This window comes from Mycolicibacterium peregrinum (assembly GCF_001665625.1).
Lineage (GTDB): Bacteria > Actinomycetota > Actinomycetes > Mycobacteriales > Mycobacteriaceae > Mycobacterium > Mycobacterium peregrinum_B.
Window position 1 is genome coordinate 1 of record NZ_LZSY01000190.1, and the last position, 56,869, is coordinate 56,869.

Here is a 56,869-nt window from a genome sequence, read left to right on the forward strand (position 1 = left end):
CCACTACACCGACGAGTGGGAACACCTGTGGTGGGTCCGTGCGGACGGACGGGCCACCGTCCATCGCGGCGGTGACGCGATGGCCACCGGCTACGGGCTGTTGCGCGCGAAATACCCGCAGTACGAGCGAATTGCACTGAACGGCCCGGTCGTCACCGTCGAGGTCACGCGCTGGTCGTCCTGGCAGGTGTGACAGCGCCCGGAGCAGCCAAATTGGTGATCAGCGGGCCCACCGACCTGCCCTAACATCGTTGATGATGCAACGAACCAACGGCTGAACGGAGCTGTCATGGAGGTCGACCCCGAGGTCCTGCGCGCCTTTGCCGGTCAGGTGGAGATCGCGTCGGGGCTGATCCGCGAAGCCGACGTCGGCACCAAGGTCGCCACCGCAGCCGACGGACTGGACGGATCGACCACGCAGTGGGCGGCCCGACTGGTCGGCACGCATGTCAAACAGGTCGCCGAGAAGATCGCCACCAATGTCAACAACATGGGTACCGCGGTCCGAGGCGCGGCCGGCACTTACGAGGTGAGCGACGCTGATCTGGCGGGCAGCTTCAAGGGAATCTTCTGACCCGTGTTGCCCTCACGCCCACGTCTCCAAGGCTGGAACCCGGACTCGCTGACTCCCGCGGGACAAGCCATAAAGAATTCCGGCACGGCCGTCGGTGAGGCCGTATCCCGGATCAACAGCAACCTCAAGACCATGCCGGAGACCAAGGCGTGGTCAGGTGATGCGCACAACGCAGCCACGGCGATGTTCGACCGAGCCAAAACACAGACCGATGACTTCTCGAAATACACCACGGCCGTGGGTGATGCGCTCAGCGGCGCCGCCGGCCCGATCGGTAGCGCCCGAACAGCTCTACTGAACAAGGCCGACGAGATCGACAACAGCGGCCAGTTGCACGTCAGCGACCAGTGGGTGGTCCTGGTCAAAGGCGGCCAGATGACCGTTGAACAGGCGGCTGCGCTGGAGAAGCGTGCTCAGACCGAACAGGCCAACGTCAACTTGTTGCTGGTGAAGGTGGGTGCGGCCGATGAGGATGCGGCCGGGAAAGTGACGAGCGCGGCGCAGCAGCATGGATTTGAGGTGCCCAACCCTGGCGGTCTGGGCAGCCTGGTTCCCGGGATCCAGAAACCCGGCGACGAGGTGCCGAACCCGCTGTCGACAATCGGAATGCTGCAGCAGGGAATGCTCCGCGACACCGACATGTCGCAAACCGTCCGGGAAACGAAAGTAGAGACGCAGTACAACCCGAACACCGGAGAAGCGGTAGCAACGACCACGACCAGATACATGATGGACGGCAGCAAGCACATCGAGACGGTCGATGCCAAACCAAATTTCTCTGATCGAGGGCCGCTCACCACCAACGTGCATATCGACAAGAACGGGAACGAGGTTTCCAGGACAACAACTGTCACTTTCGCCGACTGGGCTCAGTACGGGATGGCCGGCAAGACCATCAGCACCACCCAATACGCGAATGGCACGATCGCCGAAGTGACCAAGTGGCCGGACGGTAAGGAAACCGCCTATGTCCGCACACCGGATGGTCGTCAGGCAGATGTTCCCATCAATCTCATCGACCATCCCATTTTGAGCCCGCTCGGCGCGACGGGAAAATACTTCGGTCCGGGGGTGAGTATTGCCACCTCGTTGTGGGACATAGCCGTGGCAGAGACGAGTTTCCAGAAGTGCGTCGCCACAGCTGAGGGCGTCACCTCGGTCACCGCCGGTACGCTCGCGGGAATCGCGGCGTCGGAGACGGGTCCGCTGGCCATACCAATCGGCCTGACCGCGGCACTCGGCGGCGAAGCCCTCGGCAACTGGATCGGCAATACGTTTTGTCCTCGATGAAGACCTCCGGTTATCTGCGCCTGGCGTTGGTCTGCGCCATTTTGGTCGGCGGCGCCGGCTTCACCATGGTCTGGACTGTCATTTGGTTCACCCGCGGCAGTTATTTGACCGCAGCTCTCTGTCTTGGCGCATCACTGCTACTTTTCAGCTTGCTGTTTCACCTTGCTTACCCAGTCTCCGGGGCAGCCCATCCAAGGGTGGATTCCGGACCCGGAGGCACAAAAATACGTCCACAGAGATATGCCGATCTGATATTCAGCATCGGTCTCTTGCTCGGCGTTCTGTCTGCGGGTGCATTTCTCCTATTTGCACAGTTCGATATGGTCGATTTCATTCCATCCGGCACCAACCGGCTGATCATGCCGGCCGGTTGCATTTTCTACGTCATCTACGGCGTGCCGGTCCTCTACCGGATTTACAGACACCGGGACGGAAAGCACCTGCGATTGGATCCTGGCGGTTTCGAGGTGTGGGATGGTCAGTGGAATTCATTCGCACATGGAACGTGGGAAGATGTCGAACAGATTCTGGATCACCCACTCAAGGGCAAGGTGTCATTCACCGATCTGATCGTTTTCGTGCTCCCCAAAGGCCGCAGCGCAAAGCTGGGATCGGGCACCATCACCGCCAACAGCCACGCACTGCGCGAGTGGGTGCGGTTCTACTGGCAGCACCCCGAGTGTCGCGACGAACTGACCGATGGGCGTGCGCTACAGCGGCTTGACGATGAGAAGTTCACCATCCGATGACTCCGGGGAATCCGATCTCGGCATCACTCGTCCCACCCGACCGAATCGTCCCACTGGCCTGACATCTCGCCGCCCATATCGCCTCCCATATCGACGATGGCATGGGCGACAGGTCCATCGAGGCACGCACGCAGTGTCTCGGCATCAAGCGGTTCGGCATAACCGGCACCGTCGGGCGCGTACAGGTAGTCGCCGTCAGCGTCGACCGTGACCCAGTAGCGAGTCGAACCGGAGAGCGACTGCACTGTCCCGATCGCTGCGACATCACGCCCGTCCACCACGTGGACGGGCGGACCTTCCGACTCGGCATGTGGAATCAGGAAGCCGAAGTCGTCATATTCGTCGACCGCGTCGGGTGGTGGTGCCGGAAGTCGATCCTCGAAGCCTGCCACCGCGATACGCGGATGGGAGCCGGCGCCGGCCAAGCCGACCGAATCGGCGATCACCGAGCCCACGGCCCCCGGCGATACCGCATAGACGTCGACGGCGTCGACGCCATCGGGGTCACTGTGCTGCACCGCGACAAACCCTGACTCGCCGGCCAGCAGGCCGTTCAACCGAAGATCGGGAGTGTCCCCGTCGGAGACGCTGACCCGGCATCCGACGCAAACATCAGCCCGCACAAAGGCTTCCACCCATCCGCGCACGCGAGCAAGATCGCCGCCGTTGAGACGATCTTCGATCGGTCCCACGTCTCTGGTGAGCAGCCATACCGACCCCACCGGTCGGCTACGGCCCAACGGGTATGGCAACGTGTCGCGGCCGTACAGCTCGCACGCTGCCTCAAGATCGACCACCGCGACAGTGCCCACCGCATCCAGCGCATGCGTCATGACCACATTCTGACAGCTTGCTGTGCACTTCCTCGGAACGTTCACCTGCGGTCCAGGCCGGCAGCCCTTGTGCTCCAGATCACATCGGGGAATGGTGGAGAGCAGGTCCGGCGGGCCGCAGGGGGCGCCCCGGGGACACCAGGAGGAGTGCCATGGCGGACAAGACCCATTCGGCCGGCAACGGGGCTGTTCCCACCGCGGACAGCCCCGCCGCCATTCGCAACGTGGCGCTCGTCGGCCCGTCGGGTGGCGGCAAGACCACCCTCGTCGAGGCGCTCCTGGTCGCCGCCGGTGTGCTGACCCGGGCGGGTTCGGTGGTCGACGGATCGACGGTCTGCGATTTCGACGAGGCCGAGATCGGCCAGCAGCGCTCGGTCGGGCTGGCGCTTGCCCCGTTGCAGCACAACGGGATCAAGGTCAATCTGATCGACACCCCCGGATACGCGGATTTCGTCGGGGAACTCCGCGCCGGGTTGCGCGCCGCCGACTGCGCACTGTTCGTGATCGCGGCCAACGAGGACATCGACGAGCCGACCAAGGCGTTGTGGCAGGAATGCGCGGCGGTGGGGATGCCGCGGGCGGTGGTCATCACCAAGCTCGATCACGCCCGCGCCAACTACGCCAATGCCCTGGCCGGCGCCCGGCAGGCGTTCGGTGACAAAGTCGCGCCGCTGTACTTCCCTGCGGGAGAGGGAGTCATCGGGCTTCTCACCCGCACCTATTACTGCTATAGCGACGGCACCCGCACCACCCGGCCGCCCGACGGCGCCTATGACGACGAGATCGCCGAGCTCCGCGGCTCTCTGATCGAGGGAATCATCGAGGAGTCGGAGGACGAGACGCTGATGGAGCGCTACCTCGGCGGCGAGGAGATCGACGAGGCGGTGTTGATCGCCGACCTCGAGAAGGCGGTGGCCCGCGGCTCGTTCTTCCCGGTGATCCCGGTGTGCAGTGGATCCGGGGTCGGCACGCTGGAGCTGCTGGAGATCGCCACCCGCGGCTTCCCGTCGCCGCCCGAGCACCGTCTGCCGGAGGTGTTCGCGGCGAGCGGCGCGGCCCGCAAGCCGATGGCCTGCGACCCGTCCGGTCCGCTGCTGGCCGAGGTGGTGAAGACGACGTCGGATCCCTATGTCGGCAGGGTCAGCCTGGTCCGGGTGTTCTCCGGCACCATCAGGCCCGACGCCACCGTGCATGTGTCGGGCCATTTTTCTGCCTTCAACGACGCTGTGGCACCTGAGGGATCCCACGGCCACGCAGATCATGATGAGGACGAGCGCATCGGCACCCTGTCCTTCCCGCTGGGCAAGCAGCAGCGCCCGGCCCCGTCGGTGGTGGCCGGGGACATCTGTGCGATCGGGCGACTGAGCCGAGCCGAGACGGGTGACACGCTCAGCGACAAGGCCGATCCTCTGGTGCTGCGTCCGTGGACCATGCCCGACCCGCTGCTGCCGATCGCGGTTCAGCCACGCGCCAAGACCGACGAGGACAAGCTCTCGGTCGGGTTGCAGCGGCTGGCGGCCGAGGACCCCACGCTGCGCATCGAGCAGAATCCCGAAACGCACCAGATCGTGCTGTGGTGCATGGGTGAGGCGCACGCCGGGGTGGTGCTCGACGGATTGTCGCGGCGCTACGGAGTGTCGGTGGATACGGTCGAGCTGCGGGTACCGCTGCGAGAGACGCTCGGCGGCAAGGCAAAAGGACACGGCAGGCACGTCAAGCAGTCCGGCGGGCACGGACAGTACGCGGTCTGCGACATCGAGGTCGAGCCGCTGCCGGAGGGCACCGGGTTCGAGTTCGTCGACAAGGTCGTCGGCGGATCCGTACCGCGCCAGTTCATCCCGAGCGTCGAGAAAGGCGTCCGCGCGCAGATGGAGAAGGGGGTCGGTTCCGAGGTCGGGTATCCCGTCGTCGACATTCGGGTGACGCTGGTCGACGGCAAGGCACACAGCGTCGACTCCTCTGACTTCGCCTTCCAGATGGCCGGTGGCCTGGCGTTGCGGGAGGCGGCCGAAGCTGCCGGAGTGAATCTGCTCGAGCCCATCGACGACGTGACCGTGGCGGTACCGGACGATCTGGTAGGCGCGGTGATGAGCGATCTTGCCGCCCGGCGCGGCCGTGTACTCGGCACGGACAAGGCCGACGAGGACCGGACCGTGGTGAAGGCGGAGATTCCCGAGGTCGAGCTGACCCGGTATGCGATCGACCTGCGGTCACTGTCGCATGGCGCCGGGACGTTCACCCGACAGTTCGCCCGCTATGAGCCGATGCCAGAATCGGCCGCCGCCCGGATACGCCGCTCCGCGTAGTCCTCAGTCAGCTCCCCATCGTGGCGTAGAACTCGTCGCTGCCTGCGCCGTCCTCAAGCTGGACGTCAAAGGTGTTCAGGGCGAAGGCAAGTGTGCTGTAGCCGCCGAAGGTGAACATCAGGTCCATCCGCTGCCGGTCGTCGAGCCGCTCCCCCAGGCGCTCCCAGACCCCGGCCGATATCCGGGATCCGGCGTGCAGTTCATCGATCGCGTCCAGCACGGCCTGATCGAATTCGTCTGCCGCTGAGCCGCTTTGGGCCGAATCGATATCGGCCTCGGTGAGCCCGGCCGGTAGGGCCATTGCACTGTGATGACCCCACTCGTACACACAGCCGTGGTGAAAGGCCGTACGCAGGATCACCAACTCCCTGATGCGCTCGGGCAACGTGGAGTCCTTTTGCAGGTAGGTGTTGAACGGCAGAAATGCCCCCGCCAGCACGGGATGGCGCACCAGTGTCGACAACGCGTTGCCCACCTTGTCCGGGCGGCGTCGCTCCGGCGGCACCGTGGAGGCCAGCGCCTCGCGTGCCTGATCGTCCCAGTCCTCGGCCGGCAACGGCGTCAACATACGGTGGCCCCACTTTACGATCGACTAGTAAACTCCTTTACGATCGTAAAGGAATTTTTGCCGCAGCGCACACGAGGGGAAGCACCGATGGACGCCGCCACGGCCGAACCGGCCGGCTCGAGCACCACCCGCGAACGCCTCGTCGAGGCTGCGGTCCGGCTGTTCACCCGACACGGCTTCGCGGGTACGTCGCTGCAGATGATCGCCGACGAACTCGGCTTCACCAAGGCCGCCATCTACTACCACTTCCGTACCCGCGAACAGCTGCTGACGGCCGCGCTGGACCCGCTCCTGCGGCAGATGCAGCAGATCGTCGAAGAGGCCGAGAACCTCCGCGGCGTACACAACCGGGCCGATCGCATGGTTCGCGGCTATGCCGACCTGGCCGTGCACAACCGCGCCATGGTCTCGGTGCTGGGCACCGACCCGAGCGTGAACGAGGCCCTGCGCACCCGGACCGAGTGGGACACGGTCATCGACCGCCAGATGGCTCTTCTGGCCGATGTCGATCCCGGGCCGGCAGGCACCGTCAAGGCGGCGCTGGTGTTCTCAGGGATCGCCGGGGCCGCAGGCATCGCCTCGGCAGGACTCACCGATGAGCAGCTCTACCACCATCTGACCGAGGCGGCTCGCCGCGCCCTCGGCCTACGCATCACCCGCACAGTCCACCGAAAGGAACAGGGATGACAGTCAAGACAGCATTGGTCACCGGGGGCGCCTCCGGAATCGGCAAGGCGATCGCCGACCGGCTGGCGGCCGACGGTTACCAGGTGGCCACCCTCGACCTCAACGCCACCGACGACCCGCACTCCTACGCGGCCGACGTCACCGATCGAGCCCAGGTCGACGCGGTCTTCAAGGCGGTCCGCGAGCAGTTGGGCCCCGTCACGATCCTGGTGAACTCGGCCGGTCTCAGCGATTTCACGCCATTCACCGAACTCACCTTCGAGCGTTGGCAGAAGGTCGTCGACGTCAACCTCAACGGCGTCTTCCATGTCGTACAGGCGGCACTGCCCGACATGATCGGCGCCGGCTGGGGCCGCATCGTCAACATCTCCTCGTCCAGCACCCATTCCGGCGTGCCGTACATGTCGGACTACGTGGCCGCCAAGTCCGCGGTCAACGGGCTGACCAAGTCACTGGCCCTGGAATTCGGCCCGGCCGGCATCACGGTCAACGCCGTTCCGCCGGGTTTCATCGACACACCGATGCTGCGCGCCGCCGAATCTCGTGGCGAGCTGGGCGACATCCAGAACACCATCGACGCCACCCCGGTACGGCGGATAGGGCGGCCGGAGGACATTGCAGCAACGTGTTCGTTCCTCATCTCGGAGGAGGCCGGCTACATCACGGGCCAGGTCGTCGGCGTGAACGGCGGCAGAAATACCTGATCAGCGCTTACGCTGTGACGGGGGTCTCCCAGAGTTGGCAATTTGATGTTCGCCGCACTGGACGGCCTGTAGTTGCAGTTGTCTCTGGTTGTTTGCGACAGTTTTGCTCACTTACTAGCTGGCTGCGTCAATATGTCGGAGGTTTGCGCGTGGCCTCATCCACCGCGACAGTGCGGGACCGCTTCCAACAGCGGTTCAAGCACTGGCGGTACGACCCGCCGTACAAGTCCGCATGCGCGGGCATGGTCATCCTGCTGATCGCGGTGCTGGTGTTGACGTGGATGCAGTTCCGCGGCGTATTCGAGGAAAAGACGCAGCTCACGGTTTTGTCCAACCGTTCCGGTCTGTCGATGGATCCGGGCTCGAAGGTCACGTTCAACGGGGTACCGATCGGCAGGTTGACGGCCGTGGACGTGGCGGACGTCGACGGCGAGCAGCAGGCCCAACTGACGCTGGACATCAAGCCCAAATACCTCAAGCTGATCCCCGAGAACGTCACCGCCGAACTGAAGGCCACCACGGTGTTCGGCAACAAGTACATCTCGTTCGTCGCGCCGGACAATCCGTCGTCGGCACGGGTCGACCCGGCCCATCCGATTCGCGCCAAGGGCGTCACGACGGAGTTCAACACGCTGTTCGAGACGATCACCGCGATCTCCGAGCAGATCGACCCGATCAAGCTCAACGAGACCCTGACCGCGACCGCGCAAGCTCTCGACGGCTTGGGTGACAAGTTCGGCCAGTCGATCATCAACGGCAACGACATCCTGGCCGACCTCAACCCGCGGATGCCCCAGATCCGCCGCGACATCTCCGGCCTGGCCGACCTCGGCGAGGTCTACGCCGAGGCCGCCCCCGACCTGTTCGACGGCCTGACCAACGCCGTCACCACCGCCCGCACCCTCAACGAGCAGCGTGGCAACCTCGACCAGGCGTTGGTGGCCGCGGTCGGCTTCGGCAACACCGGGGGCGACATCTTCGAGCGCGGCGGCCCGTACCTCGTCCGCGGCGCCCAGGACCTGCTGCCGGTCAGCGCGATGTTGGACCGCAACAGCCCGGCGCTGTACTGCATGATCCACAACTACGCCGAGGCTGCGCCGAAGTTCGCCCAGCAGACCCGTAACGGCTATGGATTCGAGCTTCAGGACTTCCTCGTCGGTGCACCCAACCCGTGGGTCTATCCGGACAACCTGCCCCGGGTGAACGCCACCGGCGGCCCCGAAGGGCGGCCCGGCTGCTGGCAGCCGATCACCAAGGACCTGTGGCCGGCTCCCTACCTGGTCATGGACATCGGTGCCTCGATCGCGCCGTACAACCACTTCGAACTCGGCCAGCCGCTCGTGTCCGAGTACGTGTGGGGCCGCCAGATCGGCGAGAACACGATCAACCCGTAGCGCGTCAGCCGTTACGGACCTTGGTCACCTGCTCGGTGAACACCGCGTTGAGCATCTCGACATCCGGCATGACGCTGCGGCTGCTCGACTCGCCGCCCACCGCGATGCACATGACGACGATGTCACCGACCTGCGCCGTGTAGCCCTTGATCATCATCTTCATGGTCTCGCCGACGACGCCTGCGGTCGACGTCATGTCGAAGCCGACCTGGGCATCGGCCTTGCTGGCCGGCGGTTCGAGGCGGTGCACCGCCGCTTCGGCTTTCACACCGTCCTTCTCGACGCTGAACGCCTGGCACTGGCTCAGCCATTTCTCGGTCACCGCCACCAGTCCGGAGCCCGGTTCACGGCTGAGGGTGGCGATCACCCCCGGGGTGCCCTGCCGTTCGGTGACCATGGCGGCCACCCCGCTGGACAGCGAGGTCTTGTCCGAGGAATCGCACTCCGGAGGGTCGGCCGGGCCGGTGCCGGACTTGCCCGACTCCTCGGCCATCTTCTGGCTGACGTCCTCCACATGCCAACCGGCCGGGAAGTCACTACCGGTGACCAAGAGTCCGGTCAATGACGAGTCGACCGTCACGGTCGGTTCATCGGTGCATCCGGCCAACACCACCGTGGCGGCCAGCAGTGCCCCCGCCACTTTGCTGAGCTTCCGGGTGATTCGCTGCATAGCGGTACGGTAACCGGCCCACAAGGCCGCTCGGCGCACCAATTTCAGACGGGCCGAGTGGTCTTGACCTCCAGTTGGGCCTCGAGCTTCTCCTCGTAAGCGCCCTCGTCCCGGCCGAGCGCGATGGTGGCGGCGGCCATCGCCCCGATTGCCACCGCGAGTACGACGGGCTCCCACCCGGTGATCGACAGGTGCTCCCCCAGCACCACGGAACCGAGGACGACGGCCACGACCGGCTCGAGCACCAGCATGGTCGGCACCGAGGTCTGCAGCGAGCCGGCGTGAAATGCCGACTGCTGCAACAGCGTCGCAACCACCCCGAGGGTCACCACGAGGTACAGGGCCGGCGTGGTCAGCACGGCGAGCACACCGTCGACTGCGATCGTGTGCATCACGATCTTGGTCAGTACGGCGACCACGCCGAACATCACGCCCACGGCCAGTGCCAACAGCACCGCGCGGCGCCAGTTGGTGCTCCGCGTGGCGGCCAGGACACACAGGCCGACGGCCGCGGCGCACACCACGACGACGGTGACCGTGGTGGCCACCGATACCCCATAGGTTCCGGTGCTGGCCCTGGCCAGCGCCACGAACACAGTCAGCGCGCCGGTCAGCAGCAGGGCCCACAGCCATTCGGCGCGGCTGACCTTGCGGTGGGCCAGCCGGGCACTGAGCGGAAGCGCGAACAACAGTGCCGAAACCAGCACCGGTTGGACAAGCAGCAGCGAGCCGAATCCGAGTGCCAGCGCCTGGAACACGTACCCGGCCACCGCCGATGCGGTCCCGGCCCACCACAGCCTGCGGCGCAGCAGGGTCCGCAGCATGACGGTGCTGACGCCCTTTTCGGGCGGAACGTCCATGGTGGCGCGCTGCCGCACCACAATGCCGACAGCCGCGAAAACCGCTGCGCACAGGGCGAACAGCACCGCAAGACTGTTGCCGAGCAAGCCTCGTCAACCCCTCCCGGGCCGATGTGTCGACCTCTCGAGAAGAGAAGGCCAGTGCCCTTCAACCGTAGAGCGCGGACGCGCTGCGCGCTGCTCCGGGCTAGACGACCTGCAGATGCCGCTTCGGGGGCTCGTCGGCAGAGTCTGTGGGAGCGGTCGGCGGGGCGGGAGCGATCTTGTCGTTGACGCTGGCCACGGCCAGGTCGACGCGGTTCACCGCGTTGTCGCACATGTCGCGGACCCGGCCGCTGGCGGTCTCGACCTCGTCGGCGGCACTGCGCAGGTAGGCCCTGAGATTGATCCGGAGCCGCTCACCGGCCCGGCGTGCCCGCAGCCGTACCCGGTCGTCGACCTCGACGGTCACGTAGGGCAACAACCGAAACCTCATGACAGAAACCTCATAGCCGCGCTCCCATCTCCGCTTGCCTTGGCACACAGTAACCGCGCCCGGCCGGTGTTCGAGCCAGACGTGATCGGCGCCGCATTCCGCCAGTTTATGGCGGGTAGATCACTTCGGCAGCTAGCTTCCCGCGCCGTCCCAGTCGGTCAGGGTCCAGCCGTCGGTCGGATTGCCCTTGATGACGACGTATCCGGTGTTGTCGAGCGGGTGCTGCATCAGCAGCTGAGGATTGGGGTTGCGGACGTTCATCTGCACCCACAACATGATCGCGGCGCCGTGCGAGTACGCGACCGGATCGTCGTCGCCGCTGTCGTAGATCTGCTGCACCGCCCCGTCGAACCGGGCGTCGAACTCGTTGCCGTCGATCGAGCCGGGGATCCGGGCGGTCCGGTCACCACGCAGCCACTGCTCGGGGGCGGTGAAGTACGTCTGGACCGCGCTCGCCTCGGGCTGGCCCTCGTAGATGCCTGCCTCGACTTCGTGGAGCCCGGGCAGCACGGTGATCGACTCGTGCAGGGTGTCGGCCATCGGCTGTGCGGTCTGTTGGGTGCGGATCATGGTCGAGGCGAAGATGCCGTCATAGTGGTTCGGCGCCAGGCGTCCTGCGCTGGCGACGGCTTGCTGCCGGCCCAGGTCGGTCAGCGGCGGCCCCGGCGTGGAGCTGTCGATGAGGCCGGAGGCGTTCCCGGCAGACTGGGCGTGCCGGACGAAGGTCAGGGTGATGGAGCGGTAGCCGCCCGCCGCCGCGGCCGGCGCCAGCAGCGTGGCGAGGACAAGAACGACGGCGGCTGACAGCGGGAGTGCTCGTAGTTTTCGCACACCGGCCATAATTCACCCTCCGGCGTAGGTTCGTCAGGGTGACTACCACTCTCGATGACGCCCGCGTCGCGGACGCGCTGGACCGGATGTACGCCGCCTCCGACGAGCAGTTCAAGAAGATGCGCGAGGGCGGGTCGGGCCGGTTCGCCGATCTGTCCGGTGCTTCCGCCCAGGAACGTGCGGATGCGCTCTCCGACATCTACATGCCGGTGACGCGAGAGGCCGGCCGGTTGCTCTACTCCCTGGTTCGGGCCACCAGGCCCGCGCTCGTGGTCGAGTTCGGGATGTCGTTCGGTCTCTCGGCGCTGCACCTGGCATCGGCAGTGCGCGACAACGGAACCGGTCGGGTCTTCACCACCGAGCTCAGTGCCGCGAAGATCGCCGCGGCCAAGCAGACCTTCGCCGAGAGCGGCCTCGACGACGTCATCACCGTGCTGGAGGGCGATGCGCTCGAGACGCTCAAGACGCTGACGGGTGACATCGGCTTCGTCTTGCTCGACGGCTGGAAGGAGCTCTATCTGCCGGTGCTCAAGCTCCTCGAGCCCCAGCTCGCCACGGGGGCACTGCTGGTCGCGGACAACACGTCGATGGCTGACACCCAGCCGTATCTGGACCACGTCCGCGAGCCCGCCAACGGGTACGTCAGCGTGAACTTCCTGGCCCGCGACAGCGACAGCATGGAGCTCAGCTGCCGCACTTAGCCGGTTCGGCCGGGCTACGGTGCTGACATGGTGGATTTCGCGCTGCGGTCATGCGGGCTGCGCGGTCACGCCACGTTTGCCCCGGACGAACCGGAACTACGCGACCGGTTGCGCGTAGACACCCCTGTCGGCGAGGCGTGGCGTTGTCTGCGGTGCGAGACGTTCGTGGTCGGCCCTCCTCGCGGTCACGGGCCCGCCGACACCGCACCGGAGATCCCCCGCGGCCGGCTGCTGCGAGACCGCACCATCATGCGACTGCTCGCCGCCGAGCGGGCGGTGCGCGGGATCGTGTTCACGCTGCTGGCAGTGGGCATCCTCAAGGTCCGCGCATCCCGCAGTGAGCTACAGGACGCGTTCGACAAGGATATTCCGCTGATGCGGCCGCTGGCCGACCAAATCGGTTGGAACATCGACGATTCCAAGATCGTGCGGCACATCGGCGAGGCGTTCACCTTGTCGTCGACCACCCTGCTGTGGATCGCCCTCGGTGTCGCCGCCTATGCCCTGGTCGAGTTCACCGAGGCCGCCGGCCTGTGGCTGATGAAGCGATGGGGCGAGTACTTCGCGGTGATCGCCACCGGCGTCTTCCTGCCGCTCGAAATCTACGAGCTCACCGAGAAGGTGACCGCCCTGCGTCTCGGCGCACTCGTGATCAACCTGGCCGCAGTGGTCTGGTTGCTCTGGAGCAAGAGGCTTTTCGGGATCAACGGTGGCGGCGAGGCGTACCGCACCGAGCATCACACCGAGAGCCTGCTCAGTGTCGAACGGGCCGGGTTGGCCACGCCTGATGCTCCTCACGCGAGCGGTTCCGATACGCCGACGGCGTCTGACCACAAAACTGAGTGAAGCACCGGGTGAACGAGCTGAGATTCTCGAACCCCACCGCCGTCGCGGTCGCCTGCACCGACTGATCGGGCCCGGCCAGCAATGCCATGGCCCGCAGCATCCGAGCATGCAGAAGATATGTCCGCCAAGAGATTCCGATCGTGTCGGCGAACAAGCGGCGCAACGTCCGTTCGGACACCGCCACCGCCCGGCTGACGTCCTCGGCGGTCACCGAGGCGAGGTGTTCCTTGGTGTACGCCAACGCGGCAGCGACGATCGGATGATCGGTGGTCGGCAGGCTCAGCGGCGCTTCGTGATCGAGCGCCTCGACGACGAGGTTGGCCAACGTTCGGAAAAACGTGTCGGATGTGTCATCGCCATGGGCCCGGTCCACCGGCCAGCGCAACCCGTAGATCATCATCTCGCGGATCAGCGGGGACACGGCGATGATCCGAGCCCGGTCGCCGCCATCGGCGATCATCTCCGCATCGAACATCACCGCGACGGTCTTGACATCGGGGTTCATCACGGCCTGGTGTTGCAGGCCGGCGGGAATCCACGCGGCCTGCTGCGGCGGAAGGAGATAGTGCGCGGCGTCCGTCTCGACCTCGACCACACCGTGCAGCGCGTACTCGATCTGGTGCACCTCGTGGGAGTGCCAGCCGGTGATCAGCCCGTCGCCTTGGTAGAGGTAGCTGCCGGCCAGCGCATGTCCGCCACGGCGCAGTTCGATGACCGGCCTCGACATGTTGGCCGGTTCAGTCAAACCTCTGTCCGAAAGTGCAGAGACGGTCACACCGTCCGAGGGTACTAGTTGATCTATGCAGACCGACGACCTGATCCTCATCAGCATCGACGACCACGTCGTCGAGCCTCCCGACATGTTCCTCAACCATGTCCCGGCGAAGTACAAGCCCGAGGCACCCATCGTCGTCACCGACGACAAGGGCGTCGACCAGTGGATGTACCAGGGCCGCCCGCAGGGTGTGTCCGGTCTCAACGCGGTGGTGTCCTGGCCGGCCGAAGAGTGGGGCCGTGATCCGGCCGGCTTCGCCGAGATGCGGCCGGGCGTCTACGACGTCCACGAGCGGGTCCGCGACATGGACCGCAACGGCATCCTGGCCTCGATGTGCTTCCCGACCTTCACCGGGTTCTCCGCGCGTCACCTCAACATGACCCGTGAGGACGTCACGCTGGTGATGGTGTCGGCCTACAACGACTGGCACATCGACGAGTGGGCCGGTTCGGCGCCCGGGCGCTTCATCCCGATCGCGATCCTGCCGACGTGGACTCCCGAGGGGATGTGCGCCGAGATCCGCCGCGTGGCCGCCAAGGGTTGCCGCGCGGTGACGATGCCCGAACTGCCCCACCTCGAGGGTCTGCCGAGCTACCACGACGAGGAGTACTGGGGCCCGGTGTTCCGCACCCTGTCGGAGGAGAACGTGGTGATGTGCCTGCACATCGGCACGGGCTTCGGGGCGATCAGCATGGCGCCCAACGCGCCGATCGACAACCTGATCATCCTTGCCACCCAGGTCTCGGCGATGTGTGCCCAGGACCTGCTGTGGGGACCGGCGATGCGCAACTACCCCGACCTCAAGTTCGCCTTCTCCGAGGGCGGAATCGGTTGGATTCCTTTCTATCTCGATCGCAGCGACCGCCACTACACCAACCAGAAGTGGCTGCGCCGCGACTTCGGCGACAAGCTGCCGTCAGACGTGTTCCGCGAGCACTCACTGGCCTGCTACGTCACCGACAAGACCTCACTCAAGCTGCGCCATGAGATCGGTATCGACAACATCGCGTGGGAGTGCGACTACCCGCACAGCGATTGCTTCTGGCCCGATGCCCCCGAGCAGGTGCTGGCCGAGCTGAATGCCGCCGGCGCAAGCGATTCCGACATCAACAAGATCACCTGGGAGAACTCGGCACGGTTCTTCGGCTGGGATCCGTTCGCGCTGACCCCGCGCGATCAGGCCACCGTCGGCGCACTACGCGCCAAGGCCACTGACGTCGACACCTCGATCCGTCCGCGCGCGGAGTGGGCCCGCCTCTACGAGCAGAAGCAGCTCACCAAGGCCTGAGTCGTTCGATCTGCCGTTGGCTCTGCGGTGAGGGCGCGAAAGTTCGAGTAACGAACGCCTTCACCGCAGACCCAACGTTTGGTGCTCGGGAGCGCACCATCCGGGATTCGGGAAGTGAGCCTCACGCGTGCAAGGTGACGCCGCGGCCCTTGGCGTTCATCGAGGTGAAGGCCTCCGAGATCGCGATCTCGCCAGCCGGAAGGTGGGCCGCGACGACCGCCTGGGATTTGAATGCCACTGCGGCGGCGCTCAAGCTGTGTCCGAATACGTGGTTCTGGTCCGGGGATTCACCCCAGACCAGAATCTCGGCACACCCGGCGGGAAGCTGTCGGCCGTCATCCGAGATCACCTGGGCATAGGCATCGGGTCCCATGACCAGGACGCACCGCTCCTCGTCCGGTAGGCCCGGTGCTCCCCCCGCATCGACCAACTCGGCACCGAGGATCTGCACCGGCCGAACGTCGACCGCATCGGACAGCGCCACGCTGACCCGCCAACCACTCATCGTCCGGTCGACGATCAGTCCCCCGGCGTTGACAGCCAGTTCCGCGGCGTCCCGTGCCACCACGTGCATACGGTATCCGACTGCACCGCCGCCCTTTTCGCCCTTCATCGCAGTACTCGCACCGGGACGTGGGCCCATCCCGCGACGTTCTGCATACTCACTCGCTCGCAGCGGTCCCACGCCACCTCGTAGCGGGGCATGAAGTCCAGGAGCTTGTCCAGGGCGATGCTGCATTCCAATCTGGCCAGTGCAGCACCGAGGCAGCTGTGGATCCCGTATCCGAATCCGAGGTTCTGAGCCTCGGTCCGGTCTCGGTCGATGTCGAACACGTCGGGATCCGTCCAGGCATCGGGGTCACGGTTGGCCGAACCGCCGACCAGGAACACCGGCTTGCCCGCCGGAATCGTCACACCGTGCAGCTGGATCTCACGTTGCGAACGCCGAACGTTGTACTGAGCAGGAGCCTCGTACCGCAGCAGTTCTTCGATCGCGGCCGGTATCTTGCCGCGGTCCTCACGCAGACGCTGCCACTGTTCGGGGTGGCGGGCGAACATCACGGTGGCCGCACCGACCAGCTTGGTCACCGTCTCGGCCCCGGCACCGCCGAGAAGTGTGGCGAATCCTGCGATTTCGGAATTGCGCAGGCGGGTCAGCTCGCCGTCCTCGCGTTCGATCTCGGCCGAGATCAGCCGGCTGATCATGTCGTCGCACGGCTCGGCCTGGCGCTGTTTGATCAGGTCGTAGTACAACAGCCATGACTGCGCCATCGCTTCGATCCCGGATTCCGACATCTCGATCTGGCCCGGCTCCCGGTGCAGCGAGGCATCGATCCACAGCCGTACCTGCTGGCGTGATTCCGGCGGGACCCCGAGCATGGTGGTGATGACCTCGACCGGGAAGTACGCCGAGAAGTCGGACACCACATCGAATTCCGCCGGATCGACGGCCGCGAGGTAGCGATCGATCTGCTGGGACACCATGTCCTGCAACGCGGTGATCGCCCTCGGGGTGAAGACCTTGTTCACCAGGCTGCGCATGTGCCGGTGCTCGGGCGGATCCAGCGAGATGATCATCTTCGCCGGTGCCTTCTGCCCTGTCCGGACCATGGCGAGGTCGACGCCGTATGCCGACGAGTACGTCTCGAAGTCCTTGAATGCGGCCGCCACGTCGACGTGTCGGGTCAGCGCGTAGAAGTCGTATTCGGCGCTGTAGTAGACCGGGGCTTCGGACCGCATGCGCCGATACGTCTCGTACGGACCGTTGAAGAAATCCGCCGAAAACGGGTCGAACACCACCTGCGCCGTCGTCAACATGGCCTCCCGCCGGAACACCCAACCCGCCCCGACATCATTGCGGGACGCCCAACTGTAATAGTTACAGTAGGTCTTGTTCAAGTATCCGATCGGCTAGTACCTCGGTTAGCGCGGGTGGCACCCCACTTCGCCTGGTCAGCACCGGCCTTCGAGTTACCGCTGGAGTCACCTGGTCGGCGGTACCAGCGCGGTGAACTCGGCGCTCTGCGGCAGTAGCTGCACAAGGGTTGATCCGACCGCCCACATGGCAGGCGGATCGGCGATCTGCCATAGCGTCTCGCAGGTATTGGTGTCGACTGCCGTCAATGCCCCGTCACGTTCGAATCGACCGATCACCACCGTGCCGTCGGAGCCGACGAAGTCCATCGCACCCAGCGGTACCCCGGAACACGCCGAGACCTGGTCGCCAGTCGTCAGGTCGAACTTCTTCCACACCACGTCACGTCCGTGGACACCGAGATCGTGGTTGATGAAGAGGTGTTCGCCGAGGAATCGGTCCGCTACGGCGTTCTCGGTCCTGACCACCGACATCGGAGTGCCGTGATTGTCGAGCACCAGCTGCGCATCGTCGAGGTTGATCGCCAACACCGGCAGCTCACCTTCGCCGGTGGGCACAGCCGATGCCCCCTTCGGTGGGCGATACTCGCCGACCTTGGTGCCCTTCTCGTCGTAGAACCCGAACACCTGGGAACCACGGCCGCGCCGCTCATCCACCATGAAGCCGCCGATGACGGGTTCGACTTGCCGGTCGACGTTTTCGGCCAGCACCGCCCCGTCGACGACAGAGAACACGGTCTCCGGACCGTCGGCATTCATGGTCGCCGCTACCGTTGCCGGTGGGTCGCCCGGGAATCGGCTTCGGTCGAACGTCGACAGCAGGTCACCGTCGCCCGCCACCGACCACGTCAGCTGTCCCTGGTCGCCGATACCGTGCGCTCCGACACCGGTTTCCAACGCGACCGCATAGTTGCCGACCTGCTTCACTTCAAGAGCTCGCGCGCCTTCCTGTTGTGGACGAAGTCCGGTCGGAACGTGCGCGATGATTGCACCTGCGTCACTGTCGACGACCCACACATCGTCGCGATCATCGCTCAACAGATCGTTGACACACACCAGCCGTCGCGGGCCGTTGAGAAAGCAGTCGGCGGATCGGGCATCGGGAATGTCCACCGGAGGAAAGAGCGCCGTACCGTTCGAGACATCGATGCCTAGCACCGCGGTCTTCCTCAGTCCCTTTGTGCGGACAAGATACTCGACAGTGAAATAGGCGCGGTTGCCGTCGTTGCCGATGAATTCCGGGTTGATCCTGACCGGTTCGGAAAGGATCTTGTTGAGATCCACCCGCCACCCTGGCACCGGCTCCGATTGCAGCGACGGCAACAACACCTGACCTGGTACGCCGACCCGGCCGGGGTAACTGACCGGATCGAGTTCAACCGCGGACGGAAATGGGAGCCAACAGCCGCTGACGAGGCCTGCGATGCCGACGAGCGTCGCCGGCCACCACTTCCGACAGTGCCCACCGGATCCCGCCTCCGACCCACGCATGCGATACCCCCAAATCTCGTCTGCCTGGACATCGGTGACATTAGCAACGGTGCGACGCCGGCCCGGACATCAATTTGTGTTCAAGGGATAACGCACTCCGTCAGTGGGTGATCTGCCAGTCGGCGGCCTCGCGCTGCTGATTCCAGAACTCGTCAAAACGTCCGCGCGCAGCCAGCAGTTCGTCGATACTGCCGTCCTCGACGATCTTTCCGCCATCGAGGAACAGCACCCGGTCCGCATGCCGGATGCTGGCCAGGCGGTGCGCGACGATGACGCGGGTGCGCGACTTCTCATCAGCGGTCAGGGCATCGACCACGGCAGCCTCGTTCTCGGTGTCCAGCGCGCTGGTCGCCTCGTCCACCAGCAGCACCGGCGCCGGCTTGACCAGGGCACGCGCGATGCTGACCCGCTGACGTTCGCCACCCGACAGTGCCGTCCCGGCTTCACCGACCTTGGCACCGTCACCGTCGGGCAGCCGCGCAGTCAGCTCGTCCACACGGGCCAGTCGCGCCGCGGTGGCGAGCTGCCCGGGATCGGCGTTCGGGTCGCCGACCAGAATGTTCTCCCGGATCGTGCCGTCGAACAGATAGGGGTGCTGGAACACCACACTTGTTGCCGCCCTGCGGGTTTCAGCGTCCATCTGGGCCGTGTCGACACCGTCGATCAACACTCGCCCCGCGGTCGGCTGGTGCAGGCCCGCGATCAGCGAGAGGATCGTGCTCTTCCCCGAACCGGACGGGCCGACAATCGCGGTGGTACCACCGGGCTCCAAGGCGAAGCTGACGTCCTGCAGCACCGGGGTGGTTCCGTAACCGAAACTCACGCCTTCGAATTCGATACGCGGCGCGGCGGTCGTGTCCAGCGTGGCGCTGCCGGTGGCCATGACAGGAGCATCGAGGACGGCCCGGATCCGGCCGAGGGAAGCCCGGGTGGTTTCGATCGCCGGGGCCAGCTCCGACAGCGAGGTGAACGGCTCGAGGTAGCGCGCGGCGACGACGATCATCGCGATCGCCTCGGGCACGCCGAGAGCGCCGCGCAACGTCAGCACCGTGGCCATGCCGGCCAGGATCAGCAGTGCCAGTTGGCTGGCCAGGCTGAACAGCAACTGTCCGGGCACCTGCATGAGCAGCAGCCGCATGCTGGCGCCGTGCTGGGCAGCCAGGGCGTCGCCGACCATGCTGCGGGCCGGTTCCACCCGCCGGGCGGCGCGCAGCGCCTGCTGGGTGCGGGCAAACTCGATGATCCGTTCGGTGAATGCCCGGTTGGTCTCGTCGGCCACTGTGTCGGCCTTGCGGCTCAGCCGGCCCGAGGCCCAGAACGCACCGAGCAGGACGACGACACCGGCGAGCGCGGCCAACCCGAGTGGGACCGAAATGAACAGCAGCGCAATGCCGATGGCTGCGGGTAGCAGAATCGCCCCGATCAACGGCGTCAGGAGGTTGACCACCATGCCGACCAGTTCGGGTCCGGTCGCCGCGATGGCCTGACGGGCGTTGGCGGTGTTCGCCCCGTTGTCGCCCCCCAGCCAGTCCATCCGGATGCCGGGCAGCCGGTCGGCCACATCGTGTTGAGTGTTGTCGAGCAGGGCGAAGCCGAGATCGAATCCCAGCCGTGACGTTGCGGTGTCGATGATCCAGCCGATGACCGTGGCGGCGGTGAGCCAGCCCAGCCACGGCAGCGCGTCACGCGGCGCATCGCTGAACAACGCTGCCACAAGGGGGATCAGCAGCACGGTGCCGGCCGCGCGGATCACCACCGAAACGAGGGTCAGCGTGGCGTAGACGCCGACCCGGCCGCGGCGATCCGCCGGGATGAGAGCGATCAGGGTGCGGATCATCGTGCAGCCTCTCCTGCGGTGACGGCCTCGCCGGGATGCAGTGACTGACCGGTCTGCCAGAGCTGGTGGTAACGCCCACCCGCGGCGAGCAGTTCTTCATGGGTGCCGGTTTCGGCGATACGGCCGCCGTCGAGTACCACGATCTGATCGGCATGGGTGATGGTGTGCAACCGGTGCGCGATCACCAGCACGGTCCGGTCCTTGGTCAACCGATTGAGTGCCTGCTGCACAAGGTATTCCGATTCCGGATCGGCGAAGGCCGTCGCTTCGTCCAGGATCAGGACCGGGGTGTCGGCCAGGATGGCCCTGGCGATGGTGAGACGTTGCCGCTCACCGCCCGAGAGTGCCGACGACGCCCCGAGCACCGTCTGATATCCGTCGGGCAGGCGCAGGATCCGTTCGTGAATCTGGGCGTCGCGGGCGGCCTGCTCGATCCGGGTCTGGTCGGCGTCCGGGTCGGCCAGCGCGATGTTCTCGGCGACGGTACCCGCCACCAGCTGGGTCTCCTGAAGCACGAACCCGACCTGGCGGTACAGCTCGTCAGCCGGTAGGGACCGGATGTCCTTGCCGTCCAGCCGGATCGACCCCGTACCCACGTCATGGAACCGGGCCAGCAGCGCGGCCAGAGTGGACTTGCCCGAGCCAGAAGGACCGACGAGCGCGGTGACAGTGCCCGGACGCAAGGTCAGCGAGACATCCTGGATCACCGGAACGCTCGGCCGGTACCCGAAGGTCACGCCGTCGAACACCACTGCGGCCGACGCACCCGGCTCGTCCGCGTGCTCGAGCAGCGCCAGGTCCGCCTCGTCGAGCGCGTTCTGGATGCGGCGGGCGGCCAGCATGCCGCCACGGATTCCACCCAGCCCGTAGCCCACACCGAGCAGCCGGACGCCGAATGTGGTGCCCAGCAACAGGAACGGCAGCAGATCGACGGGGTCCATCGAGCCACCGATGATCATCGGGGTGCCGACGGCGGCGATCAGCCACAGGAACGTACCGGGCCTGGTGACCAGGTCCATCAGCGACTTCTTGCCGGTGAACGGGCGCTGCCAGCCGACCAGGAAGCCGATGTACTCGTCGAGGCGGCGACGGAAACTCGACGATGCCGCACCGCCGAACACCCGGACGACGGGCTGGCCCTCGAGGTAGGCGCCGGCCTCTCCACTCATCCGGTCGGCCCAGCGTTGCGCCTGGCCGATCTTGGCACCGGACTGGATGGTCATCACCGACATCAGCACCAGATAGGTGAGCACCGGGATGAACAGCACCAGTGCCAAGCGCCAGTCGACGGTGAACAGGTAGACCAGCACGGCCACCGGAGCAACCACCGCCGCAACGGCATCCGGGATCGCGTGGGTGACCAGGTAGTGCAGTGACAGGGTGTCGTCCTGCACCAGCTGTTTGATCGATCCCGAACCCCGGGCGGTGAACCAGCCGAGCGGCAATCGGGCCATCTTGGTCAACAGCCGGGTCCGCAACTCACGTGCGAACTTCGCGTCGAGCCGGTGCAGCCACAAGGTCAGGCCGGCACCGAGCAGCGCGCCCAGACCCAACAGCCAGACCGCAGTCAAACCCAGTGTCCACAACCGGGATTCATCAGCGCCGGACAGCAGCAGCCGGGCCAACTCGACCAGCAGGACGAAGGGCGCCAGCTGGACCAGGGTGATGATCGCCTGCAACACACCGGACACGATCAGCGGGGTTTTCAGTGGGGCCAGCAGCCGTCCCGCACCCTGCGCGCGCCAGGTGCCGCGTGCGGGCGCAGCCGAGGCTGCGGCGGCAACAGGCTCGGCCACAACAGCTTCGGGGCCGGCGGTTTCGGACTCGGCCTCAGGGCCGGGCTCGGCTTCGGTGCGATCGGTACCCATGGCCCGGCCCTCGGTCCAGTAGGCCTGGGCGTGCAGTTCTGATTTGGGGAAGCCGAACTCATCCTTCAGCCGCGCACGCAGATGTTTGAGCGAGCCGGCCTCCGGTGTCACCCAGCAGTACCAGTCCGACCAGTCCCTGGCCTCGATCGCGGCGGCCAGTGAGGTCGTGTCGTGGCGCTTGACCCAGTGCACCTGCAGCCGTGGGTGCTCGGCGATCGGGATCAGCAGGTCGTTCTCGTCGTGCTGTTCGAGATAGGCCTCGATCGGGATGTCACGCGGCAGGGCGCCGATGATCCCGTTGATGGCGGGTATGGCCGCCGCGTCGCCGATCAACAGGTAGCCGGCGGGCAGGTCGTCCGGCACGGTGAACCCCGTGGAGCCCAGGGCCATCACCGGGATCGTGTCGCCCGGCTTGGCAGTGCGCGCCCACTTCGACGCCGGTCCCGACGGCTCGTGCAGCACCACGTCCACCGCGAAATGCCCGGTGTCGGGATCCATTTCGGACATGGTGTAGCCGCGCTGGAATTCGGTCTTCGAGCCGTCGGGATCCGGAACCCAGAACCGCAGGTACGACGTCGGCTCGGCGATGGCGTCCTCGAACACCGTCGGCGACACCAGGCGCAGGCGCAGCATGTTCGGTGTCAGATAGGTCGTCTCGACCACGGTCGCCTGGTGATCACGCGCGCCGAAGCCGCGCATCATCACTCCCTGAAATCCGCGTGCCATCAGCGGTCCTCTCCCTGGGCGGTCAGATCCGCCACGATGTCGGTCATCGGCCTGCCGGGGGCCACGGACGTCAGCAGTCCCCGGATCAGCGCGTTCATCAGAAGTTCCAGATACTGCGGGCCACTGAGTTGCATACCCGCCGTGTGCACCGGCCCGAGCGCCGCGTCACCGGCCAGTCGTTGGGCGGCGGCATCGCGTTCCACGACGAACTCGTCGCCGCCGCTGGCCTCGGCCTTGAGTTCGTGCTGGGCCGCGAGCCCGATCGCGAGCACGGCCACCGAACTGCTGAGCAGCGCTGCCCCCTCGGCTGTGTAGCCGCGCCTACCCAGTGCGGCGATCTCGTCCGTCAGCAGCTGGGCGCCGGCTTCCCCGCGCGGGAACAGCACCTGCATGTAGGTGGCCAAGCCCGGATTGTCCAGGGTGAACCGGTGCAGGCTGACCCCGAACGCCAGCAGATGGTCTTCGACGGACCGGGCCGGATCGTCGACGAACTCCAGCTCGGCGAGCAGGCTCTCCCCGACCAGGCGCTCGAGCTCCCAGCGGCCGCTGATGTGGCGGTACAGCGCGGTCGCGGAGACCCCGAGTCGGGCGGCGACGGCATTGATGCTCAGGTTGCGCATGCCGAGCTCGCGACCGGCGGAGACGATGTCGGACACCGCGATCAGCGGCGGGCGCCCACCCACGCGCGCGGGGACACCGGTTCCGGCCACGACTACCTCCACAGGAAAGTTACCCCCACAAACTAAGGGTCACCTTAGTGCGCGTCAACCCCGCCCTTGCATAACAGAGCGATTGCTCTGTTATGGTGTCCGAGTGCCCCGCCCTCGCGTCTACGACCCGGATTCGGTGCTCGACGCCGCCGAAGCCCTGGCCGTGCACTCGGGACCGGCGTCGGTGACCATCCGCGCGATCAGCGAGGCCGTCGGCGTTTCCAACGGCGCGCTGTATCACTCGTTCGGATCCCGGGCCGGACTGCTCGGCCAGGTCTGGCTCCGGGCCGGGCGTCGATTCCTGGCCCTGCAGCGTGAGCTGGTCACCGCAGCGCACCGCGGCGCCGGCGCGATCGCCGCGGCCGCCTACGCTCCGGTGATATTCGCCGAACGCCACCGGGCCTCCGCGCGACTGCTGCTGCAGGTCGGTCGCGACCAGGTGCTCGGCCATGATCTCCCCGCCGAGCTGGTCGAACAGATACGCGAGCTCGAAAAACAGTTGGTGGACTTGATGATCGAACTCTCGATGGCCACGTGGGACCGGCGCGACCGGGCCGCGGTGGACACCGTGACGACCTGCATCGTCGACCTACCGACCGCGATCCTGTTGCACCGCAACCGACTCGACGACCAGACTTCCCGCCACCACCTCAGTGCCGCCGTGGCGGCCGTGCTGGCGGTAGGACCCGCCCCGAACCCCAGAAGGAAGGAATCCCATGGCCACAAATCTTGATTACGACGGCGAGATCGCCATCCTCGACCTCGGCGACGACGAGAACCGGTTTTCCCCAGAATTTCTCGACGAAGTCGATGCGCAACTCGACGCGGTCCTCGCCAGGGGCGCACACGGCCTGGTGACGACCGCGGACAGCAAGTTCTATTCCAACGGTCTCGATCTGGATTGGCTTGGCGCCCACAGTGATCAGGGCGATTGGTATGTCGGCCGGGTACAGGGCCTGTTGGCCCGCATGCTGACCCTGCCCATCCCGACGGTCGCGGCTGTGGTCGGACACGCCTTCGGGGCGGGCGCGATGCTCGCCATCGCCCACGACTTCCGCGTGATGCGCGACGACCGCGGTTTCTTCTGCTTTCCCGAGGTGGACATCCGGATTCCGTTCACACCGGGTATGGCCGCACTGATCCAGGCCAAGCTGAGCCCGCAGGCCGCGGTCGCGTCGATGACCACGGGCCGGCGGTTCGGCGGCGTCGATGCCAAGGCGTACGGCCTGGTCGACGCCACGGCCACCGAGGGATCGGTGACCATCACGGCCACCGAACTGCTGCGGCCGTTGGGCGCCAAGGACTCTGGCACCCTGGGTGCGATCAAGCAGGGCATGTTCGGCCCGGCGGTCCAGGCCCTGACCCGGGCCGGGCAGGCCGGCTAGACCGGGATGGTCGTGCCGGTCTCACGTTCGGCGAATTCGACGACGCGGGCGGCGATGTCGTAGTCGCACGCCACCGCGGAACGTCCCATCAGTACGGGACCGCCACGGAGCCCGAACCGGCCGTCCACCCCGACATAGCTTCCTGGCGGGATCGGTTCGCTCAGGCAGTACAGCGTGGGCGCCGCCCCCGCGTCGATGTCGTTGGCCAACACATCGGCCACCGCCTTGACGCCGCGCTGTACCGCGCTCATCAACGGTTTGTCGGAGACGTTCGGCAGATTGGACGCGACCCAGCCCGGATGCGTGAGTTGGGTGACCACCGGCGAATTCGCCGTACGCAGGCGGCGGTCGAGTTCAAGGCCCCACAGCATGACGGCCAGCTTCGACCGGCCGTAGGCACCCATCACCGTCCACTTGTGGTGGCGCAGGTGCATGTCATCGAGGTGCAGCGTCGCGGACTTGTGCGCTTCGGAGCCGACGTTGACGATCTGTCTACGGACCCTGCCGAACAACAGATTGGTCAACGCGAACGGTCCGAGAAGGTTGGTGCCGATGGTCGTCTCGAAACCGTCGACCGTGTCCGTGCGGTGCTGGCTCAGCGCCCCGGCGTTGTTGATCAGGATGTCGACGTCACCTTCGAGGCGCCCCGGAAAGGCTTGCACCGAGGACAGATCGGCGAGGTCGAGTTCGATCACCTCGGTGGACCCGCCGATCTCCGCCGCGCGTTCGGCGCCCAGCGCAGTGTTGCGGACGGCGAGGACCACCTGCGCGCCTGCGCGCGCCAGTGCCCTGGCCGTACCGAGGCCCACCCCATTGGTCGCGCCGGTCACGATGATGCGGGTGCCGGTGAGGTCGCCGAGACGACTCTGCGTCCAATGTGTGGTCATGGCAGGGTGATCCATCCCGGCAGGCTCAGGCCGGGATGGTCACCTCGGGGTGTCAGTTGCCCCAACCGCGCTGGCCGTCCCAGCCACCGCAGATGCCGTTCAAGCAGCCGTGGCCCCAGCCACCCTGGACCGGGTTCCAACCACCGCAACCGTTCCAGCCGGGGCCGCTGTCGCAGCCACCGCCACCGCCGGCGTCACCGCCACCGCTGGGTTGAGCACTGATCGTCGTCGCGGGCGCGTCAGTCATAAGTGCGGCGGTCGGTCCTGCTGCAATCGCCACCGCGGCTCCCGCTACGAACACTGACCCCATGAGTTTTCGTATGGTTAGCATGACTCCATAATCCACTCCTGTGAGCCTCCTGCCAAGTGATGTGATCAAGCCCGCGTGTAGCGCAGCATTGTCACACCGGTCCCAGCAAAGGCGTCCGGGTAGTCGCAGAAAACGGGCTTGACCCGCATACCGACGCAGATTTCCTCGGGTCCGACGTCGACGAGTTCTGTCGAGAACCGCGGACCCTCATCCCATTCCACGATACCCAGAATTTGCGGAACAGCATCGGCGAAGTGTGGGCCCACCGGCCGGCGGGCCACGGTGAACGAATACAACGTGCCCATCCCCGAGATCTCCCGCCACTCCAGGTCACCGGCGAGGGTTCGGGGCGCCAGCACGCGGGGGTAGAACACATAGGCCTGCGTCGACGGCGAGTACTGGATGACGATGCGGTGCTGCGCGAGCGCATCCCAGAAGGGCGCGCTGGTAGGGGTTTTCACCGGCATCGGCCGGGTGAATCCGGTCATCGGTTTCAGTCGCCTTCCAGGATCAGAGTGGTTTGCTCGGACAGGATGCCGCCGTTACCGGACACGAATGCGCGATTGCAATCGCTGACCTGGGCCGCGCCGGCACGGCCCATGATCTGGCGGGTGGCGTCACACACGTGGTGCATGCCGCCAGCCAATCCTGCTTGCCCGAAACCGAGTTGGCCGCCTGCGGTGTTGAGCGGGAAATCGCCGCGGAAGGTCAGGTCGTGATCGGACACGAAGGACATGCCCTTGCCCTTCTCGCAGAATCCGGCGTCCTCCAGGCTGAGCAGCACGGTGATCGTGTAGCAGTCGTAGATCGACACCATGTCCATCTGGTCGCGCGTCAGCTCGGTCATCCCGAACGCGGTATCGGCCGCCTTGCGCATCGGCGTGTCCAACAGATTCTCGGCGTAGGTAGGGGTCTTGAAGGGCACGTGCTCACCAAAACCCTTGATCCACACCGGCCGGTTGCGGGAACGAGCCGCCACCTCGGCGCTGGCCACGACGACCGCGGCCCCACCGAGGCACGGCATCACGATCTCCAGCATGTGCAGCGGATCGGCGATCACCGGGCTGGCCAGCACATCCTCGATGCTCAGCGGGGTGTCTTTCCAGATGGCACCGTCGGTGTGGTTGGCATTGACCCGTTGGTCCACCACGATCTTGGCCATAGCCCGCTCGTCGTAGCCGTACTCGTGGGAATAACGTTGGGCCACCTGCCCGTATGGCCCATTCTGACCGAGGTTGCCGTAGGGAATCTCGAATTCGGCCTGCGGCGAGCCGAATTGGTTGCTGGACGATCCGAAGAACACCGCATCGGTCAGCGTCTTGGGCTTCAACTCGGAGGACGGGGTGATGTAACGCGCAGGCAGGGCACACAGCACCACGTCGCACAGGCCGAGTTCGATTGCGGCGGCCGCCCGCCACACCATTCCTGCGGCGCTCGCCCCGCCGAGGTCCAGCAACTCTGCGAAGTTCGCTCGTACGCCGAGGTATTCGGCCACGGTGGACGGTACGAAGATCTCCGACTCGCCCAGATGAGAGGTGACGATGCCGTCGACCTCCTCGGCGGACAGACCGGCATCCTCCAGTGCCGCTGCTGCCAGCAGTGCCCATTGCTCCAAGGTGAATGGGGCGGGTGAGGCTTTCGACAGGCGTTCGGGCGGCAACTCGACGTAGCCGACGATCGCGGCGTCGCCCTGTAATCCCCTACGCGGTCTCATACTCACTCCTCACTTGCGGGGTAGTCCCAGGATCAGCTGGGCGATGATGTTGAGCTGGATCTCGGTGGTGCCACCGCCGATCAACTCGGCGGGAAGGTCCAGGTAAGGCGCCACCACGGCCGGTTGGCTGTCCTGCTCCAGGGCAAGCGGTCCGGTGAGGCCGAGGGTGAGTTCGGCCGCACGGCGCAGCATCACGTTGGTGGCCACCTTGGCGATGCTCGACGCCGGACCGGGGGGCTGCCCGTCGAGCAGGCGCAACGTCTCGCGGACCCCCAGTGCCTTGAGCGCGTTGGTGTAGGCGTCGATCTCGCCGATGGCGTGCAGGACCGGGTCGGGATCGGGGCTGACCGCGACGAGTTCACGCAGTGCGCCCATTCGGTCGATGTGGACGTAGCCGCTGATCGCCACCCGTTCGTGGGCCATGGTGCTGATGGCCAACTGCCAGCCCGAAACCGGGTCCCCGAGCAGCATCTCGTCGGGCACGAACACGTCGGTCAGGAACACCTCGTTGAACTCGGCGCGCCCGCTGGACTGGGTGATCTGCATGAATTCGACTCCAGGTGAACGCATGTCGAGGATGAAGTAGCCGATGCCGCGGTGCTTGGGGGCGTCCGGGTCGGTGCGGGCCAGCAGCGCACCGTAGTCGGCCCGATGTGCGAGCGACGTCCAGATCTTGTGCCCGTTGATGCGCCAACCGCCCTCGACCCGCACGGCCCGGGTGCTCAGGGCGGCCAGGTCGGATCCCGCACCGGGCTCGCTGAACAGCTGGCACCAGGACAGGTCGCCCCGCAGCGTCGCAGGCACGAAACGGTCCTGCAGTTCGGCAGATCCGGCCGCGATGACGCTCGGCAGGATCCATTCGGCGATACCGATCGAGGGTCGCGCCAGGCCGGTGCGCTTGCCGAACTCCTCGTCCACGATGAGCTGCTGGCGCACGCTGGCATCGCATCCCCACGGCGCGGGCCAGTGCGGTGTGATCAGTCCGGCGTCGGCCAGCAGGTTGCGCCGGTCACCGACGGGGGACTCACCGCGATCGTCCTGTAATCCGAAGCCGTTGTCGGACAACGACAGTGCGCGGTCCAGGATCTCGGCGACGCCCGCCCGGAAGTCGGCATCGGAGTCGCCGAGTTTCACCGTCAGGTCGCGGGTGACGGTGGCCGACAGCTCGCCGAGTTCGCGGGTCCACCGCGACACCGGACCGATCGAGGCGGCCAGACTCGTGGCCCGCCGCCAGTACAGATGCAGGTCGTGTTCCCAGGTGAAGCCGATCGCCCCCAGCATGGTGAGTGCCTCAAGGACGAGGCCGGGAACCGGCATGACCGCTCTCACCGCGGCCGAGCAGGCGGTCAGCCGGTGCTGGTCGGTGTCCGCGGACCCGTTGAGGGCACGCACCGCATCCCAGGCCGCGGCTGTCGCCAGCGCACTGTTCACGAGCAGCATCGCCGCCTTGTGTTGCAGCGCCTGGAACGTCCCGATCGGCTTGCCGAACTGTTCTCGCGTGCGCAGATGCTCGGTCACGGTGTCCACACACCACTGGGTGATGCCGGCTGCTGTCGCCGCGGTGAAGGCGACGGTCAGATCGCCGACCCAGCCGGCGTCGAGCCCGGGCAGGACCGCACCGGCAGGCACCGCCAGATCGTGCAGATGCAGGATGCCCAGATCGGTGGTCAGATCGGTGCCCCGACGCGATTCGACCTGCGCCTCAGCCGGATTCAGCACTGCCCAGGTCAGGCCGTCCGTCTCGTCGGTGAAGGGCACCACGACACGCTGGGCCGAGCAGATGCCCAGGGCCGGCCCGGACGACCCGGTCAGGCGCCAGCCGTCACCGTCACGCCGGGCCGCGAAGGCACAGTGCTCACCGGACAGCACGACCGCGCGGGCGCCCGCGGTGATCTCTTTGAGGAGGGTCGATGCGGCCGCGCCGTCCAGGGCTGCCACCGCGGCCCCGGCGATCGCGGTGGTGAGCAGCGGCCCCGGCAGCAGCGCCGAGCCCGCAGCCTCCAGTACGCAGGCCATGTCCTCCAGTCCGCCGCCCTGACCGCCAACCGATTCCGGTAGATGAACAGCATGGAAGCCGTTGTCCACGAATATGTCCCACCAGGCTGGTGGTCGGCCCGCTGCCAGATCCTCCAAGTCGGCCCGGGTGACATCGATCGGCGCGTGCCGGGCCGCGAACTGCTCGACGGCCTGACGGAGCTGCTGTTGCTCCGGGGTCAGAGCGATGGACACGTGGGTCATGCGCGCCTCCTGGCGGCGAAGAATCGGGCGCCTTCTACGATGGACTCCGTCGTCGGCCTCGGCTGCCAGCCGAGTTCGCGGACCGCCTTGCCGTGATCCATCGGCGACATCACGTGCATGAGCCGCACGGTCAGCGGGCTGAGCTGGTTCTCCTTCTTGCGCAGCCGGGCCAGGGGATCGACCACCGCGCCTGCGGCGGCCAGCACACGGACCGGAATCCCACGCCGGGGCGGCTCGACATCGACCGCCGCGCAGGCGGTCTGGTAGATCTCCCGAGCGGTCATGAAACGTTCGGACACGATGTAGCGCTCGCCGACGCGGCCCCGTTCGCCGGCCAGGACCAGTGCCTCGGCGGCGTCCGCGATGCCGACGGTCTCGGCTGCCGCGCCCTTGACGTAGAACGGCATCTTGCCCCGTACCGCGGCGGCGACCAGACCCCCGTGGGGCGTCGGCAACCAGTCGCCAGGTCCGTAGGTGTTGGACACACACATCGCGACCGCGGGCAGACCGTGCTCGCGGGCATAGCGCAGCACCATCTGTTCGGCGAGCACCCTGGTGTGCACGTAGTCGCCGCCCACGTCGAGCCAGTTGTTCGGCAGATCCTCGGTGGCAAGCCCGGATTCGGCGATGCCGATGGTGGCGATCGAGCTGGTGAAGACGAACTTCCGTAGACCAGCCTCGACCGCGACGTCCAGAACCTCTTGCAGTCCTTCGATGTTGGTTCGCCACAGCGGGGCCGGGTCGCTGAGCCAGGCCCTGGCGTCGACGACGCAGTAGTACACGACGTCGCAGTCGTCCATCGCGGAACGCACCGACTCAGGGTCGAAGATGTCCCCGTAGACCCGCTCCACGTCGAGGTCGTCGATCCCGCGGGTGGAGCTGGTGCTGCGGATGAGCACCCGAACATCCTCGCCGCGCTCGACGAGTCGCCTGGCGACATGCGACCCGAGGAAACCGCTGGCCCCGATGACCAGTTTCTTTGTTGCCATGCGCCCTTGCGTTCGTTGCTCTCCGAATTCACGAGACGCTACGTCTCGTCTTGTGGGAGACTACGGTGGGTAGCTTTCCGTGTAAAGATCCCTGCAAAGGACCAACGAGGACATGCCGAGAACCCCTACCACCGAGGAAGCGACGGCTCCGCGACGACGCAGCGAGAAGTCGCGGGTCGCCATCATCGAGGCCACCCGAGCACTTCTGCTGGAGCGGGGTTTTGACGGGCTGAGCATCGAGGCCGTCGCCGCCCGAGCCGGGGTCGGCAAGCAGACCATCTACCGCTGGTGGCCGAGCCGGCCCGCGCTGGTCGCCGACGTGCTCCTGGAAGACGCCGACAAGATCCTGGCCACCATGCCGCGCACCGACGACGTCACCGCGGACCTGGTCTCCTGGGCCCGCACACTCGCGTCCGCCCTGACCACGGAACGCGGCAACGCCATGCTGCGCATCCTGACCGCCGCCTCACTGGAACACGAGGACACCGCTGCGCGGCTGCGGGCAGGTTTCAGCCGTCCACTGCTCGACTCGGTGCGCACCCGGCTGCTCGCCGAGCAGATCGATCCCGACCTGGCGTCAGCGGCCGCCGATGCGCTGCTCGGCGGGGTGGTCTATCCGTTGCTTTCCGAAGGACAGAGCTACTCGCGACAGCGCGCCGAAACCATGGCCCGCACCATCGTCGCGAGCCTGCTCGGCCCGCCTTCCGCCTGACCTCAGACGGTCAGACGTGTCAGGCCTGGGGTTCGGCTCCCGGGGCCCGCACCACCATCGGCACGGCAGGAAAGTACGTCGCCATCTCCGAGCGGCACTTGCGCAGGGCGGCGGTACCGTAGCCGCGCTTGCGGAACTCCGGGTGGATCCAGATCCGGACGTTGACTTCTCCGTGCGTCAGCTCACCGAACACCATGCCGACCTTCTCGTTGCCCTCCAACGCCACGAACCAGGCGGCCTCTTCGGCGTCCACCCGGCGCAGCGCCGCGCGGATCTCGTCGTCGACATCGGCCGCCGGGGCACCCGATCCGTCACCGGAAGCACCCACGTCAGTGGTCCGGGCGACGAAGATGTCGCGGTCGGTGTCGGCGGCGAACGCCCGCAACTCCAGCGATTCGCCCGAGGCCGCCGGACGCTCGGACACCGTGAAGCTGAGCTGGCTGTTCAAGTCGTCGAGTTCGGCGGCGATCCCCCGCCGCGAATCCTTCGTGATCTGCGCGAACGACAGCCCCACCACGGCCTCCGACGCCAGGTGTGAGGTGCCGAGAAGCTGGGCAACCGCCTCGACGGCGGCAGCCCGATCGTCGGCATCCACGATCACGTCGAGCACCTCGTGGCGCCGGTTCAGGGCGTTGAGCAGAGCGTCGGCAATTTCGCGCCGCGCCGCGGCTTTGTCGTGATCGGTCATACCGCGAGCGTAGATCAGCGGTCTGTGCTCTGTGGAGTGCAATCGTCAGCTCAGAGTCGGTCCATTTCTCGCACCAGGTGGCCTGAACTCAGCCGACCAACTCCTGTCCCAGGTAATCGTCGGGTGTGCGCACTCCACCGGGCACCACGAACACCGCCGAGCCGATTGCGGTGGTCCACTGGTTCAGCGCATCGAACTGCGCAAGACGCCGTTGCACCGGCAAGAACTGCTCGTCGATGTCGCGTTGGAAAGTCGCGAAGATCAACCCGCTGTTCGACGTCTGGCCGGGATCTGCCGGATCGTCGTAGTTGTAGGGCCTGCGCAGGAACCGCTCGCGGGTGCCCCGATGGTGGGCCAGCGCGACGTGCGAGTTCTGCGGGATGACCGGAATCCCATTATGTGTCAACGCGAAATCTGGCTCGTCATGCTCGCGGCTGCCGGTCAGGGGAGCACCTGAATCCAGGGTGCGCCCGACGGTGAACTCCTTGCTCCGGCGGTCAAGCTCATCCCAGGTGTCCATGTGCATCGCGATGCGTCGGATGACCAACAACGTGCCGCCGACAAGTCCCGGGTGCGCCGGTCCCGACATCCAGACCAGATCGTCGAAGTCGGCGGCCGCCAGATTCGCGGTGCCGTCGACCTGCCCCATCAGGTTGCGCATGGTGGTGCCGCCGGCGTCGGCCCCACGGGCATTGCGGAACCCGGCCTGCCGCCACCGCGGCGCCGCCATCGACCGGACGTTCTTGGTCAGTACCCGGTTGGCATGGGCCACCGTCACCGGATCGTCGGCACAGATCTGCAACAGCAGGTCGCCCCCGGACCACCGCTGTTCGAGCCGGTCCACGTCGAACAACGGCAACTCACGCGCCGACGGCGGCCGGGCACCGGTCGCGCCGATCCGGTCGAGAAGCCCGACCCCCAGGCCGACCGTGATGGTCAATCTGGCTGGGCGGGTGGCAAGTTCGGGCTCGGTGTCGGCCAATGCAGGCGCGCCCTGCGTCAACCGGGCCGCATCCGTCGTCCACAACCGCAGGATCGCGGCGACGGTCTCCCGCTCGGTGCGCCCTGCGGGAGGTCTTCCACCGTCGTTCAGATCGAACGCCACGAACAGCCCGTGTGACTGCGGCGCGGTGGCGATCCCCCCTTGATGCGGTCCGTAGAACGGTTCGACGTCGACTCCGAAACCGTTGCGCACGGTGGCGGAATGGGCTGCACCGGATTGGTTCAGCACCGCACCGCCGGCCAGGGCGGCGGCGCCTCCGGCGAGGAGGCGGCGCCGGTTGACCGACAGACGCGACAGATCAGCCATGTCCGTGAGGTGACGGCGGCTGATAGTTCTCGTCACCCCCGGCGAAATCACGCACCTGGGCCGTGACCGGAAGCGATGAGCCGTCCTCGAACACCAGCGAGACCGGAACGTCCGCACCGGGTTGCAGCGGGGCCTTCAGGTCCATCAGCATCAGGTGGTCCCCGCCGGGCGCCAACTCGTGCGTGGCCCCGGCCCCGATGGCGAGCCCGCCTTCCTTGGGCCGCATGGTTTTCGAACCGCTGTCGTCGCCGACCACCTCGTGTAATTCCACCGTGCCCGCTGCGGGCGAGGTCGCCGAGACGATGCGGGCGTCGTGGTGCCCGGTGTTCGTGAGCCTGCCGAAGACCGCGGTCATTCCACCGTCTGCCGCACTGGCCCACTGCTCACTCACCTGAACCGTCTCGGCCATCTTCTCCTCGTGATGGCTCTCGGTGCAGGCCGCCAACCCGACCGCCAAGGTCAACGCGGTCGCCGTCAGAACAGCTGCAACCCTAGACATTTGACCTTCCTTTCCACCACGCCACGGCGACATCGACCAACAGGAAAGCCAGCAGGCTCAGCCCGAACAACGGCAGGGCCCACCCGATGCCGACGGCGACGGCAACCACCGCCACGCCGGCCCAGGGCGGCAATTGGCGCAGCGTGCCGCGCAGCGGTGCGCGACCCACCGCCCAGGCCGAACCCCGGGTAGGCCGGCGCTGCCACCACATCCGATAACCGCGCACGATGACCGAGATCAGGCCGACCATGGTGAGCGCCAACACGATCTGGTTGGCAACCCCGAACAACAGGCCCATGTGGGCGTCGATCGTCCAGTCGGTGAGCTTGGCCAGCAGGGGCCACTGTGACAGATTGACCCGATCAGTGACCTTGCCGGTATCGGGGTCGACCGCGATCGCGTCGGCGCGCGTGGGCCAATCACGTTTGCGCTCGGCCACTTTCCAGGCCTGACCGGCTTCGGCCGGGGGGTACATCCACATCGGACCACGCAGCCCGGCCTGTTCGGCGGTGCGCAGCACGGTGTCCGCGCCGCCCAACTCGGACCTGCCGCCGTGGTGGCCGTGATGTGCCGGTTGGGCGGCCGGGGCTCCGGAGAGCGCGGTGTCCACGGCAGGTGCCGTGGTGTCCAGCTGCGCCTGGATGCCGTTGACCGTCTCGCCGCCGTACCGGGACCAGGTGATACCCGAAATCGACAGCGCCAGCAGCACCGCCACTATCCACACGCCGACCGCGCCGTGCCAGGACAGCGTGCGTCGTCGCCCCGGGGTCGTCCGGTCGGGCAGGACCAGGTCGCGCATCGCGCGGTTCTCCCGACGCCGCATGATCCACAGCGACAACCCGGCCAGCACGATCACCCACATCCAGCTGGCCGCCAGCTCGCTGTAGTTGCGGCCGAATGCCCCCAGATGCAGGTTGCGGTGCAGCTCGTCGAACCAGGCCCGCACCGGCATCCATTGCCCGTAGGTGGTCAGCGCCCCGCGCACCTCGCCGGTGTACGGGTCGACGAACACCGTGCGGGAGTAGTCCGGCGGAACGTCCTTGAACTCCGGGCCCACCAGCAGGCTGATCTGGGTGGTCTCGTCAGGCGCGGCCGGCGGGCGGATGCTCTCCACCGTGCCCTCGGGATGGGCATGGCGGGCCGCGGCGAGTTGGTCCGCCAGTGGCAGGCGCTCGGTCCCCACCTGCGCGACCGTCAGCTCGTGCCGGTTGACGAATGTGTCGATCTGCGGGATCAGCGCATAGAGCAGGCCGGTGACAGCCGCGATCAGGATGAACGGTCCGACGAATACGCCGGCGTAGAAGTGCAACCGCACCAGAAGGGGGCGGATCGAATGGCGTTTGACGGGCGGAGGTGATTCCTCGCGTAGTTGATCGTCAGGGGTGATGGTCATGGTGACGCTTTCGCTCAGGAGAACCCGTGGAGAGGTGCGCACGGGGCACAACGCGGAACAGCCCGTCACCGACGACGGGCTCAGCTCAAGGAGTGGGCCTTAGCTGCCCATGGCGGGCGCCGGCGGCGGTGCCCGCATCCCCAGCCCGGTGTGCAGCAGAACAGGCCGCGCCACAACCACATTCGAAGGCCACCAGAGCGCACGAACCGACGGCCGGATCCTGGCGGCAGCGAAGATCCGCAGCCAGGACAGCACCGAGGCGCAGACCACGTAGAGGTACTCGGCCAGACCGATAGCCAGGCCCAGACCCACCGCGGCAGCGGCGTGCAGACCGACCATGGGGGCGCTGAGCAACGATGCCGCGTGATGGTGCCCGCCGGCCGTTGCCAGGGCGAAGTGACCGAGCAACTGCCCGGCGCCCAGGCCGGCAATGAGCAGGCCGCTCTTGGCCCGGCGCGTCTGCGGGTTCACGCCACCGACTGCGGCACCGAGTGCCGCACACAGCAACAACAGCACGATCAGTGGACTGCTCGCCGGAGCCATGCCCCCGGCCGCAGTATGGGCGACCGTCGCGGTCAGCGCGGAGCACGCGCCGACAAGACCACCGCGCAGGCGCGCGGCATGCTCGGCAGACGTGCTCACCTGCGGAACCCTACCGTGCAGTCTGAGCAGGGCATCTGCCATGGCGCCCTAGGGTGACCCTGTGGGTAGCCCGGCATACGACCAGTACGAGTTGATCGCCCCCGAGTACGCCCGGACCTTTGCCGGCGAATTCGAATCCCGGCCCTTCGACCGTGCGGTTCTGCGGTCCTTCGCCGACCTGGTGGCGCGGGCCGGCGGGCGAACCGCCCTCGATGTGGGCTGCGGGCCTGGTGAGGCCGCCGCCGAGCTCGCCGGGTGCGGATTGCAGACCGATGGAATCGACGGCTCGGCTGCGATGGTGTCTCTTGCCGAGCAGCAGTGGCCGGAGGTGCGGTTTCGGACCGCCGACATGTTCGACCTCCCATACGTGCCGGGAACCTTCGATGCGGTGTGCGCCTGGTACTCGATCATCCACACCCCCGCCGCGGCGCTGCCGGAACTGTTCACCGAGTACCGCCGGGTCCTGAGCGATCCCGGCTGGGTGTTGCTCGGCTTCCAGACCGACGGCGAGCCCGCGGTCTATGACCACGCCTTCGGCCGGGACGTGGAGCTGACGTTCCTGCGTCACGACACGGCCGCGGTGTGCGCTGCCCTGGAGGCCACGGGGTTCACCGTGTACGCGACCACCAAGCGGGCGCGTCAGGCGCAGCTCGACGAGCCCACAGCGCAGGCCATGGTCATCGCGCACACCTCTTGATTATCACCCTTGACTTATATAAGTAAGAACTTTTAGATTGGTCGCGTGCACGCCTTCGACATCCTCGGAGACCCGGTGCGCAGGCGGATCCTGGAGCTCATCCAGGCGGATGAGCTGTCGTCCGGCGCCATCACCGAGGTGATCCGGGCCGAGTTCGACATCAGCCAGCCTGCGGTCTCGCAACATCTCAAGGTGTTGCGAGACAACGGCTTCGCCAATGTTCGCGCCGAAGGCACTCGTCGGCTCTACAGCGTCGACACCGCGCCACTGCGTGAGGTCGACCAGTGGCTGGAGCGGTTCCGGCGCAACTGGACACCGCACCTCGATGCGCTGGCGACCGAGATCGCGCGCGGCAAGCGGGACCGAAGAACAACCACGAACAAGGAGGCTTCCCAGTGATCGACGTCCAACATCAGCTCAACGAGGTCCGCCGCAGTGTGGGCCGCACGACGTTCGAGGCCCGGGAGGCACGGGTCGTGAGCGTCAGCCAGACCTATCCCACCGATGCCGCCGATCTGTGGGATGCCTGCACCAACATCGAGCGGATCCCCCGGTGGTTCCTGCCGATCACCGGCGACCTGCAGGTGGGCGGCCGTTTCCAGCTGGAAGGCAACGCCTCGGGAGAGGTACTGACCTGCGAACCGCCCCGCTCCTTCACGACCACGTGGGAGGCCATGGGCGCCACCAGTTGGGTCGAGGTCACCATCACCGAGGCCGGCGAGGGCCGGGCCAATTTCACGCTGGATCACATCATGCACTCCGGCGACGACGACGAGTTCTGGTTGCAGTTCGGCCCCGGGGCGGTCGGAGTCGGTTGGGACTCTGCACTTCTCGGACTCGCCGGATACCTCAGCGGCGGCGACCGCATCACGCCGGAGGAGGGTGCCGCCTGGGCGGCCGGCGACGAGGGCCGCGGTTTCATGACCTCTGCGAGTGAACTCTGGTACCAGGCCGACCTGGCGGCCGGAGAAGATCCGGCGCAGGCACGCGCTGCGGCAGATCGCACCGCCGCCGCCTACACCGGCGGCTGACCTGGGCGGACGCGACGTGATGGGGTGCGGCCAGACCACCGCCGTACCCTGTCGGTGTGCCTGACCTCCACCCGAACTTGACCGTGCTGGCTCCCCTGCTCGGCACCTGGTCCGGTCCCGGCGCCGGTGAATATCCGACGATCGAGTCGTTCGAGTACCTCGAAGAAATCACCTTCGGCCACGTCGGCAAGCCGTTCTTGACCTACAGTCAGCGCACCAAGGCCCGCGATGACGGCCGACCGCTGCACGCCGAGACCGGATACCTGCGGATCCCGGCGCCGGGGCGGGTCGAATGGGTACTGGCACATCCGACCGGCATCACCGAGATCCAGGAAGGCACCGTGCGGGTCGTCGACGGGCGCATCGACATGGAGCTGGCGGCGACCACCATCGGACTGACCGCCTCGGCCAAAAACGTTGCGGCACTGTCGCGTTCCATCCAGGTGGCGGGCGACGAACTCACGTACAACCTGCAGATGGGCGCGGTCGGACAACCACTGCAGCACCACCTGTCCGCCTCCCTGACCAGGAAGACCGAATGAACCAACAAGCCCCGACGGGCAAGATCGCCCTGCCCTCCGACCTCGACGCGGTCACCGACATCGGCGACGAGGACCATTCGGACATCGACCCGTCCGCCGTCGAGCGCGTCTGGGAATCGGTCCGGTACTGGTACGGATCCGGCATGCACCCGGCCATCCAGGTGTGCCTGCGCCGCAACGGAAAAACCGTGCTGAACCGGGCCATCGGCCACGGCTGGGGCAACGGCCCCGACGACGCACCGGACGCCGAGAAGATCCCCGTCACCACGCAGACCCCGTTCTGCGTCTACTCGGCCGCCAAGGCGATCAGCACCACCGTCGTGCACATGCTCGTCGAACAGGGGCACTTCTCCCTCGACGACCGGGTCTGCGACTATCTGCCCAGCTACACCAGTCACGGCAAGGACCGCACCACCATCCGGCATGTGGTGACCCACAGCGCCGGAGTCCCGATCCACACCGGTCCGCGTCCCGACGTCACCCGCGTCGACGACAGCGAGTACACCCGGGAGCAACTGGCCCTGCTCAAGCCCGTGTACCGACCGGGCCTGGTGCACATCTACCACGGACTGACCTGGGGCCCACTGATCCGCGAGATCGTCTCGGCGGCCACCGGGCGCAACATCCGCGACATCCTGGCCGACGAGATCCTCGACCCGCTGGGTTTCCGGTGGACGAATTACGGCGTTGCCCCAGAAGAGGTTCCGCTGGTCGCGCCGAGCCACGTGACCGGCAAACCGCTGCCCGCGCCGATCGCCGCCGCGTTCCGCGCGGCAGTGGGCGGGACACTGGACCGGATCATCCCGCTCAGCAACACCCCGTTGTTCCTCACCAGCGTGATCCCGTCGTCGACCACCGTCTCGAACGCCGACGAACTGTCGCGATTCGCCGAGATCCTTCGTCGCGGAGGCGAACTCGACGGGGTCCGGATCATGAAGCCGGAGACCCTGCAGGCCGCCACCACGCCGTGCCGGCGAATGCGGCCCGACGTGGCGACCGGACTCAAGCCGATGCGCTGGGGTACGGGGTACATGCTCGGCGGAAAACGCTTCGGGCCGTTCGGCCGCAACACTCCCTCGGCGTTCGGCCACACCGGGCTCGTCGACATCGCGGTGTGGGCCGATCCGCAGCGCAGCCTGTCCGCCGCGATCGTCAGCAGCGGCAAGCCCGGCGCGCACCGCGAGGCCAACCGCTATCCCGCGGTGCTGGACCGCATCGCGGCCGAGATGCCGGTCGGCTGAGTCCCTCAGGTCAGCGCAGCTTCTCCCCGTACACCCGCTCGACGGTCAGCTTCATCAGGACCCGCCGATCGGAGACCATCACCGACCGGTACTCGTCCCAGTCGGGGTGCTCCCCTGCCGCGCTGCGGTAGTAGTCGACGAGCGCCTCGACCTCAGGGCCGTGCGGATCGGTCCCCGGCCCGGTGAGAGTCACCGGCCCTTCGGCCGTGGCCCAGGCCCAGCCGTCCGGGCTGGTCACCTCGAGCGCGGCCCGGGGATCGCGGCGCAGGTTGACCGTTTTGGCCCGGCCTTCGGTCATCGACACGTAGATGACGCCGGCTGACCGGTCGTAGAACGGTGTCACCGGCGACAGCTGCGGAATGCCCGAGGCCTTGATGGTGGCCAACACGCCGAGGCCGGCCTCGGCCAACAGTTCGTGCGGATCGAACGACGGGTTAGATGAGGTGGCGGTCACATCTGTGCGCAACCGCGGACCGCACGCCCGCTATTCCAGGAGCCTGCCGATGCCCGACGACGCTGTCCGCGACGATCTCGCCGAACTGCTGCGCCGGAGGGCGCTGACGGAGGATGCCGGCCGGCCCGACGCGGTCGGCCGCCGTCACGCCGCCGGTGGCCGCACCGCCCGGGAGAACATCGCCGACCTGATCGATGACGGTTCGTTCGTCGAGTACGGGCGGTTCGCGATCGCGGCGCAGAAACAACGTCGCAGCCTGGACGACCTCATCGAACGCACCCCCGGCGATGGCCTACTGGCCGGAACCGCGCGGATCGACGGCGCCGCATGCGCGGTGCTCTCGTACGACTACACCGTGCTGGCCGGAACCCAGGGCGCCATCGGCCATCGCAAGAAGGACCGGCTGTTCGAGATCATCGAGCGGCTCAAGTTGCCGACGGTGTTCTTCGCCGAGGGCGGGGGCGGCCGCCCAGGTGACACCGACATCCCGACGGTCTCGTCGCTGGAGATCCGGGCGTTCGCGTTGTGGGCCGGACTGTCCGGCCTGGTGCCCCGCATCGCCGTGGTCAAGGGCCGGTGCTTCGCGGGCAACGCGGTGATCGCGGGGGCCGCCGATCTGATCGTCGCCACCCAGGACAGCTCGATCGGGATGGGCGGACCGGCGATGATTGCCGGCGGTGGCCTCGGCGAGGTCGCCCCCGACGACGTCGGCCCGATCTCGGTGCAGGCTCCCAACGGCGTCGTCGACGTCGTGGTCGCGGACGAGGCACAGGCCGTCGCTGCCACCCGGAAGCTGATGGGCTACTTCACCGGACCGACCGGACCTGGTCCCGTCGTCGATCAAACCGACCTGCGCACAATGATTCCCGAACGAGCGCGGCGCGCCTACCCGGTGGCGCCCATCGTCGAGACACTGGCCGACGCCGGCTCGGTGACCTTTCTGCGCGAGAAGTTCGCCCCGGAGATGGTGACCGCGCTTGTCCGCATCGACGGCAGGCCGGTCGGCGTCATCGCCAACAACACCATGGTGATGGCCGGTGCCATCACCGCCGCGGCCTCCGACAAGGCCGCGCGGTTCCTGCAACTGTGCAACGCATTCGGCCTGCCCGTGGTGTCACTGGTGGACTGTCCGGGATACATGGTCGGCCCGGCGGCCGAAGCCGAAGCCCTGGTCCGGCGCGGTTCCCGGATGTTGGTGGCCGGGGCAGCGCTCACGGTGCCCCTGGTTGCGGTGATCCTGCGACGCGGTTACGGCCTTGGGGCACAGGCGATGTGCGGCGGAAGCCTTCATGAACCGCTGCTCACCGCGGCCTGGCCCGGCGCGCACCTCGGCCCGATGGGATTGGAGGGTGCCGTCCGCCTGGGTCTACGCAAGGAGCTGGAGGCAATCGCCGACGACGACGAACGCGAGCAGGCCGTGCGGGCGGCCACCGCGGCCGCCGAAGAGAACGCCTGGGCGCTCAACTCCGCATCGTTGTTCGAGATCGACGACGTCGTCGACCCGGCCGAAACCCGGGGGCTGATCGCGGCCACGCTGGCCGCGGCCGCGCAGCATGAACGCCCTGCACCTCGTGCACGGTTCATCGACACCTGGTGACCGCCCCGCCCCTACGACCGAACCGTTGACTACACGCTGTAGTAGACGTAACGTCCGAACTGTGTCCAACAGTCCTCCTCGCGTGCGAGGTCGGCAGTGGAGTTTCGCGCAATGGGGACTGCTGATCATCTCGCTGTTCCACGTCGTCCAGGCAATCATCGGGTTCATTGCCGAGCCGAGTTTCGCCATCGGACCGGATGCGCCGACCACACCGATTCTGGGCATGGATTACAACGGTTGGCATGCGGTGGCCGGCCTGGCGTTGTTCGGCCCCGGCCTGGTGCTGTGTTGGCGAAAATCGTGGGCCGTGCTCTATCTCCTGCTGGCCGCGGTGGCCGGGGCGCTGCCCGGAATCTGGGCGTTCTTCTCCAATCAGGTGGCCCTGATATTCGCCTTCCCCAACAACACCACGGATGCGATCGTGCACCTGGCAACCGCTGCGGTGATGCTGGCCGTGGCAGGCGTGCAGATCTACCGCGATGGAGGGCTGCGAAACTCGCTTGCCGGGCTAACGCTCAAACGGTAGACCACAGCGGTTTGCTGAAGGTCGGCCGGATAACGATTCGGTTACTACGCCCGTAGCCGCACATCACGATCAATTAAGAATGACGCCCGGTCTCTGAGACATTTCAAGATCATCGGCCCGAATTGGGCGAGACTGAGGCGCAATTCACGGTCGCCCGGCGTAACACATCCACACCCGTCACAGCTGTTTCACAGTGCAGAGGTTTTGCTCGACGACGATGCGGTTACTTTCGAATTCGGGCCGGGGAAAGCGATCACGGATCGCGACCCAATGAGAATCCCAGAATCCCGAAGGAAAATGATCATGAAATTCACTGGTATCACCGCGCGCCGTGGAATTGCCGGCGCTTGTGCCGCGGGCCTGCTCGGCGGCGTCGCCGCCGCGATGATCGGCGCACCGAGCGCAGCTGCCGCACCCGACTGCAGCGCCAGCGGGGTGGCGGGCACCGTCAGCAGCACCACCGGTGCCGCTCGCGCGTACCTCGACAGTCACCCCGGTGCCAACCAGGCAGTGACCACCGCGTTCACCCAGCCGCGTCCGCAGGCCGCGGCCACGCTGCGCGGTTACTTCACCGCCAACCCGCAGGAGTACAACGACCTGCGCGGCATCCTGGCCCCCATCGGGGACACGCAGCGTACGTGCAACGTGACGGCGCTCTCCCCCGAGCTGGCCTCGGCCTACTCGGAGTTCATGGCCGGGTAGTCCACTGGATAGCGTGGAGGTAAGCCGACACACGTCAAGGAGGACGGATGGCGAACCCGTGGCAGGTGGTCCGAGGAAACCGGGGCAAGAAGGTGGCCGGGCAAACGGCGACCCGCGTCCGTAAGCGCAACCCGTCTCCGCTGGAACCGGCCTGGACACCACCGCCGGCTCGCTATGGGATCGGCGTCCACCACAACGTCGCGATCCGCGCCTCCGACGGCACCGTGCTGCGGGCCGACATCCACTACCCGACAGTTCCCGAGACCGGGGCGCCGGCACCGGGACCGTTCCCGGTGCTGTTGTCCATCACCCCCTACGGCAAGAAGGCCCCGCCGCCGGCCGCCCAGATCGGCGGCGGGGCCACCCCGTACCTGATCCGGCGCGGCTACATCGAGGTGATGGCCGACGTCCGGGGCACCGGAGCCTCGGGCGGATCGTTCGAGATGCTGGGCGCCGTGCAGGTCCAGGACGGCGTCGACCTGGTGAATTGGGCTGCAACGCTGCCGAATTCCAATGGCAGGGTCGGAATGTTCGGCATCTCGTACCTGGCCATCAACCAGCTCCTCACCGCCGCCGCGGTCGGCCCCGACTCACCGTTGAAGGCGATCTTCCCGGTGATGGCAGGCAATGACTTCTACCGCGATGTCGTCACGATGGGCGGGGTGCCGCACATGCGCACGGTGCGCGCCTACGGGGCTGTCTACTCACTGCTGAACGTGGTCAACCCGGTGCTGGAGTTCGCCAAACGCGGCACTCACGAACGGCCTCGCGCCGGAGGCCTGGCCGCGGTGCGCCAACGCGGACGTGATCAGCGGCAGTACTTCAAGACCATGATCGGCGACGCCACCGCCGGTGGGGACACCGCGTTCGACGGGCCGTTCTGGGACACCATGCGGGCGTCGGACGTATTGCCCGACATCGCGAAGAACAAGGTCGCCGTGTTCCTGATCGGCGGCTGGCACGACGCTTTCCAGCGCGGCGCTCCGCTGAACTACACCGCGCTGCAGAACGCCTACACCGGCCGGCCGCCCAACGCTCCCATGGAGCCCGGCCAGCCGCTCTCGGACCGGGTCCAATTGATGATGGGGCCTTGGTACCACGTCTCGGACATGGACGGGTTGCACGTCCATGCGTTGCAGCTCCGCTGGTTCGACCGCTGGCTCAAGGACGACACCGACGCCGCAGTCACCGGCCCGCCCATCCGCTTCCAGGCCATCGGCAGCTCGAAATGGTTTCAGGCAGAGGATTACCCGTTCCCTGAGGCCACGCCAACCCGGCTGTACCTGGCCGAGGGCGGGCAACTCGTCACCGAGCCGACTGCCGAGCAGACCGACGCCGTCCTGCGCTATGCGGTACGTGGGCCCGTCTCCGGCCGCAGCCTCGAACAGTGGACGCTGGGCATGGGCAGTTTCATGGCCGCCCAGACCGGACGGCGCATCCGCTACGACCTGGACAACCGTCGCCTGCAGCGTGAGGCCCTGACCTACACCACAGAAGAGTTCACCGAAACCCGACTGATCGCAGGTCCGATCACTCTGACCGTGCACGCAACGGCTGACACGACCGAGACCCTGTGGGTGGCCCATCTCGACGATGTCGCCCCGGACGGGGCCAGTCGGCCGCTGACCCAGGGTGCGCTGCTCGGCTCTCATCGGGCATTGGATCCGGACAAGACGTGGTACCTGCCGGATGGGCCAGAAGGAGAGGTGCTGCGGGCGCATCACATCAGTACCCGCGCCACCGCCGAACCGGTCGTGCGTGGCGAGCTCACCCGGTATGACCTGGAGATCTTCCCCACCGCCGCGTCGATCGCACCGGGCCACCGGTTGCGGCTGACCCTGACCACCTACGACTTCCCACACCTCGTCCCCACGCAGCCCGCGCGGGAGGCACTGGTCGCGGGAACGTACCGAATCCGTCAGGGCGGAGACGCACCGTCGAGACTGCTCATCCCGTTGGCTGAGCCCGCCGCGTTCACGCAGGACGAGTAGCGCGGAGGTACGTAAGCTTGCCGGCCAGCCGGATGTTCCCGTAACCCACTACCGCGCAATCGAATCCGGCCTTCTGCAACAGCTGCGGCAGAGCGTCGCCGCGAACGTCGACGACGTGTAATACGCCGCCGGGCTGCAGGACCCGAAACACTTCGGCGGCGGCGGCCGCCTTGGTCGCCTCGTCGAGGTGGTGCAGCATCATCGAAGACAGCGCCACGTCGAACCCACCGTCATCGAACGGCAATTCCTGCGCGTAGGCACGTTCGAAGCGGACACCGGTCATCCCCTTCGTCTTTCGCTGCGCCCGCTGCAATGCCCGTGGGTCGGGGTCGGTGGCGACGATATCGGCCGTGGCACAAGCTTTCTTGACGCGCATAGTCAGATTTCCAGTACCGCAACCTATTTCGATCACCCGCTGGCCGGCTGTCAGCCCGGCCTGGGTGACCAGTTCGCGATAGGCGGGGTTCATCCCCAAGACCCGCGTCAGCAGGTCGTAGCCGGGCAGGAAGGCGTCGTGGCCGGCGGCAGGCAGGTAGTCATGCCGGTTCTTCAGAAGATGTGGACGATGTTCTGTCATGAAATCCATGGTCCAGCCTTCTGGGCAGGGTTAGTTGGGTGAAGGTTGGCGATATCAGGATTATCTTTGGCGCTATGTCCGATGCGTCCCGATTGGTTCGCCACCGCGATGGTGTCCCGGTCTACCGATATTGGACCGACCGCGACGCGCCGCCGGTGTCGGTGACCCGCGGCCGGCGTGCGGAATTCCCCGAACACCGGCCACACATACACGACTTTCCGGTGCTCTGGTACGTACCGACCGACGGGGTCATCTACGTGGTCGCGGCAGCTGAGGTGATCGACCCACGGCCGCTGACCGCCGAGGCCGACGGCGTCGGCGTGTTCTTCGACCCCGCTGCGCTGGGGCACGACGCCGCCTCGCCCTGGCCCACCTGGCAGGCTCATCCCCTGCTGTTCCCGTTCCTCCACGGCCGGTCCGGCGGGCTGCTGCAACTACACGTTCCGGCGGATCGACAGCCGCTGTGGGACAACACCATCCGATCCATCGAGGACGAGCTGGCCGCCCGGCGTGAAGGCTACCGCCAAGCGGTACTGGCCCATCTGACCCTGCTGCTCATCGATCTGGCCCGCCTCGCCGACGACATCGTGAGCGACTTGCGGCGCAGCGGCGAGCCATTGCTGGCCGAGGTGTTCTCGGTGATCGACCGCCGGTTGTCCGAGCCGCTCTCGCTCAGCGACGTCGCTCACGAGGTCGGGATGACAGCGGGTCATCTCACCACGCTGGTGCGCCGGCGGACCGGTCGCACGGTCGGCGAGTGGATCAACGAGCGCAGGATGAGCCGGGCTCGCGACCTGCTGGGTGAGACGGACCTGGCCGTCTCAGAGGTCGCCACGCGGGTGGGAATGGCCGACCCTGGATACTTCAGCCGCCAGTTCCGCCGCACGCACGGCGTGCCACCACGCGAGTGGCGGCGGCGCGGCCACGGGCATCAGAACTGAATCACCTTGATAACAGAGGGGTTACGCCGGGCGCGGCCCCGGTAGTCGCATCTCAGGCGTTGTTAGCGTGCCGGTGTGAGACTGAGAATGTTCGGTCGGGTGTCGCGCCGCGTGGCGGCCGCGGCGATTTCAGGTTTGATGTTGCCGGCACTGGTGATGGCTGCGCCCACACCGACCGCCGCGGCGTATTCGCGCGATGGTCTGCCCGTGGAACGCCTGCAGGTGCCGTCGGCCGCGATGGGCCGCGACATCACGGTTCAGTTCCAGGGCGGCGGACCGCACGCCTTGTACCTGCTCGACGGCCTGCGCGCCCAGGACGACAACAACGGTTGGGACATCAACACCGCCGCGTTCGAGTGGTTCTACAAGTCGGGCATCTCTGTCGTCATGCCCGTCGGAGGGCAGTCCAGCTTCTACAGCGACTGGTACCGCCCCGCGGCCGGCAGTGCGGGCACCACCACCTACAAGTGGGAAACCTTCCTCACCCAGGAACTTCCGGCCTTCCTGGCTGCCAAACGCGACGTCGCGCCGACCGGCAATGCCGTCGTCGGGCTGTCGATGTCCGGTGGCGCGGCCCTGACCCTGGCTATCTGGCATCCAGCCCAGTTCATCTTCGCCGGCGCCCTGTCCGGCTTCCTGAATCCGTCACAGGGCCTGTGGCCCACCATGATCGGCTTCGCGATGAAGGATGCCGGTGGCTACAACCCCACCGACATGTGGGGCATGTCCAGTGATCCGGCCTGGCGTCGCAACGACCCGACGGTCAACATCAACCGGCTGGTGGCCAACAACACCGCGATCTGGGTGTACTGCGGCAATGGTGTTCCTTCCGAACTCGACGATCCAGGCGGTAACTTCGGCACGCTGTACAGCGCGCAGTTCCTGGAGAACATCACGATCAACTCCAACAAGGAGTTCCAGCAGAAGTACGTGGCCGCGGGCGGACGCAACGCGAAGTTCGAGTTCCCGCCGAACGGCACCCACAACTGGAACTACTGGGGATCGCAATTGCAGCAGATGAAGCCCGACCTGCTGCGGGTGCTCAGTCAGAACGCTGCGGCGGCCGCCGCTCCCCCCGCTCCGGCTGCTCCGGCTCCGGCCGTGCCGGGTCAGGTGCCGCCGGCTGTGCCCGGCCAAGTTGCTCCCGCCCTGCCCGGTCAAGTTGCTCCCGCCCTGCCCGGTCAGGTTGCTCAGGTGCCCGGTCAGGTTGCTCAGGTTCCCGGCGTGGCGGCAGCGCCCGCTGCACCGGTGGTACCCGGCACGGCCGGAGTGCCCGGCCAGGTGCCCGGGGTAGCCGGGGTGCCTCGGGTGGCCGGGGTGCCGGGAGCGGTTCCCGCCCCGGTGAGCCCGGTGAGCCCCGGCCTGCAGACCGTGCCCGTCGCGCTGCCCCGGGCCTGAGCCGCGTTCGTAACCCCACGGCGGAAAATCAGCCGAAATTTCGCCGTGGCGTTACATACGCGAAAGAGCCAGCACCGAACCGCTCCTACGGCGCTCGCCGACGATCCGACTGCCGGGGTCTCCCGCACCGAACTTCAGCGTTCTGCGGCTCCCACACCGGGTTTCGAGATCATCGAGACCCGTTCCTCATCCCGGCGGGCGTCGTGCACAATGCCCACAATGTCGGCACCGTGCGGACCCTGATGCTGTCCACCTATGTGGTGCCCGTCGATCAGCCGTTGGTGACGATGGATTGATCTCCGGGCCGCACGCCACGGTAGATGCCGCGGCGGACGATCCACGGCTGGAGTACCCGCTCGATCGACCAGGACGGGAATCGGAAGGCAAATCCGTTGGGAGCGAACACCTCCAACCCATCCGGCTGCACTCCGAGCACCGAGCCCCACCGGCTGGACGGCGGACGGTAGCTGCGCGTCGTGCCGCCGGTGAAGTAGGCGGTCACGTTTCGGGCCAGCAGTCCGTCGGCCCGGTTTCGGGCCGAGGAGCGCAGCGGGTCGGTGGCCGCGACATCGCCGACAGCGAATACGCCATCGTGTCCCGGCACCCGCAGTTCCGGTGTCACCCGAACGAACCCGCGCTCGTCGAGGACGTCCGCCGGCAGCCAGTCCGTGTTCGGCCGGACCCGGCCGATGGTCCACAGCACCGCATCGGCCTGCACCGAAGGTTGTCCCGTGCTCCAGTGGACGGGTTCGGAGGTGATGGCCGCGCAGTCGAAGCCTTCCGGTACCACGGCGCGATGCCCCGGGTGCAGGGTCACGCCCGCCGCAGCCAGCCTGTCTTCGACCCGCTTCCGGGCCCGCCAGTGGTGCTGCGGCAGAGGATGCTCGCCGGGGTAGTACAGCCCCACCTGGTTACCCGGCCACCGGACGGCGATGTTGGCCGCACTGCTGGCCGCCGCCGCGCCACCACCGATGACAGCAACCGAACGTGCCGAACCCAATCGCTCGTGTGCAGTCCTCAGCCCGGCATCGACATCGCCTGCCGACTGCAGAACCGCCTGCCGCCAGAAGCCGTTCGTCACACCGGTCGAGATGACCAGCGCGTCATAGGGTTCCACCTGCTCGTTCCCGCCGGCATCCTGCACGCTGACCGTGCGTGCCGAAAAGTCGACGCCTGCCAGCGTGCCGTGCACCGTGCGGACCCGGTCGAGTTCGCGGAACCGGTCGAAGCCGATCCAGTAGTTGCGTGCCCAGTCTTCGGGCCGGGCCAACCGGGTGCCCAGCTCCTGACCGCTGACCAGGCCAGGGTTGACCGAGATGCCGACGACGTCGAAACGACGCGCCAAGCGGATCGCGGTGAGCACGCCGGTGTCGCCGAGTCCCGCAATCACCACGCGCTTTCGGTCCACGACCGTGGACGCTACCGCCCGCCTGCAGGCCGGCAGACCCCTTTCCCTATCGTGGCTGGATGAGCAGCGTCGCTGATGCGGACGGGGTCGCCGACCTCGCCCGCCGGGTCGTGGCCGACCACGACCCCAAGAAAGTCCCCATCCCGGAGTACCTGGCCGCCTGTTACGACGCGGGCCTGTCCTGGGTGCACTTCCCCGAGGGCCTCGGTGGTCTCGGGGTGTCACGTGGTCTGCAGGCCGTGGCCGACCGCATCCTGCAGGGCGCCGGCGGGCCCATCCCGCTGAGCTTGAACCCGATGGGCTACGGCATGGCCGCACCCACGGTGCGCGAGCACGCACAGTCCGATGAGCTCAAGAAATCCTGGCTGCGGCCGCTGGCCAGCACCGAACACATCTGGTGCCAGCTGTTCTCCGAGCCAGGCGCCGGATCAGATCTGGCCGGGCTGGCCACGTCGGCGGTGCCCGATGGCGACGAATGGGTGCTGAACGGGCAGAAGGTGTGGACCAGTCTGGCGCACCGCGCCCGCTGGGGTCTGCTGCTGGCCCGTACGAATCCCGATGTGCCCAAACACAAGGGCCTGACGTACTTCGTGCTGGACATGCACGGCCCGGGCGTCGAGACCAGACCACTGCGACAGATGACCGGCCAGGCCGAGTTCAACGAGGTGTACATCACCGACGCCCGCATCCCCGATGCGCACCGGCTCGGCGCAGTGGGCAACGGCTGGAACGTCGCGATGACCACCCTGATGAACGAGCGCAGCGCGCTCGGTGGCAGCGGCAATCGACGCGGAGCCGGGACCATCTCGGATGCCGTGGCGCTGTGGGCATCACGCCCGGACCTGCGGACTCCGGTGCTGCGGGACCGGCTGAGCCAACTCTGGCTGCGTTCGGAGGCCCAACGGCTGACCGCCGAGCGGTCCCGGGCGGCCGCCACCGTCGGCGGACCGGGACCCGAAGGCTCGATCGGCAAGCTCGTCGGCGCCGAGCTCAACCAGCACATCTACCAGTGGTGCATGGATCTGCTTGGGCCCGAGGGGATCCTGTATCACGGCTACGGGACGGGTGATCGCGACGACGAGCAGGACGGCAAGGACTGGCGTGGGCCCCTCCAGCAGCGCTTCCTACGCAGCAAGGCCAACACCATCGAAGGCGGCACCTCAGAGGTGATGCGCAACATTCTCGGCGAACGGATCCTCGGGCTGCCCGGTGATCTGCGCGCCGATGCCGGTATGCCGTGGAAGGAGATCCCGCGTGGTTGAGAAGCTTGCGGATCAACGCAGAGATGTGGCTGAGGACCAGGGTGAGTTCAGGTTCACCGACGAGCAGGCTCAACTGCGCACCGCGGTCCGAAAGTTCTGTGCCGAGAACTTCTCCGAGCCGACAGTGCGGGCACTCATGGAATCCGAGCCACGGTTCGATCCGAAAGTATGGGCCCGGTTGGGCGCTGAGCTCGGCGTTCTCGGCCTGGCGGTTCCCGAGGCCGACGGCGGAGCCGGCGGCACGCTCGTCGACCAGGCCATCGCGGTCGAGGAACTCGGGGCGGCACTGGCCTGCGGACCGGTGTTCGGCACCGTGTTGCTGGCCGTCCCCGCGCTCGTGGCCGCCTCGGCCGGTCCGGTGCGCGACGAGCTCCTCGGAGCACTCGCCGAGGGCACCCGCACGGCGGCGTTCGCGGTCCCGGACCGGGCGGGCGCATTCGATCCCGCCGCGGTGAATGTGACTGTCGCCGAAGACGGGACGTTGACCGGCACGGTCGAGCGCGTGGTCGACGGCGACGCCGCGGACACCTTGTTGGTGGCGGCCGCCGGATCCGGCGGCGTCGGCCTGCACGTGGTCGACGCGTCAGACGCGGGAGTGCAACGCACCCCGCTGACCACGCTCGACCCCACCCGGCCGCAGGCCACCATCGTCTTGACCGCGGCGCCCGCCCAACTGGTGGCCGGTCCCGACGAGGCCGACCGCGTCATCACGCACGCATTCCAGGTGGCAGCGACACTCCTGGCCGCCGAACAGATCGGAGCCGCACAGCATCTGCTGGATCTGTCCGTGGAGTACGCAAAATCGAGGCTTCAGTTCGGCAGGCAGATCGGGTCCTTCCAGGCCGTCAAGCACCGGTTGGCGGATGACCTCGTCGACCTCGAGCACGCGCGGTCAGCGACCTATCACGCGGCGTGGGCACTGACCGACGGCACTGACGACCCGGCGCTGGCAGCCAGCATTGCGCAGGCCACCGCGTCGGCGGCATTTGCCAAGATCGCGGCGGACACCATCCAGGTGCACGGCGGGATCGGGTTCACCTGGGAGCACCAGGCGCACCTGTACTTCAAGCGGGCCACCACCGATGCCGCCCTGTTGGGCAGTGCCGAAGCCCATCGGTCACGCGTGGCCGACCTCGTGCTCGACGATGCCCCGGCCGATCGCGTCCCGTGGGTGGCGACGGGCACACAGTGATCGGTTGAAAAGACGCGGCGGGCCTTCTGCGACCGTAAGATTCCGCTGATGGACAGCCCCGTCGAGCACCGCACGCTGGCGGTCGACGGGGTGCGGTCGCCGGTGCTCGTCGCCGGCGCGGCGGGGCCGGACGCCGGCGAGGCAGTGGTGTTCGTGCACGGCAACAACGCCGGGGCCAGATGGGACCGTTTGCTGATGCCGGTCGCCGGTATCGCTCGGGTGATCGCCCCGGAGATGCCCGGATTCGGTGCGGCCGACAAGCCGGCACAGTGGCCGTACACTGTGCCGGCCTACGCCGCACACCTGGGCGCGCTTCTGGACCAACTCGGTGTCGAGCGCGCCCACCTGGTCGCCCACGATTTCGGCGGCCCCTGGGCACTCGCCTGGGCGGTCGACCATCTCGATTCCGTCGCCAGCATCACGCTGATCAACACCCCCGTGGTGATCAACCACTTCGCCGCCAAGCTGTGGCGGACACCCGTACTGGCCGAGGCATTGTCGCGGATCGGCAACCCGGCAGTGCTGCGTCGCGTGCTCGCCATGCGCGATCCGGGGCTGCCGGCCGATGCGCTGGAGTCGATCGCCGAGCACATGTTCGCCCGTGGCACACCCGATGCGGTGTTGAAGCTGTACCGATCCACCGGCCCGAATGCCCTTGCCCCGTATGCCGATCGGCTCACCGAGTTCACCGGCGATGTCCTCGTGGTGTGGGGCGCCGATGACCACTACGTGCCGTACGCACAGACGGACGAGTACCGTCGGATCTTCCGGAGCTGTGAGGTACAGCCGGTGCCAGGCACAGGCCACTGGCCATGGCTCGAGCAACCAGACACGGTGGCCGGACACGTCACCGAGTTCCTGCGCAGGCAGCTCGGGAGGACTCGGTGAAACTACGCCGTGTCCGCACCGCCACCGGTCTGACTGTGCAATCCCTTGATTCCGAAGGTGATTGGTCTGAGCACTCAGACCGCACAGCCCTTGGTGGTCGGGTTTTCGACGAGGCCTGGCTGACAGCAGCAGCCGACCGCCAGCTGCAACACAGCGACCACCTCCTGCCGTTCCAGCCGGTGTCATTTCGCGACTTCATGTTGTACGAACAGCACAACATCGACGCGGCCCGCGGGCTGATCCGGCGCTTTCACCCCGGCCTCTACCGGGTGACGTCGCTGTACGAACGCGTCACCGGTCGCCCGGTGCCGCAGTTCAGGCCGAAGCCGCTGTTCTATGAGCAGCCGATCTACTACATGTCCAACGCACAGACCTTCGTGCCGACCGGCACCCCGGTTCCGGTCCCGGACTATTCACAGGCGCTCGACTTCGAGTTGGAGATCGGATTCGTGTTGGCCGCACCGTTGTTCAACGCGACACCCGATGAGGCCGCCGAAGCGATCGGAGCGTTCGTCGTACTCAACGATTTCAGCGCCCGCGATGTGCAGCGACCCGAGATGCTCAGCGGCTTCGGGCCGCAGAAGTCCAAGCATTTCGCCAGCTCGATGTCGGACACCGCGGTCACCGCCGACGAGATCCTGCCGCGCATCGACACCATCACCGGTTCGGTGGCACTCAACGGATCGGTGGTCAGCACCGTGAGCAGCGCCGGCATGCAGCACACTTTGGGCGAGGTGCTGGCGCATGCGTCACGCAGCGAACCGCTCTATCCGGGTGAGCTTTTCGGCACCGGGACGCTGCCGGGTGGAAGCGGCATGGAGACCGGGCACTGGCTGCGCAGCGGGGACACCCTCACCCTGACCCTCGACGGCGTCGGGCAGATCGAGCACACCATCCTCTGATTCTCGCCGAAACCGCATTCCAGCAGAGAAAGTGCGAGAGAGGGCCTGCCGGAATGCCGTTTCGGCGGAGGGGCTGTCAGCGGGTGACGCCGTCGATGGCCTTGTAGATGCGCTGCTCGCTGACCGGGCGCGGCGTACCCAGCTGCTGGGCCCACAGGCTCACCCGCAACTCCTCGATCTGCCATGCGATGTCACGGACGTCGGCCGCTGCAGCCCGGCCTGGCGAAAGAGCCTGAACCAGTTCGTCATAGGCATCCTCGACCGCGTGCACACGCGACATCCGGTCTCGGTCGGCGCCGAGCGCCTGGGGCAACCGCTCGAGCCGGCGGGCGATCGCGGTGACATATCGGGCCAGGTCGTTCAGCCGCGCTATCCCGGTCTCGGTGACAAAACCCTTGGGCAACAGGCGTTCCAGTTGAGACCGGATGTCGGCTACCGCATCGGTCTGGGCAGCTGACGGCTTGTCGGGCAGCGCGACCTCCACCTCGTGCACCGCGGCCAGCACCTTCTCCACCCGGTTCACCCCAGCTTGGGTGGTGGGGCCGAGTTCCTTGCCTGCCCGGGTCAGAACCCCGGCGAACTCCGTCTTCGTCCACACCGGCTTGGGCACCAGCACGTCAGCGGCCGCATCGGCACAATCATCGAGCAACGCGGCCAGCGAACCGTCGGGATTGGCGTTGAGCGCCAGCCGGGTGCGGGTGCTCAGGCCGCGTTCGATCGCCTTCACCGGTGAGGGTGTGGTCAGCCGCAGTAGACGCCGCAGGCCCGGCCGCATGGCCGCGGCCTGGTCGGCCGGGTTGGCGAACACCTTGATATCGACGGCTTTTCCGGCGTCGACGAAGGCCGGATAGCCCCTGACTGTGTGACCGCCGCTGACGTTCTCCACTGTGCGTGGCAGCTCGTCGAGATCCTCGGGCCATGCCCGCAGCCCGGTGCGTTCCAGGTCGCCGCCCAGCGCGTCGGCCACAGCCTGTGCGACGGGCACCGCGAGCTGCTCACGCAGCGCGTCGATATCCTTGCCGCGGGCCACCTCTTTGCCGTCGACTGATTCCACGGCGAAGGTCATCCGTAGATGGTCCGGTATCTTGCTCAGGTCGAATGCATCGATGGGCACCAGAATGCCGCTGCGCCTGCGCAGTTCGCGCTGCACCTCGTCCAGCAGGGACCCGGCGGACGGATCGATGTCACCCAGGATGGCCCGCGCGGTGTCGGGCGCCGGGACGAAGTTGCGGCGCAGGTCCTTGGGCAGCGATTTGATCAGTGCGGTAACCAGTTCCTCCCGCAGGGCCGGTACCTGCCAGGCGAAACCGTCACCACCGAGCCGCGCCAAGACCCCCACCGGCACATGCACAGTGACGCCGTCGTCGGCCGCCCCGGGCTCGAATCGGTACGTCAGCGGCAGTTCGAGATCGCCGGCCTGCCAGGTATCGGGATTGTCCGCGCCGTCCTCGGACCGCAGCAGATCGTCACGGGTGAAGGTGAGCAGGTCGGGTGTCTTGTGGCGCTGCTTCTTCCACCACGCGTCGAAGTGACGCGCCGATACGATATCGGCCGGGATCCGGGCGTCGTAGAGCGCGTAGATGTCGTCGTCGCCGACCAGCAGGTCACGCCGACGGGCGCGTTCCTCGATCTCCTCGAGTTCGGCCCGCAGCCGCGCGTTGTCGCGGAAGAAGTGGTGGCGGGTCTGCCAATCCCCCTCGACCAAGGCGTGCCGGATGAACAACTCACGGCACAGCTCCGGATCGATCTGGGTGTAGCCGATCTTGCGGCGCGGGACCAACGGTAGCCCATACAGCGTGACCCGCTCGAAAGCCACGACCGCACCACGTTTGGCTTCCCAGTGCGGCTCGCTGTAGTTGCGCTGCACCAGATGTCCGGCGACGCGCTCGATCGCCTCGGGCTCGACCTTGGCGGCGATGCGGCCGAACAGCCGGCTGGTCTCCACCAGGTCGGCCACCACGATCCAGCGCGGCGGCTTCTTCGTCAGCACCGAGCCGGGAGCCAGCACGAACTTGGAGTTGCGGGCACCTTGATAATCGCGGGACTCACCCTCGCGCAAGCCGACGTGGGACAGCAGGCCCGCGGTCAGTGCGGCGTGAATACTGGCCGGCTCGGCGACCTCATCACTCTCGCGGATCCCGATGTCGCGGGCGATGCTGCGCAGCTGTCCGGTCAGGTCCTGCCATTCTCGGATTCGCAGGTAGTGCAGGAACTCGTCGCGGCACATCCTCCGGAACGCATTGCCGGAGAGCTGGTTTCGCTGCTCGCGCAGGTAGTTCCAGAGGTTGAGATACGAGATGAAATCCGAGTGCTCGTCGGCGAACCGGGCGTGCTTCTGACGCGCCGCCTCTTCCTTGTCGCTCGGGCGTTCCCGGGGATCGGGAATCGACAGCGCCGCGGCCAGCACCAGTACCTCACGCACGCAGCCCTCGGTGTCGGCCTGCAGGATCATCCGGCCGACCCGCGGATCGAGTGGCAGCCGGGCCAGGCGCCGACCGACGTCGGTCAGCGCACCCGCCGCGTCGAAGGCGCCGAGTTCCTGCAACAACTGCACGCCGTCGCGGATGCTGCGGGCGTCTGGCGGATCCAGAAACGGAAACTCCGCGATGTCGCCCAGTTGCAGAGCGGCCATCTGCAGGATGACCGCGGCCAGGTTGGTCCGCAGGATCTCCGGATCGGTGTAGCGCGGCCGAGAT

57 protein-coding genes (1 of these 57 cut by a window edge) are annotated in these 56,869 nt (G+C 67.0%); 29 read left to right on the top strand and 28 right to left on the bottom strand.

The features are described from left to right. The 4 genes from A5779_RS30300 to A5779_RS30315 form a co-directional block, all read left to right on the top strand. The coding region (locus A5779_RS30300) for a PNPOx family protein (RefSeq protein ID WP_461786806.1) at nt 1-193 on the top strand (193 nt) is incomplete at its 5' end. Nucleotides 194-289: 96 nt separating this feature from the next. After that, complete coding sequence (locus tag A5779_RS30305) at nt 290-574, top strand: WXG100 family type VII secretion target (protein ID WP_064887414.1); 285 nt, start codon at nt 290-292, stop codon at nt 572-574. A 132-nt stretch (nt 575-706) separates the two neighbouring features. Next, nucleotides 707-1,864, top strand: a complete 1,158-nt coding sequence (locus tag A5779_RS30310; RefSeq protein ID WP_064887504.1) for a hypothetical protein — start codon at nt 707-709, stop codon at nt 1,862-1,864. Next, a complete protein-coding gene (locus A5779_RS30315; protein WP_082941915.1) occupies nt 1,861-2,613 on the top strand; it encodes a hypothetical protein in 753 nt (250 codons plus the stop codon). Before A5779_RS30310 ends, A5779_RS30315 begins: the two co-directional genes overlap by 4 nt. A gap of 23 nt (nt 2,614-2,636) precedes the next feature. Here A5779_RS30315 and A5779_RS30320 read toward each other — a convergent pair whose 3' ends face one another. Beyond that, the gene (locus tag A5779_RS30320) at nt 2,637-3,446 is read right to left on the bottom strand and encodes a hypothetical protein (protein WP_064887416.1); all 810 of its coding nucleotides are present in this window, start codon (nt 3,444-3,446) and stop codon (nt 2,637-2,639) included. 152 nt (nt 3,447-3,598) lie between these two features. Here A5779_RS30320 and A5779_RS30325 point away from each other — a divergent pair, with 152 nt between their 5' ends. Further along, complete coding sequence (locus A5779_RS30325) at nt 3,599-5,752, top strand: elongation factor G-like protein EF-G2 (protein WP_064887418.1); 2,154 nt, start codon at nt 3,599-3,601, stop codon at nt 5,750-5,752. A gap of 7 nt (nt 5,753-5,759) precedes the next feature. Here the strand turns inward: A5779_RS30325 and A5779_RS30330 are convergent, their stop codons facing one another. After that, nucleotides 5,760-6,320: a carboxymuconolactone decarboxylase family protein gene (locus A5779_RS30330; RefSeq protein ID WP_064887420.1), complete on the bottom strand. Its 561-nt coding sequence runs from the start codon at nt 6,318-6,320 to the stop codon at nt 5,760-5,762. A gap of 87 nt (nt 6,321-6,407) precedes the next feature. Between A5779_RS30330 and A5779_RS30335 the strand changes: the two genes are divergently transcribed. From A5779_RS30335 to A5779_RS30345, 3 genes are all read left to right on the top strand, one after another. Further along, complete coding sequence (locus A5779_RS30335; RefSeq protein WP_064887421.1) at nt 6,408-7,007, top strand: TetR/AcrR family transcriptional regulator; 600 nt, start codon at nt 6,408-6,410, stop codon at nt 7,005-7,007. After that, nucleotides 7,004-7,711 (top strand): SDR family NAD(P)-dependent oxidoreductase, encoded by a 708-nt coding sequence (locus tag A5779_RS30340; protein WP_064887422.1) that lies wholly within the window; start codon nt 7,004-7,006, stop codon nt 7,709-7,711. The genes A5779_RS30335 and A5779_RS30340 overlap by 4 nt, the downstream gene beginning before the upstream one ends. Nucleotides 7,712-7,953: 242 nt before the next feature. Beyond that, nucleotides 7,954-9,105: an MCE family protein gene (locus tag A5779_RS30345; protein ID WP_082941918.1), complete on the top strand. Its 1,152-nt coding sequence runs from the start codon at nt 7,954-7,956 to the stop codon at nt 9,103-9,105. A 4-nt stretch (nt 9,106-9,109) separates the two neighbouring features. Here the strand turns inward: A5779_RS30345 and A5779_RS30350 are convergent, their stop codons facing one another. The 4 genes from A5779_RS30350 to A5779_RS30365 all read right to left on the bottom strand — a co-directional run bounded on the left by A5779_RS30350 (nt 9,110) and on the right by A5779_RS30365 (nt 11,950). After that, nucleotides 9,110-9,775, bottom strand: a complete 666-nt coding sequence (locus tag A5779_RS30350) for a hypothetical protein (RefSeq protein WP_064887425.1) — start codon at nt 9,773-9,775, stop codon at nt 9,110-9,112. A 44-nt stretch (nt 9,776-9,819) separates the two neighbouring features. Beyond that, complete coding sequence (locus tag A5779_RS30355; protein ID WP_064887426.1) at nt 9,820-10,722, bottom strand: DMT family transporter; 903 nt, start codon at nt 10,720-10,722, stop codon at nt 9,820-9,822. A 100-nt stretch (nt 10,723-10,822) separates the two neighbouring features. Then, on the bottom strand, nt 10,823-11,110 hold the full coding sequence (locus tag A5779_RS30360; protein ID WP_055118876.1) for a hypothetical protein: 288 nt from the start codon (nt 11,108-11,110) through the stop codon (nt 10,823-10,825). 132 nt (nt 11,111-11,242) lie between these two features. Then, nucleotides 11,243-11,950 (bottom strand): histidine phosphatase family protein, encoded by a 708-nt coding sequence (locus tag A5779_RS30365; RefSeq protein ID WP_064887427.1) that lies wholly within the window; start codon nt 11,948-11,950, stop codon nt 11,243-11,245. A 110-nt stretch (nt 11,951-12,060) separates the two neighbouring features. On the opposite strand from A5779_RS30365, the gene A5779_RS30370 reads away from it, so the two are divergent. Continuing rightward, entirely contained in the window at nt 12,061-12,642 is a 582-nt protein-coding gene (locus tag A5779_RS30370) for an O-methyltransferase (protein ID WP_413784959.1), read from the top strand. A gap of 27 nt (nt 12,643-12,669) precedes the next feature. Further along, nucleotides 12,670-13,488 carry a DUF2127 domain-containing protein gene (locus A5779_RS30375; protein WP_064887429.1) on the top strand — a complete coding sequence of 273 codons (819 nt, stop codon included), beginning with the start codon at nt 12,670-12,672 and terminating at the stop codon, nt 13,486-13,488. Here A5779_RS30375 and A5779_RS30380 read toward each other — a convergent pair. Continuing rightward, the gene (locus A5779_RS30380) at nt 13,397-14,263 is read right to left on the bottom strand and encodes an AraC family transcriptional regulator (RefSeq protein ID WP_165609165.1); all 867 of its coding nucleotides are present in this window, start codon (nt 14,261-14,263) and stop codon (nt 13,397-13,399) included. The genes A5779_RS30375 and A5779_RS30380 overlap by 92 nt on opposite strands. Before the next feature lie 25 nt (nt 14,264-14,288). Between A5779_RS30380 and A5779_RS30385 the strand changes: the two genes are divergently transcribed. After that, nucleotides 14,289-15,551 carry an amidohydrolase family protein gene (locus tag A5779_RS30385; protein ID WP_064887432.1) on the top strand — a complete coding sequence of 421 codons (1,263 nt, stop codon included), beginning with the start codon at nt 14,289-14,291 and terminating at the stop codon, nt 15,549-15,551. 121 nt (nt 15,552-15,672) lie between these two features. Here the strand turns inward: A5779_RS30385 and A5779_RS30390 are convergent, their stop codons facing one another. The 6 genes from A5779_RS30390 to A5779_RS30415 form a co-directional block, all read right to left on the bottom strand. Continuing rightward, nucleotides 15,673-16,119 carry a hypothetical protein gene (locus tag A5779_RS30390; RefSeq protein WP_131811717.1) on the bottom strand — a complete coding sequence of 149 codons (447 nt, stop codon included), beginning with the start codon at nt 16,117-16,119 and terminating at the stop codon, nt 15,673-15,675. A 41-nt stretch (nt 16,120-16,160) separates the two neighbouring features. Beyond that, entirely contained in the window at nt 16,161-17,369 is a 1,209-nt protein-coding gene (locus tag A5779_RS30395) for a cytochrome P450 (protein ID WP_413784960.1), read from the bottom strand. 165 nt (nt 17,370-17,534) lie between these two features. Then, a complete protein-coding gene (locus tag A5779_RS30400) occupies nt 17,535-18,917 on the bottom strand; it encodes a 9-bladed beta-propeller domain-containing protein (protein ID WP_064887436.1) in 1,383 nt (460 codons plus the stop codon). A 100-nt stretch (nt 18,918-19,017) separates the two neighbouring features. Beyond that, nucleotides 19,018-20,754 carry an ABC transporter ATP-binding protein gene (locus A5779_RS30405; protein WP_064887438.1) on the bottom strand — a complete coding sequence of 579 codons (1,737 nt, stop codon included), beginning with the start codon at nt 20,752-20,754 and terminating at the stop codon, nt 19,018-19,020. Further along, a complete protein-coding gene (locus A5779_RS30410; RefSeq protein ID WP_064887440.1) occupies nt 20,751-23,348 on the bottom strand; it encodes an ABC transporter ATP-binding protein/permease in 2,598 nt (865 codons plus the stop codon). The genes A5779_RS30405 and A5779_RS30410 overlap by 4 nt, the downstream gene beginning before the upstream one ends. Continuing rightward, nucleotides 23,348-24,058 (bottom strand): TetR/AcrR family transcriptional regulator, encoded by a 711-nt coding sequence (locus A5779_RS30415; protein ID WP_064887507.1) that lies wholly within the window; start codon nt 24,056-24,058, stop codon nt 23,348-23,350. Before A5779_RS30415 ends, A5779_RS30410 begins: the two co-directional genes overlap by 1 nt. A 103-nt stretch (nt 24,059-24,161) precedes the next feature. Here A5779_RS30415 and A5779_RS30420 point away from each other — a divergent pair, with 103 nt between their 5' ends. Further along, nucleotides 24,162-24,791, top strand: a complete 630-nt coding sequence (locus A5779_RS30420) for a TetR/AcrR family transcriptional regulator (RefSeq protein WP_064887441.1) — start codon at nt 24,162-24,164, stop codon at nt 24,789-24,791. Then, nucleotides 24,775-25,443, top strand: a complete 669-nt coding sequence (locus A5779_RS30425; RefSeq protein WP_064887443.1) for an enoyl-CoA hydratase-related protein — start codon at nt 24,775-24,777, stop codon at nt 25,441-25,443. The genes A5779_RS30420 and A5779_RS30425 overlap by 17 nt, the downstream gene beginning before the upstream one ends. On the opposite strand, the gene A5779_RS30430 is transcribed toward A5779_RS30425, so the two are convergent. Genes A5779_RS30430 through A5779_RS30450 form a run of 6 tightly spaced genes read right to left on the bottom strand, consistent with a single transcriptional unit; the run spans nt 25,440 to nt 31,581 of the window. Further along, a complete protein-coding gene (locus tag A5779_RS30430; RefSeq protein WP_064887509.1) occupies nt 25,440-26,330 on the bottom strand; it encodes an SDR family NAD(P)-dependent oxidoreductase in 891 nt (296 codons plus the stop codon). The two genes, A5779_RS30425 and A5779_RS30430, sit on opposite strands and share 4 nt — an antisense overlap. A 52-nt stretch (nt 26,331-26,382) precedes the next feature. After that, nucleotides 26,383-26,661 (bottom strand): hypothetical protein, encoded by a 279-nt coding sequence (locus tag A5779_RS33250; RefSeq protein ID WP_075920255.1) that lies wholly within the window; start codon nt 26,659-26,661, stop codon nt 26,383-26,385. Between the two features lie 44 nt (nt 26,662-26,705). Next, nucleotides 26,706-27,128, bottom strand: coding sequence for a Zn-ribbon domain-containing OB-fold protein (locus A5779_RS30435; RefSeq protein ID WP_064887447.1), 423 nt, complete (start codon nt 27,126-27,128; stop codon nt 26,706-26,708). A gap of 5 nt (nt 27,129-27,133) precedes the next feature. After that, a complete protein-coding gene (locus A5779_RS30440) occupies nt 27,134-28,354 on the bottom strand; it encodes a thiolase family protein (protein WP_064887448.1) in 1,221 nt (406 codons plus the stop codon). Between the two features lie 9 nt (nt 28,355-28,363). After that, complete coding sequence (locus tag A5779_RS30445; RefSeq protein ID WP_064887511.1) at nt 28,364-30,583, bottom strand: acyl-CoA dehydrogenase family protein; 2,220 nt, start codon at nt 30,581-30,583, stop codon at nt 28,364-28,366. 5 nt (nt 30,584-30,588) lie between these two features. Continuing rightward, on the bottom strand, nt 30,589-31,581 hold the full coding sequence (locus A5779_RS30450) for an NAD-dependent epimerase/dehydratase family protein (RefSeq protein ID WP_064887450.1): 993 nt from the start codon (nt 31,579-31,581) through the stop codon (nt 30,589-30,591). 112 nt (nt 31,582-31,693) lie between these two features. Between A5779_RS30450 and A5779_RS30455 the strand changes: the two genes are divergently transcribed. Continuing rightward, complete coding sequence (locus A5779_RS30455; protein ID WP_064887452.1) at nt 31,694-32,293, top strand: TetR/AcrR family transcriptional regulator; 600 nt, start codon at nt 31,694-31,696, stop codon at nt 32,291-32,293. A gap of 19 nt (nt 32,294-32,312) precedes the next feature. Here A5779_RS30455 and A5779_RS30460 read toward each other — a convergent pair whose 3' ends face one another. The 5 genes from A5779_RS30460 to A5779_RS30480 form a co-directional block, all read right to left on the bottom strand. Beyond that, entirely contained in the window at nt 32,313-32,981 is a 669-nt protein-coding gene (locus A5779_RS30460; protein WP_064887454.1) for a GNAT family N-acetyltransferase, read from the bottom strand. Nucleotides 32,982-33,069: 88 nt separating this feature from the next. Then, complete coding sequence (locus tag A5779_RS30465) at nt 33,070-34,290, bottom strand: Dyp-type peroxidase (protein ID WP_064887456.1); 1,221 nt, start codon at nt 34,288-34,290, stop codon at nt 33,070-33,072. Then, on the bottom strand, nt 34,283-34,789 hold the full coding sequence (locus tag A5779_RS30470; protein WP_064887458.1) for a copper chaperone PCu(A)C: 507 nt from the start codon (nt 34,787-34,789) through the stop codon (nt 34,283-34,285). Before A5779_RS30470 ends, A5779_RS30465 begins: the two co-directional genes overlap by 8 nt. Next, the gene (locus A5779_RS30475; protein ID WP_064887460.1) at nt 34,782-36,182 is read right to left on the bottom strand and encodes a PepSY-associated TM helix domain-containing protein; all 1,401 of its coding nucleotides are present in this window, start codon (nt 36,180-36,182) and stop codon (nt 34,782-34,784) included. The genes A5779_RS30470 and A5779_RS30475 overlap by 8 nt, the downstream gene beginning before the upstream one ends. A 99-nt stretch (nt 36,183-36,281) precedes the next feature. After that, nucleotides 36,282-36,824 (bottom strand): hypothetical protein, encoded by a 543-nt coding sequence (locus A5779_RS30480; protein WP_064887513.1) that lies wholly within the window; start codon nt 36,822-36,824, stop codon nt 36,282-36,284. 61 nt (nt 36,825-36,885) lie between these two features. On the opposite strand from A5779_RS30480, the gene A5779_RS30485 reads away from it, so the two are divergent. Genes A5779_RS30485 through lipE form a run of 5 tightly spaced genes read left to right on the top strand, consistent with a single transcriptional unit; the run spans nt 36,886 to nt 40,335 of the window. After that, a complete protein-coding gene (locus A5779_RS30485; protein WP_064887461.1) occupies nt 36,886-37,521 on the top strand; it encodes a class I SAM-dependent methyltransferase in 636 nt (211 codons plus the stop codon). Between the two features lie 45 nt (nt 37,522-37,566). After that, nucleotides 37,567-37,920: an ArsR/SmtB family transcription factor gene (locus A5779_RS30490; RefSeq protein WP_064887463.1), complete on the top strand. Its 354-nt coding sequence runs from the start codon at nt 37,567-37,569 to the stop codon at nt 37,918-37,920. Next, nucleotides 37,917-38,552, top strand: a complete 636-nt coding sequence (locus tag A5779_RS30495; protein ID WP_064887465.1) for an SRPBCC family protein — start codon at nt 37,917-37,919, stop codon at nt 38,550-38,552. The genes A5779_RS30490 and A5779_RS30495 overlap by 4 nt, the downstream gene beginning before the upstream one ends. A gap of 56 nt (nt 38,553-38,608) precedes the next feature. Further along, nucleotides 38,609-39,094, top strand: coding sequence for a peroxynitrite isomerase (locus A5779_RS30500; RefSeq protein WP_064887467.1), 486 nt, complete (start codon nt 38,609-38,611; stop codon nt 39,092-39,094). Next, entirely contained in the window at nt 39,091-40,335 is a 1,245-nt protein-coding gene (lipE, locus tag A5779_RS30505; RefSeq protein WP_064887469.1) for a lipase LipE, read from the top strand. The genes A5779_RS30500 and lipE overlap by 4 nt, the downstream gene beginning before the upstream one ends. A 10-nt stretch (nt 40,336-40,345) precedes the next feature. On the opposite strand, the gene A5779_RS30510 is transcribed toward lipE, so the two are convergent. After that, nucleotides 40,346-40,789 (bottom strand): PPOX class F420-dependent oxidoreductase, encoded by a 444-nt coding sequence (locus A5779_RS30510; RefSeq protein ID WP_064887471.1) that lies wholly within the window; start codon nt 40,787-40,789, stop codon nt 40,346-40,348. Nucleotides 40,790-40,838: 49 nt separating this feature from the next. On the opposite strand from A5779_RS30510, the gene A5779_RS30515 reads away from it, so the two are divergent. The 4 genes from A5779_RS30515 to A5779_RS30530 all read left to right on the top strand — a co-directional run bounded on the left by A5779_RS30515 (nt 40,839) and on the right by A5779_RS30530 (nt 45,605). Further along, nucleotides 40,839-42,386 carry an acyl-CoA carboxylase subunit beta gene (locus tag A5779_RS30515; protein ID WP_064887515.1) on the top strand — a complete coding sequence of 516 codons (1,548 nt, stop codon included), beginning with the start codon at nt 40,839-40,841 and terminating at the stop codon, nt 42,384-42,386. Between the two features lie 61 nt (nt 42,387-42,447). Next, nucleotides 42,448-42,912 carry a DUF4383 domain-containing protein gene (locus A5779_RS30520; protein ID WP_236734931.1) on the top strand — a complete coding sequence of 155 codons (465 nt, stop codon included), beginning with the start codon at nt 42,448-42,450 and terminating at the stop codon, nt 42,910-42,912. A gap of 303 nt (nt 42,913-43,215) precedes the next feature. Next, the gene (locus A5779_RS30525; protein ID WP_064887517.1) at nt 43,216-43,614 is read left to right on the top strand and encodes a heme-binding protein; all 399 of its coding nucleotides are present in this window, start codon (nt 43,216-43,218) and stop codon (nt 43,612-43,614) included. A gap of 179 nt (nt 43,615-43,793) precedes the next feature. Further along, nucleotides 43,794-45,605 carry a CocE/NonD family hydrolase gene (locus A5779_RS30530; protein ID WP_064887519.1) on the top strand — a complete coding sequence of 604 codons (1,812 nt, stop codon included), beginning with the start codon at nt 43,794-43,796 and terminating at the stop codon, nt 45,603-45,605. On the opposite strand, the gene A5779_RS30535 is transcribed toward A5779_RS30530, so the two are convergent. Then, the gene (locus A5779_RS30535; protein WP_064887521.1) at nt 45,589-46,182 is read right to left on the bottom strand and encodes a class I SAM-dependent methyltransferase; all 594 of its coding nucleotides are present in this window, start codon (nt 46,180-46,182) and stop codon (nt 45,589-45,591) included. The two genes, A5779_RS30530 and A5779_RS30535, sit on opposite strands and share 17 nt — an antisense overlap. A 74-nt stretch (nt 46,183-46,256) precedes the next feature. On the opposite strand from A5779_RS30535, the gene A5779_RS30540 reads away from it, so the two are divergent. Then, nucleotides 46,257-47,123 carry a helix-turn-helix transcriptional regulator gene (locus A5779_RS30540; protein ID WP_064887475.1) on the top strand — a complete coding sequence of 289 codons (867 nt, stop codon included), beginning with the start codon at nt 46,257-46,259 and terminating at the stop codon, nt 47,121-47,123. Nucleotides 47,124-47,198: 75 nt separating this feature from the next. Beyond that, on the top strand, nt 47,199-48,521 hold the full coding sequence (locus A5779_RS30545) for an esterase family protein (RefSeq protein WP_413784958.1): 1,323 nt from the start codon (nt 47,199-47,201) through the stop codon (nt 48,519-48,521). 271 nt (nt 48,522-48,792) lie between these two features. Here the strand turns inward: A5779_RS30545 and A5779_RS30550 are convergent, their stop codons facing one another. After that, complete coding sequence (locus A5779_RS30550; RefSeq protein ID WP_064887479.1) at nt 48,793-49,929, bottom strand: FAD-dependent oxidoreductase; 1,137 nt, start codon at nt 49,927-49,929, stop codon at nt 48,793-48,795. 59 nt (nt 49,930-49,988) lie between these two features. Here A5779_RS30550 and A5779_RS30555 point away from each other — a divergent pair, with 59 nt between their 5' ends. The 4 genes from A5779_RS30555 to A5779_RS30570 are packed head-to-tail and all read left to right on the top strand — an operon-like array spanning nt 49,989 to nt 54,173. Then, complete coding sequence (locus A5779_RS30555; protein ID WP_064887481.1) at nt 49,989-51,191, top strand: acyl-CoA dehydrogenase family protein; 1,203 nt, start codon at nt 49,989-49,991, stop codon at nt 51,189-51,191. Then, entirely contained in the window at nt 51,184-52,383 is a 1,200-nt protein-coding gene (locus tag A5779_RS30560) for an acyl-CoA dehydrogenase family protein (protein ID WP_110777923.1), read from the top strand. The genes A5779_RS30555 and A5779_RS30560 overlap by 8 nt, the downstream gene beginning before the upstream one ends. 48 nt (nt 52,384-52,431) lie before the next feature. Beyond that, nucleotides 52,432-53,271: an alpha/beta fold hydrolase gene (locus A5779_RS30565; RefSeq protein WP_064887486.1), complete on the top strand. Its 840-nt coding sequence runs from the start codon at nt 52,432-52,434 to the stop codon at nt 53,269-53,271. After that, a complete protein-coding gene (locus A5779_RS30570) occupies nt 53,268-54,173 on the top strand; it encodes a fumarylacetoacetate hydrolase family protein (protein ID WP_064887488.1) in 906 nt (301 codons plus the stop codon). Before A5779_RS30565 ends, A5779_RS30570 begins: the two co-directional genes overlap by 4 nt. Nucleotides 54,174-54,249: 76 nt before the next feature. Here the strand turns inward: A5779_RS30570 and hrpA are convergent, their stop codons facing one another. Further along, nucleotides 54,250-56,869 carry the 3' portion of an ATP-dependent RNA helicase HrpA gene (gene hrpA / locus A5779_RS30575; RefSeq protein ID WP_064887490.1) on the bottom strand. It continues 1,262 nt past the right edge of the window, so only the last 2,620 of its 3,882 coding nucleotides appear in the window; its start codon lies off the right edge, out of view; it ends in the stop codon at nt 54,250-54,252.

Bases quoted from the DNA above. Each gene is read 5' to 3' on its own strand.
- A5779_RS30305 (WP_064887414.1), top strand. From the start codon at position 290: ATGGAGGTCGACCCCGAGGTCCTGCGCGCCTTTGCCGGTCAGGTGGAG.
- A5779_RS30310 (WP_064887504.1), top strand. From the start codon at position 707: ATGCCGGAGACCAAGGCGTGGTCAGGTGATGCGCACAACGCAGCCACG.
- A5779_RS30315 (WP_082941915.1), top strand. From the start codon at position 1,861: ATGAAGACCTCCGGTTATCTGCGCCTGGCGTTGGTCTGCGCCATTTTG.
- A5779_RS30320 (WP_064887416.1), bottom strand. From the start codon at position 3,446: ATGACGCATGCGCTGGATGCGGTGGGCACTGTCGCGGTGGTCGATCTT.
- A5779_RS30325 (WP_064887418.1), top strand. From the start codon at position 3,599: ATGGCGGACAAGACCCATTCGGCCGGCAACGGGGCTGTTCCCACCGCG.
- A5779_RS30330 (WP_064887420.1), bottom strand. From the start codon at position 6,320: ATGTTGACGCCGTTGCCGGCCGAGGACTGGGACGATCAGGCACGCGAG.
- A5779_RS30335 (WP_064887421.1), top strand. From the start codon at position 6,408: ATGGACGCCGCCACGGCCGAACCGGCCGGCTCGAGCACCACCCGCGAA.
- A5779_RS30340 (WP_064887422.1), top strand. From the start codon at position 7,004: ATGACAGTCAAGACAGCATTGGTCACCGGGGGCGCCTCCGGAATCGGC.
- A5779_RS30345 (WP_082941918.1), top strand. From the start codon at position 7,954: ATGGTCATCCTGCTGATCGCGGTGCTGGTGTTGACGTGGATGCAGTTC.
- A5779_RS30350 (WP_064887425.1), bottom strand. From the start codon at position 9,775: ATGCAGCGAATCACCCGGAAGCTCAGCAAAGTGGCGGGGGCACTGCTG.
- A5779_RS30360 (WP_055118876.1), bottom strand. From the start codon at position 11,110: ATGAGGTTTCGGTTGTTGCCCTACGTGACCGTCGAGGTCGACGACCGG.
- A5779_RS30365 (WP_064887427.1), bottom strand. From the start codon at position 11,950: ATGGCCGGTGTGCGAAAACTACGAGCACTCCCGCTGTCAGCCGCCGTC.
- A5779_RS30370 (WP_413784959.1), top strand. From the start codon at position 12,061: ATGCGCGAGGGCGGGTCGGGCCGGTTCGCCGATCTGTCCGGTGCTTCC.
- A5779_RS30375 (WP_064887429.1), top strand. From the start codon at position 12,670: ATGGTGGATTTCGCGCTGCGGTCATGCGGGCTGCGCGGTCACGCCACG.
- A5779_RS30385 (WP_064887432.1), top strand. From the start codon at position 14,289: ATGCAGACCGACGACCTGATCCTCATCAGCATCGACGACCACGTCGTC.
- A5779_RS30395 (WP_413784960.1), bottom strand. From the start codon at position 17,369: ATGTTGACGACGGCGCAGGTGGTGTTCGACCCGTTTTCGGCGGATTTC.
- A5779_RS30400 (WP_064887436.1), bottom strand. From the start codon at position 18,917: ATGCGTGGGTCGGAGGCGGGATCCGGTGGGCACTGTCGGAAGTGGTGG.
- A5779_RS30405 (WP_064887438.1), bottom strand. From the start codon at position 20,754: ATGATCCGCACCCTGATCGCTCTCATCCCGGCGGATCGCCGCGGCCGG.
- A5779_RS30410 (WP_064887440.1), bottom strand. From the start codon at position 23,348: ATGGCACGCGGATTTCAGGGAGTGATGATGCGCGGCTTCGGCGCGCGT.
- A5779_RS30425 (WP_064887443.1), top strand. From the start codon at position 24,775: ATGGCCACAAATCTTGATTACGACGGCGAGATCGCCATCCTCGACCTC.
- A5779_RS30430 (WP_064887509.1), bottom strand. From the start codon at position 26,330: ATGACCACACATTGGACGCAGAGTCGTCTCGGCGACCTCACCGGCACC.
- A5779_RS33250 (WP_075920255.1), bottom strand. From the start codon at position 26,661: ATGCTAACCATACGAAAACTCATGGGGTCAGTGTTCGTAGCGGGAGCC.
- A5779_RS30435 (WP_064887447.1), bottom strand. From the start codon at position 27,128: ATGACCGGATTCACCCGGCCGATGCCGGTGAAAACCCCTACCAGCGCG.
- A5779_RS30440 (WP_064887448.1), bottom strand. From the start codon at position 28,354: ATGAGACCGCGTAGGGGATTACAGGGCGACGCCGCGATCGTCGGCTAC.
- A5779_RS30450 (WP_064887450.1), bottom strand. From the start codon at position 31,581: ATGGCAACAAAGAAACTGGTCATCGGGGCCAGCGGTTTCCTCGGGTCG.
- A5779_RS30455 (WP_064887452.1), top strand. From the start codon at position 31,694: ATGCCGAGAACCCCTACCACCGAGGAAGCGACGGCTCCGCGACGACGC.
- A5779_RS30460 (WP_064887454.1), bottom strand. From the start codon at position 32,981: ATGACCGATCACGACAAAGCCGCGGCGCGGCGCGAAATTGCCGACGCT.
- A5779_RS30465 (WP_064887456.1), bottom strand. From the start codon at position 34,290: ATGGCTGATCTGTCGCGTCTGTCGGTCAACCGGCGCCGCCTCCTCGCC.
- A5779_RS30470 (WP_064887458.1), bottom strand. From the start codon at position 34,789: ATGTCTAGGGTTGCAGCTGTTCTGACGGCGACCGCGTTGACCTTGGCG.
- A5779_RS30475 (WP_064887460.1), bottom strand. From the start codon at position 36,182: ATGACCATCACCCCTGACGATCAACTACGCGAGGAATCACCTCCGCCC.
- lipE (WP_064887469.1), top strand. From the start codon at position 39,091: ATGAACCAACAAGCCCCGACGGGCAAGATCGCCCTGCCCTCCGACCTC.
- A5779_RS30515 (WP_064887515.1), top strand. From the start codon at position 40,839: ATGCCCGACGACGCTGTCCGCGACGATCTCGCCGAACTGCTGCGCCGG.
- A5779_RS30525 (WP_064887517.1), top strand. From the start codon at position 43,216: ATGAAATTCACTGGTATCACCGCGCGCCGTGGAATTGCCGGCGCTTGT.
- A5779_RS30535 (WP_064887521.1), bottom strand. From the start codon at position 46,182: ATGACAGAACATCGTCCACATCTTCTGAAGAACCGGCATGACTACCTG.
- A5779_RS30540 (WP_064887475.1), top strand. From the start codon at position 46,257: ATGTCCGATGCGTCCCGATTGGTTCGCCACCGCGATGGTGTCCCGGTC.
- A5779_RS30555 (WP_064887481.1), top strand. From the start codon at position 49,989: ATGAGCAGCGTCGCTGATGCGGACGGGGTCGCCGACCTCGCCCGCCGG.
- A5779_RS30565 (WP_064887486.1), top strand. From the start codon at position 52,432: ATGGACAGCCCCGTCGAGCACCGCACGCTGGCGGTCGACGGGGTGCGG.